The sequence below is a fragment of the Janthinobacterium sp. JF4 genome (assembly GCF_059617925.1).
Genome location: NZ_JCAQAV010000027.1, coordinates 1 through 56,087, shown reverse-complemented (window position 1 = coordinate 56,087; position 56,087 = coordinate 1). Strand labels below are relative to the sequence as shown.

Sequence of the window (56,087 nt, the reverse complement as noted above, 5' to 3'; positions counted from 1 at the left end):
CGCGCCGCAACGATCACATCCGCATCGACCAGATAGGCGGGCATAGGCATGGCGGGTCAGGAGCGGCGCTCGAAATCCGTGTCCAGTCCCACGTCGGGCATGGCGCGCAGAATATCGTCGAGCGGGCGCTTCGGCAGCGGCCGCAAGGCGCTGCGCAAGATATCGCGGTGCTCCTCTTCGATGCTGCGTCCATGCGCGCGGGCACGCTTGTGCAGCGCGGCGATCAGCAGTTCATCGGTATCGGTAAAGGTCAGTGTCAGCGGCATGCGAGACTCCCCGGTGCGTGATGCAAGCACTGTAGCGCAAAGCGCGCGCGATACAAGGGAAGTCACAGGAAAGCTTGCGCCAGCGCGCAGCATGGCGCTGTCCGCTGGCACAAGTGGAACTCAGGCAGGCGCCAGCGATGCGCGGCGCACCTCGTCGAGCCATGCCAGCAGGGGAATGGTGGCCGGCAGCAAGGGTTCCACGCCGACCGTGCCCTGCCAGGCGAATGCCTGTCCTTCCAGGCTTTGCGGCTCGCCCCGCCATTCGCGGCTGATATAGAAATGCAGGCGCACATGGGCGTGCGGATACACATATTCGATGCCGCACCAGGCCTCGGCGCTGTCGATATGCAGCCCCAGTTCCTCGACAAACTCGCGTTTCAAGGCGTCAAAGATGGCTTCGCCCGGTTCGACTTTGCCACCAGGAAACTCCCAATAGCCGTCATACGGCTTGCCGGCCGGGCGCTGGCCCAGCAGCACGTCGCCATTCGGCTTCATCAGGATGCCGACGGCGACGTCCACCGGTTTGATTTTCACGTCGCTCATTGCGGCAGCTTTCCCGCAGGTAGTTTCCCAGCATAATCGCGCGCGAATTGCCAGGCCACCCGGCCAGAGCGCGAACCGCGCTGCAAGGCCCAGCGCAGGGCATCGCCGCGCGCTGCGGCGATCTGCTCCGGCGTGCAGCCGAACGAGGCGAGCCAGTGCGCCGCAATATCGAGGTAATCGTCCTGCTTGAACGGATAGAACGACAGCCACAGGCCGAAGCGCTCGGACAGCGAGATTTTCTCTTCCACCGTCTCGCCCGGATGCAAATCGCCATCGTCGTCCGTCTTGTAGCTGCTGTTGTCGGACATGCGTTCCGGCATCAGGTGACGCCGGTTCGAGGTGGCATAGATCAGCACATTGTCCGATTGCGCGGCGATGCTGCCGTCGAGCGCCACCTTCAGCGCCTTGTAGCCGCTCTCGCCCTCTTCGAACGACAGGTCGTCGCAAAAGATGATGAAGCGCTCGGGGCGCGCCGCCACCAGATCGACTATGTCGGGCAAGTCGGCAAGATCCGCTTTATCCACTTCGATCAGGCGCAGGCCCTGGCCGGCGAACTGGTTCAGACAGGCCTTGATCAAGGAAGACTTGCCCGTGCCGCGCGCGCCCGTCAGCAGCACGTTGTTGGCCGGACGGCCGCTCACGAACTGGCGCGTGTTCTGTTCAATTTGCGCTTTTTGCGTGCCGATATTGTGCAAGTCATCCAGGGCGATGTTCGACACGTGGGCCACGGCCTGCAAATAAGCTGCCGCGCCCTGGCGCCGGCGCCAGCGGAAGGCAAAGCTGCTCCAGTCCGGCGCGGGCATCGGCTGCGGCAGGATCGCTTCCACCCTCGCCAGCAAGGCCTCGGCACGGATCAGGAATTGATCGAGGCCGGTCATGAGCGGTAGTCGGCGTTGATCGACACGTAGTCGTGCGACAAGTCGCACGTCCACAGGGTGGCCGTGGCATCGCCGCGCGCCAGCTTCACGCGGATAGTGATTTCGCTTTGCTGCATCACGCGCTGGCCATCCTGTTCCTGGTAGTCCGGGTTACGGCCGCCATTCTTGGCCACCCACACGTCGTCCAGGTACAGATTCAACTGGCCCACGTCCAGGTCGTCCACGCCAGCATAGCCGATGGCGGCCAGGATGCGGCCCAGGTTCGGGTCGGAGGCGAAGAACGCAGTTTTCACCAGCGGCGAATGGGCGATGGAATAGGCGATCTTGCGGCATTCTTCCACGTTGCGGCCGTCTTCCACGGTCACGGTCATGAACTTGGTCGCGCCTTCGCCGTCGCGCACGATCGCTTGCGCGAGAAAAGTAGACAGTTCGGTGACGGCGGCGGCCAGTTCAGCATAGTGCGGCGAGTCGATGGAATCGATCACCAGGCTGCCGGCGCCCGTGGCTACCAGCATGAACGAGTCATTGGTGGAGGTGTCGCCGTCGATGGTGATGCAGTTGAACGATTTGTCGGCCGCCTGCTTCACCAGCTGGTCCAGCACCGCTTGCGCCACGGTGGCGTCAAACGCGAGGAAGCCCAGCATGGTGGCCATGTTCGGCTTGATCATGCCGGCGCCCTTGCTGATGCCCGTCAGGGTGACTGCGTGGCCACCGATGGTGACGGTGCGCGAACCGGCTTTCGGCTGCGTGTCGGTGGTCATGATGGCTTCGGCGGCCGAGAACCAGTTGTCCGATGTCAATGCCGATACGGCTTGCGGCAAGCCGGCCATCAGGCGCTGCACGGGCAAGGGTTCGAGGATCACGCCGGTGGAAAACGGTAAAATTTGCTGCGGCGTGCAGCCCAGCAGCTCGGCCAGCGCGGCGCAGCTGGCCTGCGCGTCGGCCAAGCCCGATTCGCCTGTGCCCGCATTCGCGTTGCCCGTATTGACCAGCAGCGCGCGGATCGGCGCGGCGCCGGCCGTCACGGCGGCCAGGTTGGCTTTCGCAATTTGCACGGGCGCGGCGCAGAAGCGGTTCAAGGTGAACACGCCGGCCACGGTGGCCGTCGGCGCCAGTTTCAATACCAGCAAATCCTTGCGATTGGGTTTCTTGATGCCAGCTTCGGCAACACCGATTTCAATGCCAGCGACGGCTTTCAGGTCGGCGGCGACGGGCTTGGGAGAATTGACGGCCATAGGAGTTCTTCTGCAAGGGAAAAGGGAAGCGCTATTGTAGCGCCTTCGCGGCCCCGGTGAACATGCGGCAAGGGAATAGTCGCAGCGACACGGACAGCGCCGAAGCGGACCGGCAGCATGGCCAGGCTTGCGATTTATCAGAACCATGCCGCATGGCGACGCTAAGATACAGGAACAGACGATAGCGAGTCTGGCAAGCGCGCCGCCCAGGGAGGACGTCATGGCGCATGGTCAGTCAAACCGAAAACAGCACAGCGATGCGGGTCTGTCATGCCTGTTGCGTGTGTTATGCCTGCTGGCCTGGTTGACGGCCTGTACGGTGCAGGATCAAGCGGCGCACCGTACGGGCGGTGACTCTGCCGGACAGGCATCCGCAGCGCCGCCTGCCGAGGTAGCGCGGCCACCGCCAACCTTGCCATGGAGCAGTTCATGGTCGGGCATCGGTGGCTTGCTCGGCAACCTGGCCGGCAGCATCGGCAGCGGCGGCACGCTGAAGTCCGACAAAGAGCGGCCGCCGGCTGGCGCCTTGCACGTCACCGTGTATTACGCCACCGACAGGCAATATCAGGCCAGCAGCCGCAACTATGGCTGGCAGCCCAACCGCGCGGTGCCCTACCTGAGCTACGGCAGCGTCCTCGTGAGCATCCCTGAAAAACGAGCGCCGGGCGAACTGCCGCTGCCGCCCTGGTACGACATCGTGTCGAGCGACGATGCGCAACAATACGTGCTGATCAAGGGAGCCACGCGCCTGTCGCACGCGGATTTCCTCGCCACCGTCAAGGCCAGGATACTAGCCGCCCCGGAACGCCGCGCCGCCTTCATCTATATCCATGGCTATAGCAACTCGTTTGACGACGCCGCCCGGCGCACGGCCCAGATGGCGGTCGACCTCGATATCGGCGCCCTGCCCGTGTTCTACAGCTGGCCGTCGAAAGGCACGCTGACCGGCTATGAATACGACCAGAATTCAGCCGAATGGACGCAAGCGCACCTGCAGGCCTTCCTGGCCGACTTCGCGGAGAACTCGTCCGCCACGGATATCTACCTCATCGCCCACAGCATGGGCAACCGTCCGATGACGCTGGCCCTGGCCAACTTGCTGGAAAAGCGCCCCGACCTGCTGCCCCTGTTCAAGCAGGTGGTGCTGGCGGCGCCGGACATCAATGCCGATGTCTTCCGCGCACAGATCGCCCCCCGCTTTGCCAGTCTCAAGCTCCCCGCCACCCTGTACGCTTCCGCGAACGACAAGGCGATCCGCGCTTCCTACAATTTTGCCGACTGGGACAGGATAGGCGATATCCGCGGCCCCGTCGTCGGCATACCCGGCATGGAACTCGTCGACGCCTCGGCCGTCATCATGAATTTCATGGGGCACGATTACTTTGCCAGCAACCGCGTCTTGCTGACCGATATCGCCACCATGATCAAGACGGGGCAACGCGCAAAGAACCGTGGCGGATTGAAAGGCATTCCGGCGCAGGCACCGCAATACTGGGCCTTTCCCTGAATAGGGACAGGGCAGGACATGCTGGGCATAAAAAAACGGAGACCGCGGTCTCCGTTTTTGTTCAAGCTGTCAAACCGGCTTTACGCCAATTTTCCATGACAGGCTTTGTACTTCTTGCCGCTGCCGCATGGGCAAGGGTCATTGCGGCCCACTTTGACGCCCATGCTCACGCTCATGTCGTCGACGTTGTCCATGTTGCCGCCGGCAGCGGGCGCCAGCAGTTCTTCCGGCGCAGCGTTCGGGTCGAACTCGGCGTGCTGGTAGTGCACGTTTTCCACGTGCGACTGCTGCATCGCCTGTTCTGCCGCGTCGACTTCTTCGCGCGACTGGATGCGTACCGTCATCACGTGTTTCGTGACGTCGTTCTTGATCATGTCGAGCATCTGGCCAAACAGTTCAAACGCTTCGCGCTTGTATTCCTGTTTCGGGTTCTTCTGCGCATAACCGCGCAGGTGAATACCCTGGCGCAGGTGATCGAGCGCCGCCAGGTGTTCGCGCCAGTGGCTGTCCACGCTTTGCAGCATGACGTTGCGTTCGAAGCCGCCAAACGATTCCTTGCCGACGATATCGATCTTCGACTGGTACACGGCATCGGCAGCGACCAGCACTTTATCCAGGATCTCTTCGTCCGTCAGGGTCGCATCGGCTTCCAGCAACTGCTGCAGCGGCAAGTCGAGCTGCCATTCGCTCGACAGGGTACTTTCCAGGCCCTTGATATCCCACTGTTCTTCCACCGATTCATGCGGCACGTACTCGTGCACCAGGTCGGTGAACACGCCATGGCGCAGCGAGCCGATCATGTCAGAAATATCGGTCGTTTCCAGCAACTCGTTACGCTGCTGGTAGATGACTTTACGCTGGTCGTTGGCAACGTCATCGTATTCCAGCAATTGCTTGCGGATGTCGAAGTTGCGCGCTTCCACCTTGCGCTGGGCCGATTCGATCGAACGCGAGACGATGCCCGCCTCGATCGGTTCGCCCTCCGGCATTTTCAGGCGGTCCATCACGGCACGTACGCGGTCACCGGCGAAGATGCGCAGCAGCGCGTCGTCGAGCGACAGGTAGAAGCGCGACGAACCCGGATCGCCCTGGCGGCCGGCACGGCCACGCAGCTGATTGTCGACGCGGCGCGATTCATGGCGTTCGGTGCCGATGATGTGCAAGCCGCCCGCATTGACCACGTGGTCATGCAAGGATTGCCATTCATCGCGCAGGGTCTGCGACTGGGCTGCCTTGTCGGCGTCGCTCAGTTCAGCATTGGCTTCGATGAACTTGATCTGGTTTTCGACGTTACCGCCCAACACGATGTCGGTACCGCGACCGGCCATGTTGGTGGCGATGGTGATGGCTTTCGGACGGCCTGCCTGGGCGATGATTTCCGCTTCGCGGGCATGCTGCTTCGCGTTCAGCACGTTGTGCGGCAAGCCGGCCTTGGTCAGGATGCCCGACAGCAGTTCCGAGTTCTCGATCGAGGTCGTGCCGACCAGCACGGGCTGGCCGCGCTCGTAGCAGTCGCGGATGTCGTTCAACATCGCGTTGTATTTTTCCGCCGACGATTTGTAGACCTGATCCTGGCGGTCCTTGCGCTGCAGCGGACGGTTTTGCGGGATCACGACCGTTTCCAGGCCGTAGATTTCCTGGAATTCGTACGCTTCGGTATCGGCCGTACCGGTCATGCCGGCCAGCTTGGCGTACATGCGGAAGTAGTTCTGGAAGGTGATCGAGGCCAGGGTCTGGTTCTCGTTCTGGATCTTGACGCCTTCTTTCGCTTCGACGGCCTGGTGCAAGCCATCGGACCAGCGGCGGCCCGTCATCAGACGGCCCGTGAATTCATCGACGATCACCACTTCATTGTTCTGCACCACATAGTGCTGATCCTTGAAGTACAGCGCATGCGCGCGCAGGGCCGCATACAGGTGATGCACGAGGGTGATGTTGGCCGAATCGTACAGCGAAGCGCCTTCCGGCAGCAGGCCCATTTCCATCAGGATGCCTTCCGCCTTTTCGTGGCCGGCTTCCGTCAGCAGCACCTGGTGCGCCTTTTCATCCTTGGTGTAGTCGCCCGGCACGTCAACCTTGCCCTTGCCGTCCGGCGTTTCTTCGCCGATCTGCAAGGTCAGCAATGCAGGCACTTCATTGATCTTGTAATACAGGTCGGTATGGTTCTCGGCCTGGCCCGAAATGATCAACGGCGTACGCGCTTCATCGATCAGGATCGAGTCGACTTCATCGACGATGCCGAAGTTCAGGCTGCGCTGCACGCGCTCGCGCGCTTCGTAGACCATGTTGTCGCGCAAGAAGTCGAAACCGAATTCATTGTTGGTGCCATACGTGATGTCGGAGTTGTACGCCTGCTGCTTGGCGCTGTGCTCCATCTGCGACATGTTGACGCCAGTCGACAGGCCCAGCCACGCATACAGGCGGCCCATGGTCTCGGCATCGCGCTGCGCCAGGTAATCATTGACGGTGACGATATGCACGCCCTTGCCCGACAAGGCATTCAGGTAGGCTGGCAAGGTTGCCATCAGGGTCTTGCCCTCGCCCGTGCCCATCTCCGCGATCTTACCGAAATGCAAGACCATGCCGCCGATCATCTGCACATCGAAGTGGCGCATGCGCAGGACGCGCTTGCTGGCCTCGCGGCAGACGGCAAAGGCTTCCGGCAACAAGGCATCGAGCGATTCGCCGGCGGCGATGCGTTCCTTGAAGGCAGGCGTCTTCGCTTGCAGCTCGGCATCCGACAGCTTTTCGATGGCCGGCTCGAGCGCATTGATCTCGCGTACCGTTTTTTGGTATTGCTTGAGCAGCCGCTGGTTGCGGCTACCGAAAATCTGGGTCAGTAATGACATGCTTGAATTCTTGAAAAAACGCCGTTAAAAAAAGCTCGGTAGGGAACAACGAGGGAGTAATCGCGTCACCGCACGGAGTTCGACTATGGCAAAAGACGATGATTTTATCATGCGTTCCCGACATGGTTGGGGTAATGCGCCATATAACAATAGCTTAATGACAAACAAATGGCAGAAATTGGGGACATTTCCCATACTGTAAGGCAATACGACCGGGCCGCTTGCGCGGCACCCGTCGCCGCACTCGTCATGCGCGGGCGAGTGTGCTATGTTTCGGCCATGCGAACTCCCACTTATTCTCCGGCACCGCGCCGCGGCTACGGCTTTGCCCGTTCCGGCCCGGCCGCGACGGGCGCAACCGATTTTCTACGCGGCAACGCGACGATGGCCTCCCTGATGCCCACCGTCACGCGCCTGGCAGCCCTGCAAAAAGATTGCGCCAAGGCTTTGCCGGCCATGTTCGAGCATTGCGACATCCTGCAATTCGAGAGCGGCCAGCTGGTGCTGGCCACGCCGAACGCGGCGCTGGCGGCCAAGCTCAAGCAGCAATTGCCGAAACTGCAAGGGGAACTGGAAAGAAAGGGCTGGCAGATTTCAGGCATCAAGCTGAAAGTGCAAGTCATCAAGAGCATCGCGCCCATCGTGCATACGCGGGCGCTGGTCTTGCCGGAAAAAGCCATGTCGGCCCTGGAAGAGCTGAGCACAGCCCTGCCGGCGTCGAAGCAGAACGAACAATTGATCGCGGCGCTGCGCAACATGGTCCGCCACCACCGCGAACCTAAAGATTAAGACTGCCCGACAACATCTTGACACCTCAGAAAACCGTAGCGAGCGGAAGGAAGAGGTGGCTAAGAAGCGCAACCGTACGAAGGTGCGGTGAGCATCGCAGGTCGCCTATACCGACGCGCAGTAGGTTTAAAGAGGTGTCCCTCAGATCAGGTCAACGACCACTCGCGCTCCATCTGGCGCAGGTAGGATTGCGGCGCCGCCTCGTTGGTGGCGAACGAGACGATTTCATACGCTTCCGGCTGTTCCAGCAGCGCCAGCAGCAACTGGTTGTTCAGCGCATGGCCCGACTTGTGCGCCGTGTAGTAGGCCAGCAAGGGGTGGCCCACCAGGTACAGATCGCCGATGGCGTCGAGGATCTTGTGGCGCACGAACTCATCTTCATAGCGCAAGCCATCGGCATTGAGGATGCGGTACTCGTCCATGACGATGGCGTTTTCCAGCGAACCGCCACGCGCCAGGCCCATGCCACGCAAGCTTTCCACGTCCTGCATGAAACCGAAGGTGCGGGCGCGCGCCACGTCGTGCACGTACGACACGTCGCCAAAGTCGACGGAGGCGCGCTGCATCGTGCCATCGACGGCCGGGTGATTGAATTCGATGAAGAAATCGAGCTTGAAGCCGTCATACGGCGACAGCCGCGCCCATTTCTCGGCGTCGCCCTTGCCGTGACGCACTTCCACGGGCTTGACGACCTTGATGAACTTCTTCGCCGCCTGCTGCTCTTCCACGCCCGCCTGCTGCAGCAGGTAGACGAAGGACGAGGCGGAACCGTCCATGATGGGAATTTCTTCCGCATTCACGTCGATGACCATATTGTCGATGCCCAGGCCGGCCGCCGCCGACATCAGGTGCTCCACCGTAGAAACGCGCGCGCCATCCTTGATCAGCACGGAAGCCATGCGCGTATCGCCCACCGCCATGGCGCTGGCAGGAAATTCCACTATGGGATCGAGGTCGGTGCGGCGAAACACGATGCCCGTGTCGATCGCGGCAGGACGCAAGATCAGCTCCACCTTGGTGCCAGAGTGCAAACCGACACCGATGGTGCGGACCTGTTGTTTGATAGTGCGTTGTTTTAACATTTCACGATTATATCCAGTTGCGGCCCGGCATGCCTGCCGCCGAAAAAAGCACCAGGCGGCATCAGGGGTGCTCGCTCTCGGCGTGCACAGCCTCCCTGCGCACCAGGTAAATGCCACTGCCGATGATGATGGCCGCGCCAATCAAAGTGTATTCGTCGGGCAAGGCGCGCCACAGCATCCAGTCCAGGGCCATGCCCCAGGCCAGGGCCGAGTACTCGAACGGCGCCACGCTGGACGCCTTGCCATGGCGAAACGCTTCCGTAATGGCCAGCTGACCCAGGAAGCCGCTCAATGACAAGCCCGCCAGCAACCACCAGTCTTCGCGGCGGATGCTCACCCACTCGTGCGCCGACAGGGCCACGCCGCCGAGGGCCATCATCACCATCAGCCAGAAGACCATGCTTTCGCTGGCGTCCGTGCGGCTCAGGATGCGGCCCGTGACGGCGGAAATGGCGTAACAGGCGGCCGAGCCCAGCACGGCCAGCCCGGCCAGCGAAAAGAATCCGGAACCGTCGGGGCGCAGCGCCACCAGCACGCCCAGCAGGCCCACGGCGATGGCGCACCAGCGCGCCAGATCGACTCTTTCCTTCAGGATAAACACCGACAGGATCGTGATCAGCAAGGGGGCGACGAAAAACAGCGAATACGCCTCGGCCAGCGACATGCGCTTCAAGCCGTAGGCGAACAGGGTGATCATCGACACGCCGAGCGCGCCGCGCAGCAAGTGCAGCGGCCAGCGCACCCGCATCACATGCTTGAAGGCGCCACGGTACAGCAGGTACAGGCACACGAGCGGCAAGGACGACAGCGCGCGCAAGGCCGTCACCTGCATGGGCGGATAATGGGCGGACAGCAGCTTCATGGCCGTGTCCATCAGGGAAAACATGGCGACGGCGACCAGCATCACGTAGATGCTGCGCAGGTTGGGATTGCGGGGTAGCAGGACAGACTCCTGGCGAAAGAGCGGGGCCGTCATCATGGCGACGGCCGGAGCCAGGACAGCATGGTCTGGAGAGGCAGGGCCAGGCGGTCAGCCCGATTATAGCAAGCGCGGCCGTTTTACCTTATGCCACCGGCAACAGCATCACCAGTTTCAGCTCATGCTGCCGCGCCAGGTGCAGGGTCACCTGATTGAACGCCAGCAGCCCCTGTTGCGCGTGCCGGAACTGGCGCAAGCCGCCATCACGGCCCTGCACCTGCTGCGCGCCCCACCACTGGCGAAACTCAAGGCTGGCCCCGGCCAGTTCGGCGATCAGGCCGGCCAGCGGCGCCTGGTCCGCCTGCCGGCCGATGTCGGCACGAAACTCCGCCACCAGGCGCTGCGCCCGCTCGGGCCAGCCGACGACCAGCTCGCGCGCGCGCGCGTCCAGGAACATGAAGCGCAACTGGTTCGGCGCTGCCGCGTCGTCCTGCAGCCAGCCGGCAAACAAGGTCGATGCCGCCCCGTTCCACGCCACGGCATTCCATTCCCCGTCGAGGATATACGCGGGCGCATCGATGGCAGTAACGATGACGGCCAGCTCGGCGGCGGCCGGCCCCTCGCCCTCGCCTGTGCCATGGCTGGGGTCATGCTTGTCGGCCACCTCGAACAGATAGGCGCGCTCGGCAGCGCTCAGCTGCAGTACTTGCGCCAGGCGGGCCAGCATCTTGGCCGACGCCGACACGGGCCGCCCCTGCTCCAGCCACGTCAGCCAGGTGGGACTGACATCGCACAGCTGCGCCAGCTCTTCGCGCCGCAAGCCCGGCGTGCGCCGCCGCCCGCCACCGGGCAAGCCGGCCATGGCGGGCGTGACGGCTTCGCGCCGCGCGCGGATGAATTCAGCGAGCTTATTCGACATGAGATGCCTGCATGGTAGTGAATATACCAGTATAAGTTATGGTCTTGTTACAGGATAATTTTATCCTTATTCTGCAGGAACTCACCCATCCACAGGAGAAAACCATGCAGCAGCACGATGTCGTTACCGAACAGTTTGGCAAGACGGCGAATGCCTACCTGAGCAGCGCGGTACACGCGCAAGGCGCCGACCTGGTGCTGATGCAGGAATGCGCGCGCCGCCACGGCAAGCAAGGCAAACCACATGTGCTGGACCTGGGCTGCGGCGCCGGCCACGCCAGCTTCGCCGTCGCCCCCGTGGCGCAATCGGTGGTCGCCTACGACCTGGCGCAGCCGATGCTCGACGTCGTCGACTGCGCCAGGGTGCAGCGCGGCTTGCACAACATCCGCACGCAACAGGGCGACGTGGCCCGCCTGCCGTTTGCCGACGCCAGCTTCGACATGGTCGTCACGCGCTTTTCCGCCCACCACTGGAACGACGTGGCGGGAGCCCTGGCCGAAGCGTGGCGCGTGCTGCGCCCGAACGGCACCTTGCTGGTGGTCGATATCGTCGCGCCGAAGACGGCCCTGTACGACAGCACCCTGCAGGCGGTGGAAATGCTGCGCGACGCTTCCCACGTGCGCGACTACCGCACGTGCGAATGGGGCGCCAAGTTAGACAAGGCGGGTTTTAGCCACAGCTTGCGCAGCGTGTGGAAACTGACGATGCAGTTCGACGAGTGGGTGGCGCGCATGCGCACGCCAGGCGAAAGAGTAGCGGCCATCCGCAACCTGTTCGATGGCGCGCCCGAGGAAGCGCGCCAGTATTTCGCGCTGCAGGACGATTATTCGTTCAGCATCGACGCGGCCATGTTCGAAGCGACCAAGCCGCAGGTGCAATAAAGAAACGGCGCCGATGGCGCCGTTTTTATTGCGTAGGTTGGATTAGCGCGTAGCGCGTAATCCAACAATGCTGAAGCAAACGCGGTGCGAACGCAGCTCGTCGGCTTACGCTGCGCTAAGCCGACCTACGCCGACCTGCACAGGTCCACCCAAGCTACACTCTGCTTAGGCCAGTTGGCCCAGCAGCGTCTCGGCATTCGACACTTCAAACTTGCCGCCCTGCTCGACGTTCAATTGCGTCACGACGCCATTGTCGACCAGCATCGAGTAGCGCTGCGAGCGCGTGCCCATGCCGAACTTGCTAAAGTCGGCGTCCAGGCCCAGGGCCTTGCTGTAGGCAGCATTGCCATCAGCCATCATGCGCACGACGCCGGTGGCTTTCTGGTCGCGGCCCCAGGCGCCCATCACGAACGCATCGTTGACGGAGATGCACCAGATTTCATCGACACCCTTGGCCTTCAGGTCGGCAGCGTGCTGCACGTAGCCTGGCACGTGCTGTGCGGAGCAGGTCGGGGTGTAGGCGCCTGGCAGGCCGAAGATGGCGATCTTCTTGCCCTTGACCAGGTCTTGCACGTTGAACGTGTTCGGGCCCAGTGCGCAGCCTTCGGTTTCGCTTTCGATGAATTCGGCCAGGGTGCCTTCTGGCAGGGTGTCGCCGATCTTGATGGTCATGTTGACTCCTTGTGTGCTGTCGGTTGAGGACGCCGCCCGTTCCGTGGAGCGGACAGCGCCCGTGATCTGGTTCTGCCGGCATCATGCCGACACTGCGCGATAGTATGCCTGACTTGCCGTATTTGTGCAGAAAGTGGCCGCAAAGGCAAAGTCAAAAGTCAAAAACCGGACAAAAAAAACGGCGACCCTCAGGCCGCCGTCATGCGTGCATACATCAAACCACCTTAGTCGGCTTGCTTGCGCAGGAAGGCTGGAATGTCATACGTTTCCATGCCATTCTTTTCCATCGCGCGCACCTGCTCGGAAGCCGATTCGCGGCGCCATACTGCCGGCGCCTTCATGCCGTCGAAACCGGCAGCCGGCGTAGCCACGCCAACCGTCGTCGTCGCCGCTTGCGCGCTACCCATGGCAGCCGATGGGGTCAGCGGACTGTTGTGGGTGCCGGTGCGCAGCACTTGCTGCGGTACCAGCTGGATGTTTTTCTTCGCGCGGCCCAGGCCCGTGGCCACCACGGTCACGCGGATGTCGTCGCCCATGGCGTCGTCATAGGCGATACCTTGCGCGATCGACGCGTCCGGCGCGGCAAACGCGCGCACGGCAGCCATGACTTCCTTGATCTCTTTACCTTTCAAGCCACGGCTGGCCGTGACGTTGACCAGCACGCCGCGCGCGCCGGACAGGTCGATGCCATCCAACAGCGGCGAAGCGACAGCCTGTTCGGCGGCGATGCGCGCGCGGTCGACGCCGGAAGCGGTCGCCGTGCCCATCATGGCCTTGCCCTGCTCGCCCATGATGGTTTTCACGTCGTTGAAGTCGACGTTGATATGGCCCGGCACGTTGATGATCTCGGCAATGCCGGCCACCGCGTTGTTGAGCACATCATCGGCGTGCTGCATCCATTCCAGCATGCTTTCGTCTTCGTAGATCTCTTCCAGCTTTTCATTGAGGATGATGATCAGCGAATCGACGTGCAGGGACAGCTGCTCCAGGCCTTCGTCGGCGATGTCCATGCACTTCTGGCCTTCGTACGAAAATGGCTTGGAGACCACGGCAACCGTCAGCGCGCCCAGTTCCTTGGCCACTTCGGCCACGATAGGAGCGGCGCCCGTGCCCGTGCCGCCGCCCATGCCGGCAGCGATGAAGACCATGTGCGCGCCGCGCAGCGAATCGGCGATGCGCGCGCGCGATTCTTCGGCCAGCTGGCGGCCGACGGCAGGCTTCATGCCGGCGCCCAGACCGGTATCACCGATCTGGATGATGTTGTGGGCCTTCGATGTCGACAGGGCCTGTGCGTCGGTGTTGGCGGCAATGAACTCCACGCCCGACATGCCTTTGTTGATCATGTGTTGGACTGCATTGCCACCCGCACCGCCGACGCCGACGACCTTGATGACGGTACCTAAAGCTGTGTTATCGACCATATCGAACTCCATGATGTGCTCCTATCAGATGCGGTTTCCAAGCGCCAGGCCTCATATTGGTAGGAGAACTGGAGATTGAAAACTGCGGTTAAATATAAAATAAAGTTATGTGTGTGTACCTGCGATGCTGCAAAAAAACCTGTACTGCCGGGCGAAAATCATGCCCTTAAAAATTCCCTAAAAACCATTCTTTCATGCGCTGCCAGACTGCCTTCACCGAGCCGTCCTGACGCGTCACGATGTGGCCGCGCAGGTATTGCTTCTTCGCCTCCAGCAGCAGGCCCAATACCGTGGCATAGCGCGGACTGCGCACCACGTCGGCCAGCTGGCCCCGATACTCGGGCGTGCCAAGGCGCGCCGGTTTCAGGAAAATGTCTTCCGCCATTTCCACCATGCCGGGCATGATGGAAGTGCCGCCCGTGAGCACGATGCCCGACGACAGCACGCCTTCGTAACCGGATTCGCGCACCACCTGGTGCACCATCGCGAACAGCTCCTCGACGCGCGGCTCGATCACCGCCGCCAGCGCCTGGCGCGACAGGTTGCGCGGGCCGCGGTCGCCCAGGCCAGGCACTTCCAGCGATTCGCCAGGATCGGCCAGGACCTGCTTGGCCACGCCATAGCGGATCTTGATTTCTTCCGCTTCCGCGGTCGGGGTGCGCAAGGCCATGGCGATGTCGTTGGTGATCTGGTCGCCGGCGATGGGAATGACTGCCGTATGGCGGATCGCGCCATCGGAAAATACCGCCACATCGGTCGTGCCGCCGCCGATGTCGATCAGCACCACGCCCAGTTCCTTTTCATCGGGCGTGAGCACCGCATCGGCCGAGGCCATCGGCTGCAGGATCAGGTCCGACACTTCCAGGCCGCAGCGGCGCACGCACTTGACGATGTTCTGCACCGCCGACACGGCGCCGGTGACGATATGCACCTTCACCTCCAGGCGGATGCCGCTCATGCCGATAGGCTCGCGCACATCTTCCTGACTGTCGACGATGAACTCTTGCGGCACCGTGTGCAGCAATTGCTGATCGGTTGGAATGTTAACCGCTTTTGCCGTCTCGATGACGCGCGCCACGTCGGTCGCCGTCACTTCCTTGTCCTTGATGGCCACCATGCCGCTGGAATTGAAGCTGCGGATATGGCTGCCCGCGATGCCCGCGTAGACATTGCGGATCTTGCAGTCGGCCATCAGCTCGGCCTCCTCCAGCGCGCGCTGGATGGATTCCACCGTGGCCTCGATATTGACCACCACGCCCTTTTTCAGGCCCTTCGATTCGTGCTGGCCCAGCCCGATCACTTCGTGGCGCCCGTCGGACATCACTTCGGCTACCACCGCCACCACTTTCGAGGTGCCGATGTCGAGGCCGACGATCAGGTTTTTCGCGTCTTTTGTCATTTCTGTCGCCTAGTTTTTTGGGCTATTGTTAAATTGAGTATTCGGTTAAGCCGGTTTTTTAATCGGACTGCCATTTTTCTTCCTGATCGCTGGCGCCGGCCTGCCGTCCTTGCCTTCGGCCGGTATCACCAGGCCGGCGGAACTGAGCGCCAGCCCATTCTGGTAGCGCATATCGATCGTGTCGATATTTTCCAGCCGGCTCGCCAGCTGCGGGTAGATGCCCACCAGCCGGTCGACCCGCGCCTTCAGGGTCGTATGATTCTGTTCGCGCCCCAGCGCCACGCTCATGCCGTTATTCAGTTTCACGGTCCACGCATAACGGCTCGACAGCGACAGGGTTTCCGGCACCATCTTCAGCGGCGCAAACCACTTTGCCAGTTGCACATAGGTGGCCAGCACTTCCTTTTCGCTGCCATCCGGGCCGGCAAACGCAGGCAATTCATGGTCGTCTTCGGCTTCGGCCACATTGGCCGTAAACACGTCGCCCTTGACCGACAACAGGCGTCCATCCTCGCCCCAGGTGCCCAGCGCTTCGTGTTCTTCCAGCGCCACAATCAGCTGGTTCGGCCACTCGCGCCGCACGCTGGCACGGCGCACCCAGGGCACCGATTCGAACACCCCGCGCACGCTTTCCAGGTTGGTCGTGAAAAAATTGCCCTTGATGCGGCCCAAGGTGCCGCTGCGCAGGGTCAGGTAATTCACGTGGCGCAGTCCCTTGTCATCCGCGCTTTCCACCTTGATGGTGCGCAGGTCGAACATGGGACGCTGCGACACCCACCAGACGCCGGCGGCCACGCACACGACCAGAACCGCGGCCAGCAAGCCGTTGGCAGTCGTATTGAGGCTTTTAGCGTCATGCCACATATCAGCGCTGTCCCTTGTGCATTTTCAGGCTTGCGCCAGCGACGATTTCCAGGCACAGGTCTTCATAGCTGGTGCCTTCCGCGCGCGCCGCCATCGGCACGAGCGAATGGCCCGTCATGCCGGGCGAGGTATTCACCTCCAGCAGGAACAGCTTGCTGTCGGCCGCGCGCATCAGCACATCCACCCGTCCCCAGCCTTCGCAGCCGAGGGCGCGGTAGGCCGCCAGGGCGATGCGCTCCATCTCTGCGATGATCGCGCCATCGAGCTGCGGTGGGCAGAAATACTGCGTATCGTCCGTGAAGTACTTGTTCTGGTAATCGTAGTTGCCTTGCGGCGCGACGATTTCGATCGGTGGCAACGCGCGCGCCGTGGCGCCTTTGCCCAGGATCGCCACGGTGAACTCGCGGCCCTTGATGAACTCCTCGGCCAGCACCGAATCATCGAGACCGGCGGCGATGTCGTAGGCCGCCTGGAAGGCCGATGCTTCATTGACCGTCGTGATGCCGATGCTCGAGCCTTCATGCGGCGGCTTAACGATCAGCGGCAAGCCCAGTTCTGCGGCGACCTTGGCCAGCTCGGAGCTGTCGTCCAGCACCGCGTACTTTGGCGTCGGCAGCTGGTGCATCAGCCAGATCATCTTGGTATAGACCTTGTCCATGCCCACCGAGCAAGCCATCACGCCGCTGCCCGTATAAGGGATACCCAGCTGTTCCAGCACGCCCTGCAGGCTGCCGTCTTCGCCGAAGCGGCCATGCAGCGCGATGAAGACGCGGTCAAATTTCTCAGCGGCCAGTTCGGCCAGGCTGCGTACGCCCGTATCGAAGCCATGCGCATCCACGCCACGGCTTGTCAAGGCGGCCAGCACGCCCGCGCCGGACATCAGCGACACTTCGCGCTCGGCCGAGCGGCCGCCGAACAGGACGCCGACCTTGCCCAATTGTTTAACGTCGATAGCTGAAGCTTGGTTCACGTCAGGCCTTTACAGTGTGAGATTGATACGTTGTCAGTTGTTGCGGGATGCCGCTGATCGAGCCGGCGCCCATGGTCAGCACGACGTCGCCGTCGCGCGCCACGCTCATGATGGTGTCGGCCATGTCCGTCATGGACTCGACGAAGATCGGTTCGATCTTGCCGCGCGCGCGCAGCGCATGCGCCAGTGCGCGGCCATCGGCGGCGACGATAGGCGCTTCGCCTGCCGCATACACCTCGGACAGCAGCAGCATGTCGGGCGCGCCCAGCACCTTGACGAAATCCTCGAACAGGTCGCGCGTGCGGCTGTAGCGGTGCGGCTGGAAAGCGAGCACCAGGCGGCGGCCCGGATAGGCGGCACGCGCGGCGGCCAGGGTCACTTCCGTTTCCACCGGATGGTGGCCGAAATCGTCGACCAGCGCAAAGCTGCCGCCGTTCGGCAGCGCCACCTCGCCATAGCGCGTGAAGCGGCGGCCCACGCCGGAAAACTCGGCCAGGCCCTGCTGCGTGGCGCTGTCGGCGATGCCGATTTCGCGCGCGATGGCGATCGCCGAGCAGGCATTCTGCACATTGTGCATGCCGGGCTGGTTCAACACCACATCGAGATCAGGATAGCCTTCCTGCAGTACCGTGAAATGCATTTCCAGTCCCACGGCGCGCGCGTTGATGGCGCGCACTTCGGCGTCTTCCGCGAAACCATAGGTGGTGACCGGCTTGGTGACGAACGGGATGATGGCGCGTACGTGCGGATCGTCGATGCACAGCATGGCGCGGCCATAGAAAGGCAGACGGTGCGTGAACTGCACGAACGCCTGCTTGAGCTTTTCGAAATCGTGCTCGTAGGTGTCCATGTGATCGGCGTCGATATTCGTGATCACTTCGATCATCGGCGTCAGGTTCAGGAACGAGGCGTCCGACTCATCGGCTTCGGCCACCAGATAGTCGCCAGAACCGAGCTTGGCGTTCGCGCCGGCGCTGGTCAGGCGGCCACCGATCACAAAGGTAGGATCGAGGCCGCCCTGCGCCAGCACCGAAGCGACCAGACTGGTCGTCGTCGTCTTGCCGTGCGTGCCGGCGATGGCGATGCCGCGTTTCAGACGCATCAACTCGCCGAGCATCACGGCGCGCGGCACCAGCGGAATCTTGCGCGCGCGCGCGGCCGCCACTTCCGGATTGTCTTGCGGGACGGCGCCCGACGTCACCACCGCATCGGCGTCGCCGATGTTCTCGGCCGCGTGGCCCAGCATAACGGTCGCGCCCAGGCTCGCCAGGCGCTGCGTCGCCGCATTGCTGCCCAGGTCCGAGCCCGACACCTTGTAGCCCAGGTTGACCAGCACTTCGGCGATGCCGCTCATGCCGCTGCCGCCAATGCCGACAAAGTGGATATTGTTTACTTTATGCTTCACAGAGCTAACCTCATGCCAGTTTTTCCAATACGTGTGCGATCGCCTCATTGGCGTCGCGCTTGCCCGCTGCCAGTGCCGCCTGCGCCATGTGCTGGCAGCTGTCTCGCGTCAAGGACGCCAGCAGGGTGCTCAGCGACGCTGCACTCATTTCCGTCTGCGGCAGATGAATCGCCGCACCTTGTTTCGCCATCCATTGCGCGTTGTCGCGCTGGTGGCTGGTGGTCGACGCTACCAGCGGCACCAGCACGCTGGCCACGCCGGCCGCCGTCAATTCCGACAGGGTGATCGCGCCAGCGCGGCAAATCACCAGGTCTGCCTCGGTATACGCCCTGGCCATGTCGTCGATGAAATCGACCACATTGGCGCGCACGCCCGCCTGCGCATACGCGGCATGCAGGGCGTCGATATTCTTCTTGCCCGACTGGTGCGTCACCAGCGGGCGTTCGGCCTCCGGCATCAGGGCCAGCGCGGCAGGCAGGTTGTCGTTCAGCGCTTTCGCACCCAGACTGCCGCCCACCACCAGGATGCGCAGCGGTCCGCTGCGGCCCGCAAAGCGGGATGCCGGCGGCGCCATCGCAAGGATCTCGGCGCGCACGGGATTGCCCGTGACGACGGCCTTGCCGGCGGCGCTGCCGAAATCGGCTGGAAAGCCGAAGCACACCTGCTGCGCCAGCGGCACCAGCGTCTTGTTCGACAGCAGCAGCGCCGCGTCGGCATTGACCAGCACCAGCGGCACGCCCTTCAGGCGCGCCATCAGGCCGCCCGGCACGGTCACGTAGCCGCCCATGCCCATCACCACGTCCGGCTTGCGGCTGGCGATGAAACGGCGGATGGCAAAGAAGCTGGCCAGCATCCTGAAGCCGCCCTGGATGGTGTGCGCCAGGCCTTTGCCGCGCATGCCGGAAAATGCAATGGCATCCATGGGAATGCCGCTCTTCGGCACCAGCTCCTGCTCCATGCCGTGGGTCGTGCCCAGCCAGCTCACTTCCCAGCCGCGCGCGCGCATGGTCTGCGCAATCGCCAGGCCCGGGAAAATATGGCCGCCGGTACCGGCCGCCATGATCATCAGTCTTTTCGTCGTTTTCAATTTCGTCACGCTGTTCATAGCCGGCCTCCCCGCATCAGGATCCGGTTTTCGTAATCGATGCGCAGCAAAATCGCCAGGCCGATACAGTTAATCAGTACGCCCGTGCCGCCATAACTCATCAAAGGCAAGGTCAGCCCCTTGGTCGGCAACAGGCCCAGGTTCACGCCCATGTTGATGAAGGTCTGCACGCCGATCCAGATGGCGATGCCTTTCGCCGTCAGGCCGGCAAAGGTCTGGTCGATGGCGATCGCCTGGCGGCCGATGTCGAACGCCCGCTTGATAATCCAGTAGAACATGCCGATCACGATCAGTACGCCCACCAGGCCCAGCTCCTCGCCGATCACGGCCAGCAAAAAGTCCGTATGCGCTTCGGGCAGGTAATGCAGCTTTTCCACGCTGCCGCCCAGGCCCACGCCGAACAGTTCACCGCGCCCGAAGGCGATCAGCGAGTGCGTCAGCTGGTAAGCCTTGTTCAGCGCATTGTCTTCCTGCCATGGATCGAGATACGCAAAAAACCGCTCGCGGCGGAATTTCGACAAGGCGATGATGGTGACGAAAATCGCCGTCAGCATGGCGCCGATACCGCCGAACCAGATGGCGTTGACGCCACCCAAAAACAGAATGCCCATGGCGATGCAGACGATCACGCCGAAGGCGCCGAGATCGGGCTCCATCAGCAACAGCAAGCCGACGAAGCTGACGGCCAGCGCCATCGGCATGAAGCCCTTGGTCAGCTTGTGCATGTATTCCTGCTTGCGCACCGTGTAATCGGCCGCATACAGCACCATCACCACCTTCATCAGCTCGGACGGCTGCGGCCGCAGGCCCGGCAGGTTCAGCCAGCGGCGCCCGCCGTTGACCGACACGCCCAGACCAGGTATCAGCACCATCACCAGCAGCACCAGCGTGCCGATGAACAGCCATGGCGCGATCTTTTGCCAGGTGGCGACCGGGATGCGGAACACCAGCGCGGCGACGATGATCGAGATACCGATGAACAGCGCCTGACGCACGACAAAGTAATTGTTCGTATAGGCGGCAAACTTGCGCGCATCCGACAGCGAGATCGACGCCGAATACACCATCACCATGCCCAGCAACATGAGCAGCAGGACCACCCACACCAGCGGCTTGTCATAGTCCATCATCTTCGACTGCCGCGCGCGGCTATCCAGCGGCTTGGCAGCCGAGCCGGAACCAAAGCGGAAGGGCAGTTGGAAGGCCATCAGATATCCTGTCCGTTTTCCAGGGCGATGTCGCGCACGGCGTCGACAAACACCTGCGCGCGGTGCGCATAGTTCTTGAACATGTCCAGGCTGGCGCAGGCAGGCGACAACAACACGGCATCGCCGGCCAAGGCCAGGCTGCTGGCGCGCTTCACGGCTTCCGGCAAGGTGGCGCAATCGACGATGTCCACGCCGGCCGGCTCGAGCGCCGCGCGCAAGGCCGGCGCATCGCGGCCAATCAGCACCACCGCGCGCACGTAGCGCGACACGGGTTCAGCCAGCGGCGAGAAATCCTGCCCCTTGCCGTCGCCGCCGGCGATCAGCACCAGACGCTGCTGCACGCCGCCAAACGCCTTGCCCAGGCCGAACAGGGCCGCCACTGTCGCGCCCACGTTGGTGCCTTTGCTGTCGTCGTAGTATTCGACTTCATTGACTGCCGTGATCAGTTCCACCCGGTGCGGCTCGCCCTGGTATTCGCGCAAGCCATGCAGCAGCGGCGCAAATGGCAGGCCGATGGCGCGGCACAGGGCCAGCGCCGCCAGCGCATTCGAGGCATTGTGCTGGCCGCGGATTTTCAGCGCGTCGGCCGGCATCAGTTTCTTGGCCATCGTCGGCACCGGTTCCGGCGCCGGATCGTTCTTCTTGCGCTTCTTTTCGATCACTTCTTCGCTGGGCACGGCTTGCGCCAGCCAGAAGATGCCGCGTTCATTGACCAGGCCGAAGCTGTCCACCTCCGCCGGCTCGCCCGTGCCGAAGGTGATGGTTTCGGTCATCGGATCGGCCATGTGCATGACTAGCGCATCGTCGCGGTTCAGGATGCGCACGGTCTGGTCGCCGAAGATGCGCGCCTTGTCGGCAGCATAGGCAGCCATGTCGCCGTGCCAGTCCAGGTGGTCCTGCGACAGATTCAAGACCGTGGCCGCATCGGCCTGCAGGCTGAACGTCGTGTGCAGCTGGAAGCTGGACAGTTCCAGTATCCACGCCTGCGGCAAGGTGCTGGCGACCGGCTCCGCCGCTTCAGCTTCCGCCTCCACCGGCTGCGGCGCCGGCTCGGCATCGAGCACTTCGCGCAGCACGTCCAGCGCCGCCGGGCTGATATTGCCGGCCACGCGCGTCGCCAGGCCGGCGCGTTCGCACAGCAGGCCCACCAGGCTGGTCACCGTCGTCTTGCCATTGGTGCCCGTGATGGCGATGACTTTCGGCGCATAGCCGCGTTCTGCCTTGAGCGCGGCCAGCGCCTGCGCGAACAGTTCGATCTCGCCCCACACGGGGATATTTTTCTCAAGAGCGGCCGGCGCAATATGCGCCAGTTCGCGCTGCGGCGCCAGGCCAGGACTGACGGCGACGAAGTCTACGCCGTCGAGCAATTCGGCCGTGAACGGGCCGGCGATGAACTGCGCCTGTGGCACGGCGGCCTGCAACGCTGCCAGGCGCTCCGGGGTTTCCCTTGTATCTGCCACGCGCACGCAGGCACCGCCACGGGCCAGCCACAGGGCCATGGCCAGCCCCGATTCGCCGAGGCCCAGTACCAGTGCGGTTTTAGCGTCGTACATCATCAGCGCAGCTTCAAGGTGGTCAGGCCGAGCAGCACCAGCATCATGGTGATGATCCAGAAACGCACGACAACCTGCGTCTCTTTCCAGCCTTTTTGTTCAAAATGGTGATGCAATGGCGCCATCAGGAAGACGCGGCGGCCCACGCCAAAGCGCTTCTTCGTATACTTGAACCAGACGACCTGGATGATCACGGACAGCGTTTCGACGACGAAGATGCCGCCCATGATGAACAGGACGATTTCCTGGCGCACGATGACGGCGACGGTGCCCAGCGCGCCGCCCAGCGCCAGCGCGCCCACGTCGCCCATGAACACTTTCGCGGGGTGGGTGTTATACCAGAGGAAGGCCAGGCCGGAGCCGGCCAGCGCGCCGCAGAAGATCACCAGTTCGCCGGCGCCCGGGATGTGCGGGATGAACAGGTAGCGCGCATACGTGGCGTTACCGGTCAGATAGGCGAACAGGCCCAGTGCCGTGCCCACCATCACGGTCGGCATGATGGCCAGGCCATCGAGACCGTCCGTGAAATTGACGGCGTTGCTGGTGCCGACGATGACGCAATAGGTCAGCGCAATGAAGCCCCACACGCCCAGCGGATAGCTGATGGTCTTGAAGAACGGGACGATCAGGTCGGCCTTCGGCGGCAAGTCCATGGCGAAGCCCGATTGCACCCAGGCGTAGATCAGATTCCACACCTGGCCGGCATCGGGCTCGGAGATGGAGACGGAAAACGCCAGGTAAAACGCGGCGGCGATGCCGATCAGCGACTGCCAGAAGTATTTCTCGCGCGAGCGCATGCCTTCCGGATCCTGGTGCACCACCTTGCGGTAATCGTCGGCCCAGCCGACGGCGCCAAAGCCCAAGGTGACGATCAGCACCGGCCAGATGAAACGGTTCGACAGGTCGGCCCACAGCAAGGTGGAAATGCCGATGGCGATGAGGATCAGCACACCGCCCATGGTCGGGGTGCCGTGTTTTTTCAGGTGCGTTTGCGGACCGTCCGTGCGCACGGCCTGGCCGACCTTCATGCGCGTGAGCATGCGGATCACGGCGGGACCGGCGCACAGGCCGATCAAGATCGCCGTCAGGGTGGCGAAGACGGCGCGGAATGTGATGAAGTTAAAGACCCGCAATGGGCCAATGTCGTCCTGGAAATAATGAGCGAGCCAGAGCAGCATGATTAGTGAGCTTCCTTGTTTTTGTTGTTTGAACCAATCAAATGCTGCACGGCCCGTTCCATTTTCATGGAGCGGGAGCCCTTGATTAATACTGTTGCATCCGAACGGCCGGACAAATGCGCATCGAGCGCCGCCAGCAAACCGTCGAACTGTTCGAAATACTCCACGACCGTGCCTGATTCCTGGCTCGCCGCAGCCTGCGCCGCATTGACCAGATGGCGCGCCAGGCCGCCCGTCGCCAGCACGTGTTCAATGCCTTTGGCGGCGGCGTAGGCGCCGATCTCTTCGTGGAACTGCTGCCCTTGCGTGCCAACTTCCGCCATCTCGCCCAGCACCAGGATGCGCGGTGCCGCGGCCTGCGCCAGCACGTCGATGGCAGCCCTCACCGAATCCGGATTGGCGTTGTAGCTGTCGTCAATGATGGTGGCGCCGTTGGCGGCATGTTTTTTCTGCAGGCGGCCATTCACGGGAGAAAATGCCTCCAGGCCCTGCTGGATATGTTCTGGCGTGATTCCGGCGCCAATCGCGCATGCCACGGCTGCCAGCGCATTGCGCACATTGTGTTCGCCCGCTGCCTGCAAGCCGACGAAGAACTGGCGCAGGCTGCCGTCTTGCGCGCGCACGCTGACGAACAGGTCGCTGCCAAAATCCTCGGCCGCGCGGTGCGTGCAACTCACATCCGCCTCTTTCGACAGGCCGAAGGTGATGACGGCGCGTGCACCGGCCAGTTCGCGCCACACGGGCGTAAATTCATCGCCATGCGGGAAGACAGCCACGCCGTCATGCGCCAAGGCTGCCAGCGCGGCGCCGTTTTCGCGCGCCACCGCTTCGACTGTGTGCATGAACTCCTGGTGTTCGCGCTGCGCGTTGTTGACCATCGCCAGGGTCGGCGCGGCAATTGCCGCCAGGCGGGCGATTTCCCCCGGATGGTTCATGCCCATCTCGATGACGGCCGCCTTGTGCCCCGCGCTCAGGCGGAACAGCGTCAAAGGCACGCCGATTTCATTATTCAGGTTGCCGCGCGTGGCCAAACGGCCTTCTTCGCCAAAGGCCGCCGCCAGGATGGACGAAATCATCTCCTTGACAGTGGTCTTGCCATTGCTGCCGGTGACGCCGATGACGGGTAAATTGAAGCGGCCGCGCCAATGGTTGGCGATGCGGCCCAGCGCCACCAGGGTATCGGCCACCACGATGGCGGGCACCGTGGCGCTGTCCCAGCCTTCGGGCAGGCGCTCGACCACCACGGCGGCCACGCCGCGCGCAGCCACCTGGTCGAGGAAGTCATGCGCGTCGAAATTCTCGCCGCGCAGGGCGACGAAGAGCGAACCGGCTTGGGCGCTGCGGCTGTCGGTGGACACGCCGTCAAAAACGGCGTCGCCCGTCAGCTGCGCGCCGTCCAGTGACGACATCAATTCTGTCAGGGTCGCGCGCATCAGTTCGTCCTCATCATCGTCAGGCGCGCGGACAGGGCCAGCTGCGCATGGTCGGCATCGGAGAACGGCAGTTTCTTGCCCTTGATTTCCTGGTACGGTTCATGGCCCTTGCCCGCCAACAGGATCACGTCCGGCTTGGCGGCGTGCTTGATGGCCGACAAAATGGCGCCGGCGCGGTCTTCGATGGCTTGCGGCTGCGGACCGTCGGCGCGCATGCCGGCGACGATCTGCGCGATGATGGCGTGCGGATCTTCGCTGCGCGGATTGTCGCTGGTGACCAGCACGTGATCGGCCTGCTGCGCGATGGCGCCCATCTGCGGACGCTTGCCCGGATCGCGGTCGCCGCCGCAACCGAACACACACCACAGCTGGCCGCCCCGCTCCTGCGCCACCTGACGCAAGGCAGCCAGGGTTTTGGCCAAAGCGTCCGGCGTATGCGCGTAATCGATGACGACCATCGGTGCTTCCTGGCCGCCCACCTGCTGCATGCGGCCCGGGGCCGGCTGCAGCGATTCGATGCCGTCGATGGCCGCGCGCAGGCCGGTGCCGTGTGCCAGCAAGGCGCCCAGCACGGCCAGCGCGTTGCTGATATTGAAGTGGCCCACCAGTTGCGTCTTGACCAGCGCCACGCCCAGCGCGCATTCCAGGTGAAAGTCTGTGCCGGCATGGCGGCTGCGGAACTGGCTGGCGCGCAGCATCAGCACGCCCGGCAGGTCAGGCAGGCTGGCCGCGTCCTGCAAGGTGTAGCCGATGACCGGGTACTCGCCCGCCAGCTTGCCTTCCACATGGCGCGCCAGGCGCAGGCCCATGGCGTCGTCCAGGTTGATGACGGCCGTTTTCAGGCCCGGCCAGTCGAACAGCTTGACCTTGGCCGCCTCGTAAGCCGCCATGTCGCCATGGTAGTCGAGGTGGTCGCGCGTCAAATTGGTGAACATGGCGACGTCGAAATGCATGCCGGCCGCGCGCTCCTGATCCAGGCCGATCGACGATACTTCGATGGCGACAGCCTTCGCGCCGGCATCGCGCATGGCGGCCAGTTTGCGCGCCAGCAGCACGGCGTCCGGCGTGGTGTAGCCGGTGACGTCGAATTCGATGGCGCCGCGCGGCTTGCACAGGCCCACGCCCAGGGTGCCGATGACGGACGAGATTTCACCAAGGCGCGCCAGGGCCTGCGCCAGCCATAGCGCGCACGAGGTCTTGCCATTCGTGCCCGTCACGCCGGCGCTGAACATGGCGCTGTCGGGCATGTCGTAAAAGGCATGCGCCACGGGGCCGGCCAGGCGTTTCAGGTCGCTGACCAGCAGGTGAGGCACGCTCCATGCGGCGTCCCCTTCGACGGCGTCATGCACGATGGCGGCGGCGCCCTGCTCGATGGCGGCGGCGATGAAATGGGTGGCGCCCGCATAGGCGAAAAACACGTCGCCGCGCTGCACGCGGCGCGAATCGGACGTCAGCTGCCCGGACGGGGCAGCCGTTTTGATCCACAAACTGATGTCTTGTATGGTCATGAGTGACTTCACATGGCCTCCGGGCCGGCATTGGCCGGGACCACGATTTCGGTAACGGAGGAATCGGGCGGTACGTTCATCGCGCGCAGCGCGTTGGTCGCAATCGCCGCGAAAGCGGGAGCGGCAACCTGGCCGCCATAGTGGGCCGGGCCGGTCGGTTCATCGATCATCACGGCAATGATGAAGCGCGGCGCCGACATCGGCACCATGCCCACGAACGAGCCGATGTATTTGCGCGGCATCGCATAGCGGCCGTTTTCCACTTTATAGGCGGTGCCCGTCTTGCCGCCGACGCGGTAGCCGGCCACCTGGGCGCGCTTGGCCGAGCCGTGCGCGCCGGAGACCACCAGTTCCAGCATGGCGCGCATTTCGGCGGCCGTCTTCGGCTTGATCACTTGCTGGCCCACAGGCAGTTCATTGACCTTCTGGAACGACAGGGGAATCGTGTCGCCGTCGCGCGCGAACATCATGTAGGAGCGCGCCAGCTGGATCAGCGACACGGAAATGCCGTTACCGTAGCTCATGGTCGCCTGCTCCACCGGGCGCCACGACTTATACGGACGCACGCGGCCGGCCACGGCGCCGGGAAAGCCCCATTTCGGCTGCTGGCCGAAGCCCACCTTGGTAAACATTTCCCACATTTCCTGCGACGGCATGCCCAGCGCGATTTTCGAGGTACCGATGTTCGACGACATCTCGATGATCTCGGAGACATTGATCACGCCGTGCGGCTTGGTGTCGGTGATCGTGCGGTCGGCGATGGTGTAGCGGCCCGGGCCCGTGTCGATCAGGGTGGTCGGCTTGACGCGGCCCGTGTCGAGCGCCAGCGAGACCGTGATCGGTTTCAGGGTCGAGCCGGGTTCAAACGTATCGGTCATGACGCGGTTGCGCAACTGCTGGCCGGTAAGCTTGCGGCGGTCGTTCGGATCGTAGCTGGGGTAATTGGCCAGGGCCAGCACTTCGCCCGTGTGCACGTCGAGCACCACGGCACCGCCAGCCTTGGCGTTGAATTTTTCCACCGCTTCCTTCAACTGCGTGAAGGCGATGTACTGGATCTTGCTATCGACGGACAGGGTCAGGTCCTTGCCGTCATGCGGTTCGTGGATGAAGCCGATGTCTTCGACGATGTGGCCCAGGCGGTCCTTGATCACGCGGCGGCTGCCGGTGGTGCCGACGAGGGTCTTCTGCTGCGCCAGTTCCATGCTTTCCTGGCCCACGTCTTCCACGTTGGTAAAGCCCACCACGTGGGTCATCACTTCGCCCTGTGGATAAAAGCGCTTGTATTCCTTGCGCTCGTCGATGCCGTCGATACCCAGCTTGGATATCTTGTCGGCCACGTCCATCTCGACCTGGCGTTTCAGGTAAACGAAGCTGCGGTCCGAATCGAGCTTCTTGCGCAATTCGTTGACGTTCATTTCCAGCAGGCCGGCCAGCGCATTGATTTTTTCGGGCGACGCCTGCAGCACGTCGTCGGGAATGGCCCAGATGGCCTTTACGGGCACGGACGAAGCGAGCACCTGGCCATTGCGGTCGGTGATCTTGCCGCGCGTGGCCGGCAGTTCGAGCGTGCGCTCGTAGCGCGCCTTGCCCTGCTTTTGCAGGAACTGCGTCGACACGCCCTGCAGCCAGAGCGCGCGCGCGCCCAGGCCGGCGAAAGCGAAGAACAGCAGGAACAGCACGACGCGCGAACGCCAGACGGGCAGACGCACCGCCAGTACGGGGTTCTTCGAGAATGGCACGCCTTTCGATGCCGCCACCCGGCCGTTGCTATTACCGCCCAACTTCATTATTCGCCCTCCGTCAGGTATTGCGTACGCGCCGCCGTCAGCGGCGTCATGCTCAGGTCGCGCCGCGCGATCGATTCGATGCGTTCATGCTTGCCCAGAGTGGACTGGTCCAGCTGCAGTTGCGCCCAGTCGATGTCGAGCTGGCGCGACAGCGCTTGCGCGCGCTCCAGGTCGATCAGCAGGTGGCGCGACTGGTACTGCGCGTTCACCAGCGACAGGCCGCAGCACACCAGCAGGGCCGACAGCACGACACACAGCTTGCCAGTCATCGCGAGCCGCCACGAACTGGAATGGGCAAACGCTGCGCCACGCGCATCACGGCCGAACGCGAACGGGGATTGCCCTCGATCTCGGCGTCGGACGGCTTCATCTTCGCAATCAGCTTCATTTCCGGCTGCGGCAAGTCGACCGCGCGGATCGGCAGGCGGCGGTCAGGCTGCTCCACGTTCGCCTTCGAGGCGAAGAAGCGCTTGACCATGCGGTCTTCCAGCGAGTGAAAGCTGATCACGGCCATGCGCGCGCCGGGCGCCAGGCAGGCATACGCCTGGTTCAGGCCGATCTCGAGATCCTCGAGCTCTTTGTTAATGAAAATGCGTATGGCCTGAAAGGTGCGGGTAGCGGGGTCCTTACCCTTCTCGCGGGTCTTGACGGCGCCTGCCACGATGCCGGCAAGCTGCCGTGTGCTTGAAATTGGCTGGACTGCCCGGCCAGCAACAATCGCCTTTGCAATCTGAAAAGCAAACCGTTCTTCCCCATAATCGCGTATCACTTTCTCTAAATTCTGCTCGGTTTCCACCGCCAGCCATTCGGCCGCGGAGATGCCGCGCGTGGTATCCATGCGCATGTCCAGCGGTCCGTCGTTGCGGAAGCTGAACCCGCGCGCCGCGTCGTCGACCTGCGGCGACGAGATGCCCAGGTCAAGCAGGATGCCGTCCACTTGCTGCACGCCGCGTTCGGCCAGGCTGGCCGTCATGGTGGCAAAGCTGTCGTGGACGATCTGGAAACGGGGGTCGGCGATCTGTTCGGCCGTGGCGATGGCCTGCAAATCCTTGTCGAAGCCGATCAGGCGCGCGTCGGGCGCCAGGCGCGACAGGATCAAGCGGCTGTGGCCACCGCGGCCAAACGTGCCATCGACATAAATGCCGTGCGCGCGGTCGCCCGACAGGTCGAGCGCATCGACCGCCTCATCGAGCAGCACCGTGCGATGCTGAAATTCCGGCACCGTGAGTTGTGTCATTACGGAGCCTTAGAAAGAAAAATTGGAAAGTACATCGGGGGTGCCGGCATCGATCGCCTGCTGTTCTTTGTCGGCCAACTTGGCGGCGTCCCATATTTCAAAGTGGCTGCCCATGCCGATCATCATGACTTCGCGCGCCAGTCCGACGGCGTTGCGCAATTCGGGCGAGATCAGCACGCGGCCGGCCGAGTCCAGCTCGACATCGACGGCGTTGCCGAGGAAGATGCGCTGCCAGGCGCGCGCCGACATGGGCCAGGCGGCGATTTGCTGGCGGTGGCTTTCCCACACGGGACGGGGGAAAAACAGCAGGCAGCCATCGGGGTGTTTGGTCAGAGTCAAGCGGCCTTCGCATTGAATCGCCAGCGCGTCACGGTGCTTGGCAGGGATAGACATCCTGCCTTTGGCATCGAGATTGATTGCGGACGCGCCTTGAAACACGGAAGACCTTTTTTGAGCTTGGGTTGCGACGCTTGCGCATCACGATGAAAAGGGAAAATTTCCCACAAAAACACACTTTTTCACACAGTTGCCCACTTTAGAGGAAGCAAAGATAGTGGTCAAGCGGTTTCCGATTGGCAAAACAGGAATTTTATTAATGAAATTAAGGACTTAGCGCATATCGTTGAAGGAGTCTCAAATAAAAATATATCGATAAATTAGATACTTATGAAAGATAGTGAATGTGCTACCTCATCTGCACACATGTGTTTTCCTACCGTAAACATCGAAAAAAACGAAATCAAAAAATTGAATTTTTTACAGTTAGTTGACACATGACAATAGTTTCGCCATCCGAGCACAACAGCAATCAGCCGCCGCAAAAGACTTGGTTTAAAGCAAAAGAAAAGCGCCGATGGCACGTATCGCCCCTGTTTTCCGGGGCTGGCCTGTCACGGGAAAACTATTTTTGCAATGCAGCAATTAATTAGAGTTAAGAAACTTTAACCAATTGTTCACCTTTAGTTGTATATACAACTTTATCTCAAATGCTATATTTTTGGAAACAAAAAAAAGCCCCGTTGCGGGGGCTTTTAGGTGGCGCGCAGCACGCAAGCGTTGCGGCCAGGATGCTCCCTGACAGACAAGGGAACAGGAATTCAAGTGAAGCAGGCCGGTAGGCCGGATTTTGTTACGGCGCCTTCCCTTGCAGGTTGGCGCTATGACAGTCATTCCTCTAGGCGCCAGATTACTCGGGCGCTCAAGCTTTCTACCCGCACGCTCCGCGAGCAGCATCATCGCGTGCCTATTTGAAATTGCACCAGGTGGAGGTTACCGCGTTTCACCGTAACTTAATACGCTCGTCTCTGTGGCCCTATTCCTCGCCTTATACCTTGCGGCTTTCGACGGACGGCCGTTAACCGTCACCCCGCTCTATGGAGTCCGGACCTTCCTCCCGCCAGCGCATCGCTGCGCCGGCCAGCGACTGTCTGGCCTGCTTCACCCGCCATTGTACCGCGCCGCAGCATGTTTCTGCAAAAGGCCTGTGCAGGCCCCTCGTCGTCGCCCCGGCCCGGGGGATTGTGTAATTCGGTGTCGCCATTTCAAAAGCCGGGCCAAATCGGCTCACATAGAATGAGGCAAGCTGCTTGCATGCAGGCGCATGCGCACCGCTGCCCCACTTCTTTGCCACCCACTAGAATATAAAGAGCCGAACATGACGCAACAACCCCGTACCGGCGGCCAGATCCTGGTCGATGCCCTGCAGATCCATGGTGTCGATACCGCCTTTGGCGTGCCTGGCGAAAGCTACCTCGACGTGCTCGACGCCCTGCATGATTCGGGCATCCGCTTCATCATCAACCGCCAGGAAGGCGGCGCCGCCTTCATGGCCGAAGCCTACGGCAAGCTGACGGGCAAGCCGGGCATCTGCTTCGTCACGCGGGGACCGGGCGCCACCAACGCCTCGATCGGCGTGCACACGGCCTACCAGGATTCCACGCCGATGATCCTGTTCATCGGCCAGGTGGGCAACGATTTCGTCGACCGCGAAGCGTTCCAGGAAATCGACTACCGCCGCATGTACGGGCAGATGGCCAAGTGGGTGGCACAGATCGACCGCGCCGAGCGCATTCCCGAATACCTGGCGCGCGCCTTCCAGGTGGCCACCAGCGGGCGCCCCGGCCCCGTCGTGCTGGCCCTGCCGGAAGACATGCTCGTTTCGCTGGCGACTGTCGCCGACACGCGCGCCTACCAGCCGGTGCAGGCGGCGCCATCGGAGGCCCAGCTGCAACAGCTGCGCAGCATGCTGGCCGGCGCAACGCAGCCGCTGGTCTTGCTGGGCGGCACCACCTGGACGCCGCAGGCATGCGCCGATCTGCAACAGTTCGCGGAAAGCAACCACCTGCCCGTCGCCTGCGCCTTCCGCTTCCAGGACTTGCTCGACAATGCCCACCCGAACTACATCGGCGACGTCGGCATCGGCATCAACCCGACACTGGCCGCGCGCGTGAAAAATGCCGACCTGGTCATCGCCATCGGCCCGCGCCTGGGCGAAATGACGACGGGCGGCTACACCCTGTTCGACTCGCCCGTGCCGCGCCAGCGCCTGGTACACATCCATACGGATGCGGAGGAATTGGGCAGCGTCTACCAGGCCGAGCTGATGATCAACAGCGGCATGCCGCAAGTGTGCGCCATGCTGGCCGCCATGCCCCCCATCGATGCTTCCGCATGGAAACATACGCCGGCTGAAGCGAAGGCCGAGCTGGCCGCCTACCAGGAGCAGCCGCCCATCTTCCAGGATGGCCAGGCGCCGCTGGACCTGTGGCAAGTGACGCAGGAGATCATGACGCAGGCGCCCTCTGACACCATCCTGACGAACGGCGCCGGCAATTACGCCTCGTGGGCACACCGCTTCTATCGCTACGGCGGCATGCGCACGCAGTTGGCGCCGACCAACGGCGCCATGGGCTACGGCGTGCCATCGGGCGTGGCGGCCAAAATCGTGCACCCGGAGCGCACCGTCATCACCTTCGCCGGCGATGGCGAATACATGATGAATGGCCAGGAACTGGCCACCGCCGTGCAATACCAGGCCGGCGTGGTCATCATCGTCTTCAATAACCAGATGTTCGGTACGATCCGCATGCATCAGGAACGCGATTACCCGGGCCGCGTGTCGGGCACGACCCTGCACAATCCGGATTTCGCAGCGCTGGCGCAAGCGTACGGCGCGCATGGCGAAGTGGTGAATACGACAGAAGAGTTCGCTCCCGCCCTGCAGCGGTCGCTGGCGCACGCCAAGGCCAACAACTTGCCGGCCTTGATCGAACTGCGCTACGACGGCAACCTGATCACGCCGAACGCGACACTCGCCACCATCCGCGCCACGGCGGAAAAGGCGCAGGCGGCCCACTAAACCCCTTGCAACGCTGAAAATAACAAAGGCCCGGTCGATACCGGGCCTTTTTCTTTTTGACAGCGGCAATCGCTCAGGCGGCGGGCGCGGGCGCGCTTTCCTCGGCAGGCACTGCCTCGGCGGGCACTTCCGGCACCGGCGGGCATGGCGTGCAATGCTTCAGGGGACGGCCGAAATCGCGCACGCGGCTCAGCTTCATGGGCATGCGCACGTTGCCGCCGCAGTAATCGCCTTCCAGGGTCAGGCTCTGCCCATCCCTGGAAAACTTGCCAACGATGGTGCGCTCTTCGCTGTCGGCGCCGGCGATGGTGAAGTCGAAGGCGCCCGTGGCCGCGTCCAGATTGACGTCGTTGGCCACGATGGGCCAGCTGAGGGCGCCCGCCGTGAATTCATAGATGACGGAATCGGCTTCGGCGAAGCGGTGCAGGGTCACGCGCTGACCGCCGATTTCGCCGCTATCCTTTTGCAGGCACAGGTCGGAGTAGACGGCTACGCCGTAACGCTCCAGTCCGGCCGGCTTCTTGCCCTTGACGGCAGCGACAGCAGCGCCCGTGGCGCCAGCAAGCAGCAGCGCGGCCAGCAGGGTGGCCAGGCGCGGCGAGGTGAATGAAGACATGGCATTCCTTTACTTGAGTAACGGCGCCATTATAACTGGCGCCGCACATGCAAAAACGCGCCGCCAGGACTAGCCTGGAGACGCGTTTCCTTGCTTATCAGCATCCCCGAAGGGATGCTGGCAGCGGTACTAAGCTTCGCTTGCGCGAATATTAGAACGAGTGACGAACACCAACGTTGAAGGCTTTGTCGCCCGTACCAACATTGCTGTTGTTACCAACGGTGTAGCCAGCGTTGTTTTTGTTCGAGATTTTAGCGTACGAAGCGTAGGTGCTGGTGCGCTTCGACAGAGCGTACGAGTAGCCCAGCGAGAACTGGTTAGCATCGGCGTTCGCGCTGTTTTTGTCGTTCACGTGGATAACCGAAGCCATCACGGTGCCTGCTGGACCAACTGGTACCGTTGCGCCGATCAGGGCGGTGGTGCTGTCGGTGCTGAAGCCAGCCGAGGTGTAGTTAAACGCGTCAACGTTGCCGTTGTTGCGGATGGCGCTGTTTTGGCCTTTGTTCACGCCGTATGCGACGTAAGCTTTAGCAACTGCGAAGTCGTAGTTAGCTGCAGCCAACCAGTTACGGCCGCTGCCAACTTCGGTCGTTGCGGTGTCGTTAGCGGTGTTGTTGTATGCCAGACGAGCATTCAAAGGACCGTTCGAGTAACCAACCGACGCGCCAATTTTACGGCCGATTTTGTTCGACTCAGCGTTTTCGCCGAAGGTGTAAGCCACGTCAGCGTCAAAGCCGCTGAAGTTTGGCGAGGTGTACAGCACGGTGTTGCTGGTGCGGGTGTTCGCTGGGAACAAGTTCTTGGCGGAACCAGCGTAGCCAGCTGCGAATGGATCAGCAACTTTCGACAGGGTGTTGTACCAAGGCGTGTATTGACGGCCCAGGGTCAGGGTACCGGTCGTTTTGCTGCTCAGACCCAGGTAAGCTTGACGATTGAACAGGGAGCCTGCAACGTCTTGTTGACCATTGTCAACGCCGAAGCCCGATTCCAGAACGAACAGTGCCGACAGGCCGCTGCCCAGATCTTCGGTGCCTTTGAAGCCGATACGGGAAGCCGAAGCAACGCCGCTGTCCAGTTTGTTAACGTTGCCCTTAACGCCGCCGCGCTCGCTGACGAAACCAGCGTCAACGGTACCGTAGATAACGACGCTCGATTGAGCTTGGGCTACGCCAGTGGCTGCTGCCAGAACTGCCAGGGTGATCAGAGTTTTTTTCATTGCGATTTCCTTTAATTTTGAAGCAAAAAGTAATACAGCCTATGCATCTCGAGCTGCGCTCTAGCAGAGCGCTTTTTATGAGTGAGGGCAAGGTCTCCACCTGCCACATTGCTGTTCCGGTCAGAGGAACAATTCATATCGGTATCGGCACGCTATTGCACCGATAAGCTTGAAGGCTGCAGAGCGACCGTATTTTCATGCGCCGGTTCGGTGCTCAAAGGGCACCGGAAGCGGCACTATAACGACCGTTTCACATTCCATCAAGTTCCAACATGTTACTTCCGGTACCAGGCCGAGTGCTTTTTCAGGCATCCCGGCCATCGCCAACCGTACTACGCGACAGAGCCAGTGCCCCTTGCCAACCAATGCATTGGCCTGATTGACCATTCCATCATAGCGCATGCCTTGTCGACACCCGTTGTATTAGTGCAACAGTATCAGGCGTGTGATTAAAACGTCAACACGATTTACCCCTCATCCGCCCTCGATGATTTACGCGACAAAGCGCACAATTTGTCAGGCGATAATGGATAAACGGGACGAAGCATACACGGCATCGCCAATGTTTGCTGCCGGATGCCCAAAAACGGGAAATAATGCGCCCTGTTTTGGTGCGTTGCCGCATTATTCAGGGGCGTAGGCGGCATTTTCGACGTCGGCGCGCGCTGTAGAAAAATAGGCAAAGTATCAACACAATTACTGACTTTGTGGTAATTTAAATTGCTCACATAGAAATGTTTTTCCCGTTTTCCAGCACGCGCGTCGGGTGCCGGCCGGAAACGGATGAGGACGACTCTTGCTTGCAAATTGCGCATCAGTTGAAACAATTTCTTACAATGTTGCCTTCTCAATATTTTGACATATTTGTGTCGAAAAAACGACACATTGACCGAAATCAAGTTTTCGCTGCCTCCATTCCACACAATTTACTTTTTCTTTTTCGCATTTTTTGCTTAAAAGCATCACGAAACCAGCTTAACGCTGGCTTGCGCGCCGGAGCATGCGCATGAAAGAGCCCAGCACCGGCAATTTTTCATACAATTCTTCCGCCGCATCCCAATAATCGCGGTGCAATACCACCCGTCCCTGGGCATCGAAACGCACATGTGTTGCGCCACGGATACATTGTTCGCCAGAGACAAGACGTTTCATGCGGAAGCGGAACTCCCACGTCAGGAACGCTTGCTCCCCCTGCCCCAGGCTTTCCAGCACGACAAACCGGGGCGCATCGACTTGCACGAACATGTGCTCGAAGATGGCCAGGATGGCGGCATGCCCCACCACCTCGTTGAACGGGTCCTTGAAGCGGGCGTCTGGCGCATACACGGCGCCCAGCTGGGCCAGGCTCTCCAGGCTCAGGTGCTCATAAAACGCCACCAGGCGCGCCAGCGCACCTTCCATGGTTGCGCTCATAGGCCCGTCACCTTGCGGATCAGCCAAAAATAGACGCGGTACGGCAGCAGCCGCGCCAGGCGCATGCTATTGGTAAAGCGCTTCGGGAAGTGGATGTGAAACTGGCCCCGCTCGATGCCGTCGAGCATGGCGGCGGCCGCGTCGCGCGCCGTCATCAGGGCCGGCATGCTGAAATCATTGTTCGCCGTCAGGGGCGTGGCCACGAAGCCGGGATTGATTTGATACACACCGATGCCGCGCGGATGCAGATCCAGGTATAGCGACTCCGTCAGGTTGATCAGCGCCGCCTTGCTGGCGCCGTACGCTAGCGCTTTCGGCAAGCCGCCATAACCGGCCACCGAGCCGACGATGCCGATGCCGCCGCAGCCCTGGCGCAACAGCCAAGGCAAGGCCTGCTCCAGGCAATTGAACACGCCGCCCACATTCAAGGCCAGCAAGCTCTGGGCCGCCTCGAGGTCGAAACTATCGGCGCGCATGGCCTGATAGCCGCCAGCGACAACCAGTATCAGGTCGATATGCGTCCACTGCTGCGTGAGTTCGGCACAGACGGCCCGCAGCTGCGGCGGCTGGGTAATATCGAGCGGCAAGGCCTGCGCCAGCGAGTACCCCTCGCATAGCCGCTCCAGGCTGGCACGGTGGCGGGCGGACAAGGCCACGCAGGCGCCCTGCTCCAGCAGCAGGGTGGCGCAGGCTGCGCCAATGCCGCTGGAAGCGCCGATGATCCACACGCGCTTGCCCGCCCAGCTGGTGATCTTGCGATTCATGGGGCCGCCTGTGGACGCTTGCTGAACGATAAAGTGACGGCGCCCAGGCTGACGCCGAACTTGCTCATGGCGGCGCGATTGAGCATGACCTTGTCATCCATCAGGAACATCCAGTCCTCGAAGTCGACGTGGTAGACCGTGCCATCGACGGGCAGCGCCAGCACGTATTGCCAGCGCAGCGCATTGCCAGCCACTTCGCCGACGGCCTCGCCGATCACGTCGGGCGCCGTGCCGATGAAGCGCCCGGGCGCCGTCTTGCGCAAGGTCCACACGCGCCGCTGTTTGCTGCCGTCCGAATACGTGAAGTCTTCATCCAGAGTGCCCGTCTCACCCGCCCAGCTGGCCCGCATCACCACGGTGAAACGCTTGACCACCTTGCCGGAGCGGTCCTGGAAGATGCCGTGGGCGTCGAGCGTGCCGTTGAAGTACTGTTGCAAGTCCAGCTTCGGCAATTCCTGCGCGTACGTGGCCGGGGTGGGCGGCGTGGAACAGGCGGCCAGCGCCAGCAGCAAGGCGGCCGCCGTCATGCCGCGCCGGCAATATTTCATGAGGTACATGGTCGCTTCTCCCCGGGTTCACTATATATATGTTGTAGAGGCGCGCGCCACAGCAGCAGCGCGGCCAGCAGTTTCAAGGCGCAGGGCAGCAAGGCGTAGGCCGCCGCCAGGGCCGGCAAGCCGCCGCCGCCGCTGCCCGGCACATAACCGAGCCAGGCCAGCAGGGGCAAGGCGATGCCAGCCGCCAGGGCCAGGCTCATCTGCACGCCCCAGTTCCACCAGCCGAAATATGCCGCCTCATGCCGCCCGGCATGGCCGGCCGCGCCGATCAGCCCAGCCAGCAGGGCCGGCGGCAAGGCCAGGTCGGCGCCCAGCGCCAGGCCCGACAGCAGGCAGATACTGGCAAAGCCCCAGGCGGCGCCCTCGCCCAGGCCATATGCCCAGACAAACACGGTCGCGGCCAGCAGCATGGCGCCGCCCCAGGCGCGCGCTTCGCCAAAACGGCGCGCCAGGGCCACCCACGCGGGCATCGAGGCGGCCGCCGCGCAAAAGTAGACGATCAGGAACGGTCCTGCGTAATGCCCCAGGCGCAAGTAGTCGCTGGCAAAGAACAGGAACAGGGTGGCGGGAATGGCGGCTGCCACGCCGTTGACAAGCAGGATGGCAAACAGCCAGCGAAACGCGCGCTGGCGAAACGGCAGGCGCCAGGCGCCGGCGGGCAGCACCTCCATACCTTGGCGCAAGGCCGGACGCGGCGCTCGCGCCAGCAGCAGCGCGCCCGCCGCCAGCAGGCAGACGGCAAAGGCCAGCGACAAGCCGTCATAGCCGAACACGGAAGTCAGGCCCGCCGCCAGGATCACGCCGAGCAAGCCGCAGCCTTCGCGCACGGCCGTCACCCGCGCCCGCTGCGCGCGCGCCTGGCTCAAGGCCGCGCCCCAGCTCTGGTGCGCGATGCCGGCCAGGCCGTAGGCGGCGTAGACGAGCAGCAAGGCGGCCAGGAACCAGGCCAGGGTGGCCCCATGCGACAGCGACGGCGGATGGAACAGGGCGCCAAATCCCAGCAGCAGCAAGGGCAGCGACGCAGCGACATAGACGGCATAGCTGCGCCTGCCACGCGCCATCCAGGCACCGAGGGCCGGATCGATGAAGGCGGCCGCGATGCGGGCCGCCAGCAGCACGGCGCCGATCTGCGCCAGGTCAAGACTGCTGCGCTGCGCATAAAACGGCGCGACATATATATAGATGGGCAGCGCCAGCATGGCCAGCGGCAAGCCGAACAGGCCATAACTGAACAAGGCAGGCAAGGTCAAGGCGCTGGCCCCGGCGTTCATGGCAGCGGCGCCGCACTCTGCAGCAAGGACGCGCGCAGCTTCGGCGCCGTGGTCGACGGCGAGAGCCAGATGGCAAAAAAGGCGCGCGCGAAGTCACCATCGCTGACGTCAGCCAGCACCTTGCCATCGAGATAAAAGCGCACGCCGGGAGCGATGCCGGCCCGGTGGACGCCCGCGATGCGCTGGTCTTCCTTAACATCAGGAAAGATGCGCTGCATGGTGCCCAGCCACGCCAAGCGCTGCGCTTCCGTGCCCGCGCCGATTTTCTGCATCTGTTCGTAGCTGGCTTCGGCGATCTTCTTGCCGTCGAGTGCGCGCGCGTAGCGCAGTTCCAGCACAAACGGCGCCGTTGCCGACGCCGCGCCCTGGTAGCCTTGCGGGCCCACCCACAGTTGCGCCCGATAAATACGCATGCCGAACCACGTGTATTCGCCCTCGCCCGCCAGGCGGGCCTCGGGCACGTCGGCAGCGATAAAGGCAGGCGGCGCGGCTGTGGCACCGGACATGGTCAACGACAGCACGGCAGTGGCAAGCAGGCGGCGCATGGTCAGTCCTTGATCAGGGTAAATTGCATCACATCCGTGTTGTGCGCCTGGAAGGCGGCCTCGCAGTACGCGAGGTAAAACTCCCAGGTCAGCAGGAAACGGCTATCGAAAGCCTGCTTTTCCAGCGCCGTGCGCTGGGCCAGGAAGCTGGCGCGCCACTGGCGCAGGGTTTCCGCGTAATCGAGGCCAAAGCTGAAGGCGTCCGCCACGCGCAAGCCCTGCGCCTCGGCGGCGCGGCGAAACTCGGCCGGCGATGGCAGCATGCCGCCCGGGAAAATGTACTGTTGAATGAAATCCGTGCTCTTGCTGTAGCGCTCGAACAGTTCGTCGGCGATGACGATGGTCTGGATGCAGGCACGTCCGCCCGGCTTCAGGTTGCGCGCCACACACTCGAAATAACCGGGCCAGTAGCTTTGCCCCACGGCTTCGAACATCTCGATCGAGGCGATGGCGTCGTACTGGCCGTGGCTGTCGCGGTAGTCGCACAGCTGCAGGTCGGCCTGCGCCGCCAGCCCCGCATCCTGCAGGCGCTCACGCGCATACGCAAGTTGCTCCGTGGATAAAGTCAGACCCGTCACGTGCGCGCCATGGTCGCGCGCCGCCGTTTCCGCAAAGCCGCCCCAGCCGCAGCCGATTTCCAGCACGCGCTGGCCCGGCTGCAGCTGCAACTGCTCCGCAATGCGCCGGTATTTGGCACCCTGCGCCTGCTCCAGGCTGGCGCCTTCGCTAAACAGGGCGCTCGAATACGTCATCGATGGATCCAGCCACAGCTGATAAAAGGCGTTGCCGATGTCGTAATGGGCATGGATATTCTTCTTGCTGCCGGCACGCGAATTGCGGTTGAGAAAATGCTTGGCCTTGTACGCCAGGTTGCCCCACCAGTTGCCGTAGATCAGGGATTCGATCTGCGCGCGATTGCGTATCATCAATTCGATCAGACCCGGCAAATTGTCCGTGCGCCAGTCGCCGGCGATAAACGTTTCCGCAAAGCCGATGTCACCCGAGCGCAGGACGGCCGCGCACAGCCGCCAGTTATGCAAGTCCAGGGTGACGGGATGGCTGCCGTCGCCGTACTGCAGGACGCTGCCATCAGGCGTGCGCAGGCGCAGGGCGCCGTATTGCAACTTTTGCAGCAGGCGCACAATCATGCGCCCGGAGGCGGGCATGTCCAGGTGCGTGTGGTCGTGCGAGTGCGCGGGGCACGCGCTGCTGCGCGCATGCAGGCCGGTCGGCAGGGAATCGGAGCTCATCGGGACACCTTTTCTTGTGGAGGGTGGGGTTTGCTGAAAAACGGCACGCGGCGCAGCCACAGGCGCAAGGCTTGCCAATGGATGCGCGCCATCACGCCAAACGTCATCAGGGGGTAGCGCAGCAAGGCCCAGGCGATGGCGCCATCGCGCAGCGGCTGCGCCGTGCCGGCCAGGCTCGTCTGCAGCAGCGGGCCGTCGAGGTCCTCGTAATCGACCCGCGCCAGGTGGCGTTCGCCACCCTGCTCGCTATTGCGCAGGAAACGGAAGCGGTACTGGCCTTCCACCTTGCAAAATGGCGATACGTGGAAAATTTTCTTGGCGACCAGTTCGCTGCCATACGCGATGGCGCCGCCCTGCTCGAGCAAGTACAGATGCCGCTCGCCAAAGGTATTGCGCACATCGCACACCACGGCCCGCAGCGCGCCGTCAAGCCGGTGGCAAAACCAGAAACTGACGGGATTGAAGACATAGCCGAACATGCGCGGCATGCTTTGCAGCCAGATTTCGCCGTCCGCATCGACCACGCCATGCTGGCGCAGCAAGCCATCGATCCACTCGAGCAGCGGCGTCGCGCCATCGCCGTGGTCGCTGTCGCGGAAGGACAGCACATTGGCGCCGTTGCGCGAAATCAGGCGTGCCGGGAAATCCTGCACCCCCATGCTGCGCAAGGGCAGACGCAGATAAAACATGCCATATGCAAAAGCATGCGCGCGCGGACGCAGACGCGCATGGCGCACCCGTCCCAGACATAGCTGGGGCTGCGGCGGCACGGGCAGCGAGGAGTCACGCGGCATGACCAAACTCCGCCGCCATACCATTGAGCGCTTGCGCCACGGCCAGGCCCGACTTCAAGCCGTCTTCATGGAAACCGTAGCCCGTCCAGGCGCCCGCAAACCACGTGTGCTGCGCGCCCTGGAAACCGGCCAGACGCGCCTGGGCGGCAATGGCCGCGCCATCGAACACGGGGTGGGCATACGAAAACGCGTCGAGAATGGTCGCTGGATCGGGCTCGTCGAGCGGATTGAGCGAAACGATGACGGGCGTGGTGAACGGCAAGGGCTGCAACTGGTTCAGTAAATAATGCACGCACACTTGCGGCGCCTCGCCTTCTTCCACTGCCGGCCGGCCCTGGTAATTCCAGGCCGACCAGGCACGGCGACGCTGCGGCAGGCAGGACGCATCCGTATGCAGCACAGCCCGGTTCGGCTGGTAGCGCACGGCTTCGAGCACGGAGCGCTCGTCGTCGCGGATATCTCCCAGCAGGGCCAGCGACTGGTCGCTGTGGCAAGCGAGCACGACGTGATCGACATGCTCGACGCCGGCAGCCGTGTGCAGCTCGACCATGCGGGCGCCGCCGTGCGGCTGGCGGCGCACGGCCAGCACGGGGCAGGCCAGGCGCTGCTGCGGAATGCCCGCCAGCAGTTTTTCCACGTACACGCGCGCGCCGCCCCGCACCGTGCGCCATTGTGGCCGGTCGCTCACTTGCAGCAAGCCATGGTTGTGGCAGAAACGGATGAATGTGGCCAGCGGAAAGGCCAGCATCTGGCGCGCCGGGCACGACCAGATACAGGCGGCCATCGGCAGCAGATACCAGTGGCGGAACTCGTCGCCATAGCCGTGCAGGTCGAGAAACTCGCCCAGCGACAGGGCCGGCGCCGGCGCGCTGGCCGTGGCCAGGGCGCTGGCTTGCCGGTTGAAACGCACGATATCGCGCAGCATGCGCAAGAAGGCGGGGCGCAGCAGATTGCTGCGCTGGGTAAACACGGTATCGAAATTGGCGCCCGCCCATTCCAGCACGCGGGCATCGGGTGTGGTGCCCAGCGGCATCTTCACGGAGAACGACATGTCGCTGTCGGCCGCCTCGACGCCGAGTTCGTCAAACAGTTGCACCAGGTTCGGGTAGGTGGCGTGGTTGAACACGAGAAACCCCGTGTCGACGCCATGCGTGACGCCATCGAGCGTGACATCCACTGTATGGCTGTGGCCGCCAAAGTAGTCGCCCGCCTCATACAAGGTGACGTCCTGGCCCGCTTGCGCCAGGCGATAGGCACACGACAATCCTGCAATTCCTGCTCCGACGACGGCAATTTTCATGAGTACACCTGTATTAAGTTTGTCCTGGACAAAACGATCCTCATGATAATCGATGAAATATTGATTTATGTCAATGAGTGCCCCCACCCGTTCACAAACTTGTACGCCGGCCATTTCCAATCGGATTCAGCTATTTGGTCAGGGGCGGCGGAAGGCGTAAAATGCATGCCACGTTCTTCCGCAAGCGAGCAAAGCCACCCTGGTATGGATACTGACCTGCAACCTACTTCCGCCTTCAGCATCAGCGATGTCGAACGCGACACCGGGCTGGCCAAGGAAACCTTGCGTGTATGGGAGCGCCGCTACGCCTTTCCCCAGCCCTGGCGCGACGCCTTTGGCGAGCGCAGCTATCCGGCCGAGCAAGTGCAGAAATTGCGCATGGTCAAGCGCCTGCTGGACCTCGGATTTCGTCCGGGAAAAATCATGCAGCACAGCACCGCGCAATTGCAGCAGCTGGCCAGCGCCGGCAGCGCGGCGCCGTCCTTGCCGCAACCGCAACTGGCGCACTACCTGGCCCTGTGCCGCGGCCACCAGATGGCGGGATTGGCTGATGCCCTGCGCCAGGCGCTGGCCGTGCTGGGGCTGAAAGCCTTCACCATCGACGTCGTCGCCCCCCTCACCGGCATGGTGGGCGAGGCGTGGGCGTGCGGCGAACTGGCCGTGTATGAAGAGCATCTGTATAGCGAAACCTTGCAAACGGTGATGCGCCACGCCATCTTTTCCCTGCCACAAGCAAGCAGCCCGTCCACGCGCTCGCCGCGCATCGTCCTCAGTACCTTGCCGCAGGAACGCCATGGCCTGGGGCTGCTGATGGCCGAGGCGCTGTGCGCGGCGGCCGGCGCCCATTGCATGTCGCTGGGCGTGGAAACGCCGCTGACCGACATCGTCGCGGCCGCCCGCGCGCAGCGGGCCGACATCGTGGCGCTGTCGTTTTCCAGTGCCAGCAAGCAAAGGCAGACGCGCGACAGCCTGCAGCAGCTGCATGCAAGCTTGCCACCAAGCATGGAATTGTGGGCCGGGGGACGCAGTCCCGTCCTGACCAAGCAGCCGCCGGCCTTTTTGCACGTGCTGGACTTGCGGCAAGTCGACGAAAGCATCGCCGACTGGCGCCGCCGCCACCAGGCGCACGCCCTGCAAACCCACTGATCCGGCTGGAAAGCGCGGCAACTGCGGCGATCTCCGTGGATAGCCGCGCAATGTTGCCAATCGAACAGTAAAGCATGAAGGGCCGGGCGCGCTCTGGTAGAATAGCCCGTAACACAGTGTCCGGCGCCGCCGGGCCTTAGGTCAGCACCCGCCACCACACATCCATGTTTAGTTTCTTCAAGAAAAAACCCATCGCTCCCGAGGCTGCGCCAGCCGAGCCTCCCGTCCTTCCCGCCGCCACGCCGCCTGCGCCGCAGCCTGCCGCTACGCCACTGAGCGGTGCGCCGGCCGAGCGCGTGCCCGTGATCGTGGCCGCCGAACCCGAGAAAAAATCGTGGATGACGCGCCTGAAGGCAGGCCTGTCGAAAACCTCGAATACCTTGTCCGTGCTGTTCGTCGGCGCAAAGATCGACGAGGCCCTGTACGAAGAGCTGGAAGCGGCGCTGCTGATGTCCGACGCCGGCATCGACGCCACCGAATTTTTGCTCACGGAATTGAAGAAAAAGGTCAAGGAAGACAAGCTGCTCGACGCCGCCGCCGTCAAGGCCGCGCTGAAAGTGCTGCTGATCGACCTGCTCTCGCCGCTGGAAAAGCGCTTCGAGCTGGGCCGCCACAAGCCGCTGGTGATGATGATTTCCGGCGTGAATGGCGCCGGCAAGACCACCACCATCGGCAAGCTGGCCAAGCACATGCAGTCGAACAATCAATCCGTGCTGCTGGCTGCGGGCGACACCTTCCGCGCTGCCGCGCGCGAGCAGCTGATGGTGTGGGGCGAGCGCAACAACGTCACCGTGATTTCGCAGGAATCGGGCGACCCGGCCGCCGTGGCCTACGACTCGGTGCAATCGGCGAAGGCGCGCGGCATCGACGTGGTGATGGTCGATACGGCAGGACGCTTGCCGACACAGTTGCACCTGATGGAGGAATTGAAGAAAATCAAGCGCGTGATCGGCAAGGGCATGGAGGGCGCGCCGCATGAAACCCTGCTCGTCATCGACGGCAACACGGGCCAGAATGCCCTCACGCAAGTGAAGGCCTTCGACGATGCCCTGCAATTGAGCGGCCTGGTGATCACCAAGCTGGACGGTACCGCCAAGGGCGGCGTGCTGGCGGCGATTGCCCGCGTACGCCCCGTGCCCGTGTATTTCATCGGCATCGGTGAGAAAATTGAAGACTTGCAGCCTTTCGTGGCTGCCGAATTTGTCGAAGCGCTGCTCGGATAAGCCTATACATGATTGAATTTCAGCACGTCTCCAAGCAATACTCCGCCGACGCCGTCGCGCTCAGCGACATTTCGCTCAATATTGCCAAAGGCGAGCTGGTATTTTTAGCGGGCCCGTCCGGCGCCGGCAAATCCACCTTGCTGAAAATGATCGCCGCCATGGAACGCCCCACGTCGGGCAAGCTGATCGTCAATGGCCAGGACATGGCGAAGATCAAGCCGGCCGGCGTGCCCTTCCTGCGCCGCAACATGGGCCTGATCTTCCAGCAGCAAAAATTATTGAACGACCGCTCCATCCTGGCCAACGTCATGCTGCCGCTGCTCGTCGTCGGCGCGCATAAAGTTGCCGCGGAACAGCGCGCCCGCGCCGCGCTCGACAAAGTGGGACTGCTGGACCGCGCCATGGCGCGTCCGCTGTCGCTGTCGGGCGGCGAGCAGCAGCGCGTGTCGATCGCGCGCGCCATCGTCAACCGGCCGCAGATCATCCTGGCCGACGAACCGACGGCCAACCTGGACCGCGCCAGCGCCAATAAGGTGCTCGACGCCCTGAAAGCATTTCATTCAGTGGGCGTGACCTGCCTCATTTCCAGCCACGACGAACAGATGCTCGACGCCGCCGCCCGCGTGATCCACCTGAAAAACGGCCAGCTGGTGGCCATCGACAAGGCCACCCAGGCGCCCGTCTTCGCCCCGCCCGATCCCGATTTCGCGCCCTCCCCCGGCCCGGACGACGCGCAGGGAGAGCAGGCATGAGAGGCTGGTTCCGTCAACACCGCTTCGCCTTCGGTTCGGCGCTGATTCATTTGCGCAAGTCGCCGGGCGGCTTCTTGCTGAACGTGCTCGTCGTCGCGATCGCCCTGTCGCTGCCATTCGCCGGCTTGACCATGCTCGACAATGTGCGCCCGATGTCGGAGCAGATGTCCGTCGACCCGGAAATCAGCGTCTTCCTGAAGATCGACACGCCACGCGAGCAAGCCGTGGCCCTGGCTGGCGCCATGCGCAAGATCGTCGGCGAGCAAAAGGCGAAGATCGTCTTCATCCCGCGCGAACAGGCGCTGGACTCGCTGAAAAACAAGAGCGGCCTGGCCGACGTGCTCAGCACCCTGGGCGACAATCCCTTGCCCGACAGTTATGTATTGAAACTCGATGCCTTCAGCAGCGCCAGCGAGGCGCAGGATGTCGATGCGGTGGCGGAACAGTTGCGCCAGTTGCCATTCGTGGAATCGGCGCAAGTCGATTCGGCCTGGGTCAAGCGCCTGGCGGCCTTGCTGGGCGTACTGCGCCTGGTGCTGCTGCTGCTGGCGATCACCCTGGGCGTGGCCGTGATCGCCGTGGTCTTCAATACCATCCGCTTGCAGGTGATGCAGCAGCGCGATGAAATCAGCATCTCGAAGCTGATCGGCGCCACCGACACCTTCATCCACCGCCCTTTCTACTACACAGGCGCCCTGCTGGGCCTGTGCGCCGGTGCGCTGGCCCTGGGCGCCGTGGCACTGGCCTTGCAGCCGCTGAATACCGCGATTGCCGAGTTTGCCCGCCTGTATGCGTCCGAATTCCAGCTGGTGCCGCTGGCGCCGCTGCCGATGGCTGGCTTGCTGGCCATCAGCGCCGGCCTGGGCCTGATCGGCGCCTTCCTCTGCGTGCAGCGCCACCTGGCGCGCCTGAACTGATCTTCCCTCCCATGGCGGCGCTCCTGGCGTCGCCATGCGCCGCGTCATCCTTATACTGCTGTTATCTTGATATTAAACAAGTATTCTTAAGGCTCGCTTCAGCCAAAGGCCGTAGACTAGCCTTGTTGTCGTGAAGCGCTATCTCGCGATGTTCAGACATATATATCAAGCATTCATTCGCCATAGTATTTAGGCTATCAGATCGATTAAATGTGCTGATTGGCACTCGCAAGCAGAGAGTGCTAATATAGGGACATACCAACAGCAGAACCGCCATGGACGCCAGATGAAGATGGTGCCGCGATCTGCAAAGTGCAAGACCGAATACGCAAACAGACAAGTGGATCACGTCGCGTGACGTGGCCAACGGGAACAAAGCAAGACTACGAGGGAGAAAACATGACTATGATGTCCGCAACGTCCGCCTTAGTGCCGACCAAAAGTAATGCGCTGGGCCTCGGGTTCACTGGCAATCTGGGCAATATCGACGCCTATATTTCGGCCGTGAACCGCCTGCCCATGTTGACCCATGACGAAGAAATTTCGCTGGCGACACGCCTGCGTGAAAAAAATGACCTGGCCGCCGCGCAAGAACTGGTGCTGTCGCACCTGCGCCTGGTGGTCTCGATTGCCCGCGGCTACCTGGGCTATGGCTTGCCGCATGCCGACCTGATTCAGGAAGGCAATATCGGCTTGATGAAAGCCGTGAAACGCTTCGATCCGGATCAGGGCGTGCGCCTGGTGTCGTACGCCATGCACTGGGTGAAAGCCGAGATGCACGAGTACATCCTGAAAAACTGGCGCCTGGTCAAGGTCGCGACGACGAAGGCACAGCGCAAGCTGTTCTTCAACCTGCGCAGCCACAAGACGGGCCTCGATGCGATGACGCCGAAGCAGATCGATGCGCTGGCCAAGCTGCTCGACGTGAAGCGCGAAGAAGTGATCGAAATGGAAACGCGCTTGAGCGGCCGCGACATCGCGCTGGAATCGCCGACCGACGATGAAGACGACAAGTTTTCGCCGATCGCCTACCTGTCGTCGGAGCAAAGCGAGCCGACCAAGGTGCTGGAAGCGGAACAAGTGACGCGCCTGCAATCGGAAGGTCTGGAAACGGCCTTGAGCAAGCTGGACGCCCGTTCGCGCCGCATCATCGAAGCGCGCTGGCTGGCCAACGACGACGGCTCCGGCGCCACCCTGCACGCTTTGGCTGAAGAGTTCGGCGTATCGGCCGAGCGCATCCGCCAGATCGAAGTGGCTGCGCTGAAAAAAATGAAGGGCGCCCTGGCCGCCTGGGTGTAGTCGAAAGCAATGCCGTAATGCAAAAGGCGCCGCAAGGCGCCTTTTAGTTTTGAGCTTTGATATTTATCAACAGATAAACATTGTCGACCGTTAAGCTGCAGCCAGGCCCTTGACGAGGACTTCGGCAACCAATTCATTCAGATCCGCGCCGCGCTCCTTGGCCAGGGTCTGCAATTGCAGCACCAGATCGCTGTTCAGCTTGACGGCGAATGGCACCAGGCCCAGGGCCTGATCGCGCTTGCGCTGCTCACGGCGGTCGACGACGACCGCTTCCTTACCGAATGCACCGGCGCCGGGAACATTCATCTTTCCCATCAGTTTCTTGGCATCGCTTTTCGCCAGGGCAGTTTTTTTCATGGTTGTTTCCTGATTTTCAAAACAGCCATTCTACGCAGTAATCGGCGCGCCGCGTGGCCGGCGCATCAATTCATCCACAGCGCGTCAATAGGGCGCCGGAAAAATATCATTTTGCTACTATCATTTCATCCCTCGCGTGAACAAGCACGCCGGGGACGCTCCACCTGAAAGGAAAAACATGCCTTACCTGACCCGCTCTTACCGCACCATGCTGCTCCCCCTGTTCTTCGCCTGCCTGGCCGTGCTGGCTGGCTGCGGCGCGGCCGGCAGCGCCGGCGACGCGGAAAACACGCCGCGCAGCGTCACCCACGTGCTCTCGCCGGGCGAACAGGTCGCCATCACGGCCACCGATACCCTGAAACTGGAGCGCGTCAACGACAGCCGCTGCCGCAAGGGCGCCGTGTGCGTGTGGAAAGGCTACGTCAGCTACAGTTTCAGTCTGCTCAACAGCGCTGGCGCGACCGATATCGTCTTGTCCGATTCCATGCCCGGCGCCGCCAGTTCCGTCACCGTCAACCACCTGACGTTCACCCTGCTCGACGTCGACCCGGCCACGCCGCCCGCCCTCGACGCGGGCGCGCCCACGTACCGGGTCAAAGTGAAAATCACGCAGGGCGCGCTGCCCCGCTAGCCTTCGTGGCGCTGGCGGCTGTCGGCCGGCGCCTGTTGCCGGTCCAGCATGCCGTAATCGCGCACGACGCCGGCGATGCGCAGCCGGTAATCGTCAAACACGCCCTGCCGGCCGGCCGATTGCGCCGCGCGGTGCGCTTCCAGCTGCCGCCACTGCGCCAGCGCCGCCTCGTCGCGGAAAAACGAGAGCGACAGCAATTTGCCTGGCTCGCTCAAGCTGCTGAAGCGCTCGATGGAAATGAAACCGTCCACTTCATCGAGCAGGGGTCGCAGCGCGGCGGCCAGGTCCAGGTACTGCTGGCGGCCATCGGCGCTGGGCCAGACTTCGAAAATCACGGCAATCATGCTATTTCTCCCGTATTAAAAACAGGGATGCGGGCGTTCAGCGACGGCAGATAGCGCCATGCCAGCGGCATGCCTTGCAGCCCATCGGCCCAAGCCTGCAGACAAGCTGTGGCGGTGGCGTGCGCAATGGACTGGCCCGGACAGACGTGGCGGCCATGGCCAAAGCCGAACTCCGCCTGGCCGGCGCTGGCCAGCACGACGACGATCATCTGCCCGGCCGGCACGCGCACGCCGTTGAATTCCATGGCATCCGCCGTGTAGCGGCGCGTGTTGTGAATGGCGGGATCACGCTGGCTGACCTCGCGCAGCATGGCCGGCCATCGCTGCGGCGTTGCGCGCAGTTGCGGCAACAAATCCGGCTGCGTGCGCAAGGCAACGATGGCATTGCCCAGCAAGCCGGCCGTGGCATCGCACGTCTGCGACAGCAGACCCACGAGGTTGGCCAGCACGCCGTCTCCCATGGCATCGGCCTCTGCCACGATAGCGTGCAGCAAGCTGCCGGGCCTCACGTCGCCCTCGCCCTCGCGCAGCAGGCGGCGAAAACTGTGCAGCAAGGCATCGGCAGCCACCTGTGCGCCGGCCAGTTGGACTCCATTGCTCAGCGGCGACAGGCAGGCGACAAAATCGCGCGTCCAGGCAGCCAGCGCCGGCCATTGCGCTGGCGCAAAGCCCAGCAAGTGCGCCATGGCAAACAGGGGCAACTCAAAAATCGCCTCGTTCAGCTGCGCGGCGCTGCCGGGCACGCGCTCGCTGGCAATCTGCAGCACCCGCTCCTGCAGGCGCGCCAGATCCACCTGGCCCAGCGCGCGCGCCAGCACCTGTTTCGGCACGGCATGCCGTTCGCCATCGTTCATGCGCACCAGTTCCGCAAAAACCGCGCCGCACGGCGTGCCCGCCAGAGTATCCGGCACCGGCTGGCCGGTCGGCCGCACGCGGCAAGCGGAATGCGTGAGCACGGCCAGCACGCCGGCCGCGCCCGTCGCCAGCCAGCAATCGAGCTGCGCATCGAATCGCAGCGGCGGACCGTCCGCCAGGCGGCGATAGTAATCATACGGCGCCGCGTGGGTGACGGCTAAGAAAGGGTCGGCGGGGTCGATAACAAAGTCGGCGAGCGGCATGCGCATTCCATTGCAGTGATGAAGGGAGCCGAGTATGCTGCCCCTTCGACCACAACACTTCGCCGGGGAACGAATCATGGATGACAGCCATCAACATCGCACGGCCGACATGGGACTGGCGCAACTGGCCGGCGCCATCGCCGAACCGGCCCGCGCGCGCATGCTGTGCAGCCTGCTCGATGGCCGTGCCCGCACGGCGACGGAGTTGGCGGCGCTGGCCGAGGTGGGCGCCTCGACGGCCAGCGCGCATCTGGCGCGCCTGCGCGAGGATGGCTTGCTGTCCATGCTGGCGCAAGGCAAGCACCGCTATTACCGCCTGGCCAGCGTGGAGGTGGGCCAGGCCCTCGAAGCGCTGCTGGTAGTGGCCGGCGTGGCGGCAACGCCGTTTCTGCCCACCACGCCGGAGCGATTGCGCCATGCACGCACCTGCTACGACCACATGGCCGGCACGGTGGCCGTCGCTCTGCACGACCAGTTGCACGCGCAAGGCTGGCTGTTGGAAGATGGCGACGATTACCGGCTATCGGAAGCGGGCGCGGCCCGCATGGCGGCCCTGGGTATTGACGTGCCGCAAATGCAGCGCCAGCGCCGCCGCTTCGCCTGTGCCTGCCTGGACTGGAGCGAACGGCGGGCTCACCTGGGCGGCGCGCTGGGGGCCGCCATCCTGCAGCTGGCCCTGCGCCAGCGCTGGGCCGAGCGCGAACTCGACAGCCGTGCCCTGCGTCTCACGCCCGCTGGCGAGGGGCGCCTGCTGGCCGCCCTGGGGGCACCATGATCGCCTTCGAAGGTTTGTCCAAACAGTACGGCACGTTCGAGGCCGTCAAGCCATTGACCTTGCAGGTGAGCAAAGGAGAGGTCTTCGGCTTCCTGGGCCCGAATGGGGCCGGCAAGACCACCACCATCCGCATGCTGATGGGCATCCTCGTGCCCAGCGCCGGCCGCGTGCTGGTCGATGGCCTCGATTGCCACCGCGATGGCGCCGCCGTCAAGCGCAAGGTGGGCTACCTGCCCGACAACCCCATCTTTTACGATTATCTGCGCGGGCGTGAAATCCTGCAATTCGTGGCTGAAATGCATGGTTTTCCCCGCGCGGAAGCGGCCGCCCGCGCGGCGCGCCTGTTGACGGAGTTCGGCCTGGACGAGGCAAGCGAGGATTTCGCCGTCAATTACTCGCTGGGCATGAAGAAAAAACTGGGCCTGGCTTGCGCGCTGATCCACGATCCAGCCGTGCTGATCCTCGATGAACCAATCAACGGCCTCGACCCGCGTGCCTCGCGCGACGTGCAGGAACGCCTGCTGCGCCGCGCCGCCGCCGGCACCACGATCTTCGTTTCCACGCATTTGCTGGACATGGCGCAAAAGCTGTGCAGCCGGGTTGCCATCATCCACCGGGGCACCCTGGTCGCCACGGGCAGCCTGGACGATATCCGCCGGCAGCTGTCCAGCGATGGCAGCCTGGAAGACCTCTTCCTGCAACTCACCGATGAGACGTCGACGGCATGACACCGGCGCCGCCCACCGCCTGGCGCGCCGTCTGGCTGCTGACCCGCTTGCGCCTGCAGCGCCTGCTCAACGTCAGCGGCCGGGGGCTTTCCTTCAAGAAAAACAATACAAGCCGCCCGGCCACGCCGGGCAAGCGTGGCGGACGCTGGCTGCTGGGCGCGCTGCTATTGCTGCCCATGCTGTTTTCCTTCGGCAGCATCGCCCGCCATAGCGTACTGAACATGCATTGTTTGCTGGACCAGGTCGCCGCCTGCCAGGCACGCGGCGGCCTGCACACAAGCGACCTCCTGCTCGATTCCGTCATCGCGCAGCTGATGGCCACGCCCTTCAGCGTGGCGCTGATCGGTGGCCTGACCCTGCAGCTGGGGCTGCTGTGGCTGGTCAGCGTCCTGCTGCCGCTGGGCATGGGAGAACTGTCGCAGCCGGACTGGGACCTGGAATGGCTGGTCACCCTGCCCGTCGAAAAAAGCACCTTGCTGTGGGCGCGCGTGCTCGAACGCACGCTCGTCAATCCGGCCGGCTTGCTGGCCCTGTGGCCCAGCACGACAGCCATCGCCTGGTACTCGGGCCAGGGCTGGCTTGCGCCACTGTCAGGCCTGCTCGCCAGCCTGGTCCTGCTGGCCCTGGCCGCCATGCTGCGCACCCTGGTCGACACGGGCTTGCGCCTGTCGCTCAGTCCGTCCCAGCTGGGCAATCTGCAGGCAGCGATCTCGCTGGCGGGCTTGTTGCCCATGTATATGGGCATGTCGTTTGGCATGGGCACGGGCGGCTTCGCGTATGCGTGGGCGGCCGCCATGCCCGCCTGGAGCGGCTGGACGCCGCCGGGCCTGCTGTTGCGCCTGCTTAATGCATCTGACGTGGCGGCCCTGCTGCTGCCAGCCGCCCTGCTGATGGCGCAAGTGTTGCCGTTGATGTGGCTGGGCATGGCCATCCTGCGCCGCCAGCTGCGCCACGGCGTGGTGGGCGCGGGCCAGCGCGAAAGCGCGCGCAAGCAGGCGCAGGCGCTGCCTCCAATACGCCGGTGGCGCCCGCGCATCGGCACGGCGATCCAGCGGCGTGAGCTGACGTTACTCTTGCGCGACCGCAATTTTCTCGTGCAGACCCTGCTGATGCCCTTGCTGATCCTCGGTGGCCAGGCCCTGTTTACGGGCCAGGCGCGCGACCTGCACGCGCTGCTGGAGCATCCCGTCCTGCTGGCCTCCACCGGCTTTTTCCTCGGCACCTATGTGCTGCTGATGTCGGCCTTCCAGACGCTGAACAAGGAAGGTGGCGCGCTGTGGCTGCTATACACGTTTCCCGTCGCCATCGAACAGGCGCTGCGGCAAAAGGCGCAGCTGTGGGCCATGCTGGCCCTGCTGTATCCTTTGACCCTGTTCGGCGCGGCGCTGGCCTGGCTGCCCGCATGGTCGTGGCAAACGGCGGCCTTGCTGCTGCTGGCCCTGGCCGGCATTCCCTTGTACTCGCTGATTGCCGTGGCGCTGGGCGTGTTTGCCAGCGACCCGCTGGCCACGGAAACAAGGGCAAAGGTGCGCCCCACGTATATGTACCTGTATTTGCTGCTGACCAGCCTGTACATCGCCGCGCTGGCCGCCGGCAGCCTGGTGCAGCAACTGGTGTTTGTCGTGCTCACGGGCGCGCTGGCCGTGGCCATATGGCAAAAAGCGCGCGATGCGCTGCCCTACCTGCTCGATCCTGCCGCCTCGCCGCCGGCCAGAATAGCGGCGGCCGATGGCCTGATCGCCGCCATGCTGTTTTTTATGCTGCAAACACTGGCCTTGATCCTGCTCAAAGCGACCAGTGCGGCGCCGCTGGCGCAGCTGGCCATCGCCTCCGGCGCGGCCGGCGCGCTCACGTATGCGCTGCTGCGCCTCGTCTACTGGCGCGCCAGGACGGCCGGCGTGCCGCGCATCGGACAGGGGCGCCAGCCGTGGCGCCGGGGAGGCGCGGGCGCCTGTGTCGCGGTCCTGTTCGGCATCGGCTACGCGGCCCTGCTGCCGCCGGCCGCTTCGCCATTGATACAGATCAATGGCAACGGGCTGTGGCTGCTGGCCCTGGGCGTGCTGGCCGCGCCCCTGTGCGAGGAATTCCTCTTCCGCGGCTTGCTGCAGGGCGGCTTGCGCCGCTCGCTGCCGGCCTGGCAAGCGATCGGCATCGCCGCCGCGCTGTTTGCCATCGTGCATCCACCGGCCGCCATGCTGCCCGTCTTCGTGCTGGGCCTGTGCACGGGCATCGCGTACGAGCGCAGCGGATCGCTGCTGGCGCCCATGCTCGTGCATGCGCTCTACAACGCTGCCATGCTCGGATACCAGCTGAGTAGGTGATTGTTCCCGGCTTTGCTAGAATCGCACACGTTTCCGTCCGTATCCCAACCAATGACTACGCACAGATCGCGCATGAACCCACTTTTGTTTGCACCACTCTTCCTCGCTGCGCTCTTGAGCGGCTGCACGGTACTCGCCCTGCGCCCCAACAGCGGCGTCGAAAACCGCACGTTTACCGTGCAGGAAACCCCGCGCCTGCGCATCGACGCGCCCAAGGCACGCATCCAGAATCCCATGCCCAATGACCACTTCATCGGCATCGCCCTGTCCGGCGGGGGCAGCCGCGCAGCCAATTTCTCGGCCGCCTCGCTGGAGCAGCTGGAACAGTTCGGCCTCGTCAGCGGCGCCTCGGCCATCTCCGGCGTGTCGGGCGGCGCCATCGCGGGCGGCTACTATGCGCTGCATGGCAAGCAGACGGACTGGCCCTTGTTGCGCAGCAAGCTGAAAACGGATTTCTTTGGCCAGACCATTTTGAAACCGGCCAACCTGACAACGATGTTGTTAACAAACAAGACGCGCACCTCGTTCCTGTCCGACGTGCTGGACGATGTGCTGTACGACAAGAAAACCTACCAGGACTTGCCGCACGACGGCCCCATCTTCCTGGCCAACGCGACGGACGCCACCGATGGCGGCAAGCGCGTGGTGTTTTCCTACGAGTATTTTTACAGCACCCTGCATTCGCCGATCCAGGATATTCGCCTGGCCACGGCCGTGGCCACCTCGGCCGCCTTTCCCGGCGTGTTCGACTCCGTCACTTTCGAGCGTTTCCGTCCGAAAAACAGTTTCGTGCCGGAACTCGGTTCCGAGTCGCGCGAATCGCCGTCCTACGTGCACCTGTTCGATGGCGGCGCGGCCGACAACCTGGGCGTGGAAACCCTGTGGGACGTGGCCCTGACGCAGCTGTACGGCAACGACATGGCCGTCGTGCCGCCGCGTCTGAACAGCAAGCCCTTCATCCTCATTTCCATCGATGCCAACGCGCCCAATTCCAGCGCCGTATTCGAAAAGATGTCGGACGAGCGCCAGCCGCTGGACCGCATCTTCAACAAGAATATCTACGATGCCGTCGACGCCCTGTTTTCGCGCCAGCGCAAGGAAAATCTCGTCAAGATGGGCTTTGGGCAAGCCCGCTTCGATACCATCACGCATGAAAACTTTGGCGACCTGAGCCAGAAATTCGTCAAGGGCAAGCGCACCTCGGCCTTTGCCATCCCCGTGCTGTGCCGCCCCCACCTGGGCCAGTACCGCTGCGAAGTCGATGCGGCCGATCCCTTGCCCGGCCAGATCCGCACGCGGCTGGAAGGCTTTGCCTGGCATATTTCCATCGACCAGATCGCCTCGCTGGCGCTGCGCCTGGCCAGCGAGGACGTGCACGTCGACGGTGCGCGCAAGGAAGAGCGCGCCGCCCTCGTCAAGCTGCAGCGCCTGGCCACGCAGACGAAAACCCATCTGAAGCTGACGGGCCCGGAAAATTGCAGCCCGGAAGTATTGCAATCAGCGCTATACAGCGCCGCGCGCGTGCTGATCCTCGATGACGAGGAATCGCGCTTTGCCCTGTGCGATTACATGCTGGCGGGCCAGCTGATCAATGACGACACCGTCTGCAAGCAGCGCTATGTGCACGCGGTGCCCCGCTTCGCCATCGAAAGCGAAGATTTGCAGTACCGCAACCTGAGTTCGGACGGCAATTCCGTGAACGTGCCCATACGCTGCAAGAAGTGAGCGCATCGGCATAGGGGGCGGCCCTGAAGGGCCGCTCCCCTGCCACACCACCCGGCATG

Annotated in this window: 52 protein-coding genes and 1 other RNA gene (1 of these 53 running past the window's edge); 14 read left to right on the top strand and 39 right to left on the bottom strand. The window is 63.0% G+C overall.

Annotation, left to right across the window (positions count from 1 at the left end; genetic code table 11):
• From AC54AF_RS18805 to argJ, 5 genes are all read right to left on the bottom strand, one after another.
• Positions 1 to 50: the 5' end (the start) of a PIN domain-containing protein gene (locus AC54AF_RS18805; protein ID WP_496637745.1), read on the bottom strand. Its footprint begins 373 nt before the window's first position; the window shows 50 of its 423 coding nt (coding positions 1-50); it begins with the start codon at positions 48 to 50; the stop codon falls past the left edge of the window.
• Between the two features lie 6 nt (positions 51 to 56).
• Positions 57 to 266: a FitA-like ribbon-helix-helix domain-containing protein gene (locus AC54AF_RS18800; RefSeq protein ID WP_131689251.1), complete on the bottom strand. Its 210-nt coding sequence runs from the start codon at positions 264 to 266 to the stop codon at positions 57 to 59.
• A 120-nt stretch (positions 267 to 386) separates the two neighbouring features.
• Complete coding sequence (locus AC54AF_RS18795; protein ID WP_496637744.1) at positions 387 to 809, bottom strand: NUDIX domain-containing protein; 423 nt, start codon at positions 807 to 809, stop codon at positions 387 to 389.
• Positions 806 to 1,687: an ATP-binding protein gene (locus AC54AF_RS18790; protein WP_496637743.1), complete on the bottom strand. Its 882-nt coding sequence runs from the start codon at positions 1,685 to 1,687 to the stop codon at positions 806 to 808. The genes AC54AF_RS18795 and AC54AF_RS18790 overlap by 4 nt, the downstream gene beginning before the upstream one ends.
• Positions 1,684 to 2,922 carry a bifunctional glutamate N-acetyltransferase/amino-acid acetyltransferase ArgJ gene (gene argJ, locus AC54AF_RS18785; RefSeq protein ID WP_496637742.1) on the bottom strand — a complete coding sequence of 413 codons (1,239 nt, stop codon included), beginning with the start codon at positions 2,920 to 2,922 and terminating at the stop codon, positions 1,684 to 1,686. The genes AC54AF_RS18790 and argJ overlap by 4 nt, the downstream gene beginning before the upstream one ends.
• Before the next feature lie 283 nt (positions 2,923 to 3,205).
• On the opposite strand from argJ, the gene AC54AF_RS18780 reads away from it, so the two are divergent.
• Positions 3,206 to 4,429: an alpha/beta hydrolase gene (locus AC54AF_RS18780; protein ID WP_496637761.1), complete on the top strand. Its 1,224-nt coding sequence runs from the start codon at positions 3,206 to 3,208 to the stop codon at positions 4,427 to 4,429.
• A gap of 80 nt (positions 4,430 to 4,509) precedes the next feature.
• On the opposite strand, the gene secA is transcribed toward AC54AF_RS18780, so the two are convergent.
• On the bottom strand, positions 4,510 to 7,278 hold the full coding sequence (gene secA / locus AC54AF_RS18775) for a preprotein translocase subunit SecA (protein WP_496637741.1): 2,769 nt from the start codon (positions 7,276 to 7,278) through the stop codon (positions 4,510 to 4,512).
• A gap of 279 nt (positions 7,279 to 7,557) precedes the next feature.
• Between secA and AC54AF_RS18770 the strand changes: the two genes are divergently transcribed.
• A complete protein-coding gene (locus AC54AF_RS18770; RefSeq protein WP_131689257.1) occupies positions 7,558 to 8,067 on the top strand; it encodes a DciA family protein in 510 nt (169 codons plus the stop codon).
• Between the two features lie 146 nt (positions 8,068 to 8,213).
• Here AC54AF_RS18770 and lpxC read toward each other — a convergent pair whose 3' ends face one another.
• The 3 genes from lpxC to AC54AF_RS18755 all read right to left on the bottom strand — a co-directional run bounded on the left by lpxC (position 8,214) and on the right by AC54AF_RS18755 (position 10,987).
• Positions 8,214 to 9,149 (bottom strand): UDP-3-O-acyl-N-acetylglucosamine deacetylase, encoded by a 936-nt coding sequence (gene lpxC, locus AC54AF_RS18765; protein WP_496637740.1) that lies wholly within the window; start codon positions 9,147 to 9,149, stop codon positions 8,214 to 8,216.
• A 61-nt stretch (positions 9,150 to 9,210) separates the two neighbouring features.
• Positions 9,211 to 10,053: a DMT family transporter gene (locus AC54AF_RS18760; protein WP_496637760.1), complete on the bottom strand. Its 843-nt coding sequence runs from the start codon at positions 10,051 to 10,053 to the stop codon at positions 9,211 to 9,213.
• 160 nt (positions 10,054 to 10,213) lie between these two features.
• A complete protein-coding gene (locus AC54AF_RS18755; protein ID WP_496637739.1) occupies positions 10,214 to 10,987 on the bottom strand; it encodes a helix-turn-helix transcriptional regulator in 774 nt (257 codons plus the stop codon).
• Between the two features lie 104 nt (positions 10,988 to 11,091).
• On the opposite strand from AC54AF_RS18755, the gene AC54AF_RS18750 reads away from it, so the two are divergent.
• Positions 11,092 to 11,868: a class I SAM-dependent methyltransferase gene (locus AC54AF_RS18750; RefSeq protein WP_496637738.1), complete on the top strand. Its 777-nt coding sequence runs from the start codon at positions 11,092 to 11,094 to the stop codon at positions 11,866 to 11,868.
• A 165-nt stretch (positions 11,869 to 12,033) separates the two neighbouring features.
• On the opposite strand, the gene AC54AF_RS18745 is transcribed toward AC54AF_RS18750, so the two are convergent.
• The 17 genes from AC54AF_RS18745 to rnpB all read right to left on the bottom strand — a co-directional run bounded on the left by AC54AF_RS18745 (position 12,034) and on the right by rnpB (position 31,047).
• Positions 12,034 to 12,540 (bottom strand): peroxiredoxin, encoded by a 507-nt coding sequence (locus AC54AF_RS18745; protein ID WP_071325280.1) that lies wholly within the window; start codon positions 12,538 to 12,540, stop codon positions 12,034 to 12,036.
• Between the two features lie 224 nt (positions 12,541 to 12,764).
• The gene (gene ftsZ, locus AC54AF_RS18740; RefSeq protein WP_034784974.1) at positions 12,765 to 13,973 is read right to left on the bottom strand and encodes a cell division protein FtsZ; all 1,209 of its coding nucleotides are present in this window, start codon (positions 13,971 to 13,973) and stop codon (positions 12,765 to 12,767) included.
• Between the two features lie 154 nt (positions 13,974 to 14,127).
• Entirely contained in the window at positions 14,128 to 15,360 is a 1,233-nt protein-coding gene (gene ftsA, locus AC54AF_RS18735) for a cell division protein FtsA (RefSeq protein ID WP_010394955.1), read from the bottom strand.
• A 45-nt stretch (positions 15,361 to 15,405) separates the two neighbouring features.
• Positions 15,406 to 16,224 carry a cell division protein FtsQ/DivIB gene (locus tag AC54AF_RS18730; protein WP_496637737.1) on the bottom strand — a complete coding sequence of 273 codons (819 nt, stop codon included), beginning with the start codon at positions 16,222 to 16,224 and terminating at the stop codon, positions 15,406 to 15,408.
• 1 nt (position 16,225) lies between these two features.
• Positions 16,226 to 17,194 (bottom strand): D-alanine--D-alanine ligase, encoded by a 969-nt coding sequence (locus AC54AF_RS18725; RefSeq protein ID WP_496637736.1) that lies wholly within the window; start codon positions 17,192 to 17,194, stop codon positions 16,226 to 16,228.
• Position 17,195: 1 nt separating this feature from the next.
• Positions 17,196 to 18,599: a UDP-N-acetylmuramate--L-alanine ligase gene (gene murC / locus AC54AF_RS18720; RefSeq protein WP_496637735.1), complete on the bottom strand. Its 1,404-nt coding sequence runs from the start codon at positions 18,597 to 18,599 to the stop codon at positions 17,196 to 17,198.
• Positions 18,600 to 18,609: 10 nt separating this feature from the next.
• On the bottom strand, positions 18,610 to 19,704 hold the full coding sequence (gene murG / locus AC54AF_RS18715; protein ID WP_496637734.1) for an undecaprenyldiphospho-muramoylpentapeptide beta-N-acetylglucosaminyltransferase: 1,095 nt from the start codon (positions 19,702 to 19,704) through the stop codon (positions 18,610 to 18,612).
• The gene (ftsW, locus tag AC54AF_RS18710; RefSeq protein WP_131689264.1) at positions 19,701 to 20,912 is read right to left on the bottom strand and encodes a putative lipid II flippase FtsW; all 1,212 of its coding nucleotides are present in this window, start codon (positions 20,910 to 20,912) and stop codon (positions 19,701 to 19,703) included. The genes murG and ftsW overlap by 4 nt, the downstream gene beginning before the upstream one ends.
• Positions 20,912 to 22,468, bottom strand: a complete 1,557-nt coding sequence (murD, locus tag AC54AF_RS18705; protein ID WP_496637733.1) for a UDP-N-acetylmuramoyl-L-alanine--D-glutamate ligase — start codon at positions 22,466 to 22,468, stop codon at positions 20,912 to 20,914. The genes ftsW and murD overlap by 1 nt, the downstream gene beginning before the upstream one ends.
• A complete protein-coding gene (mraY, locus tag AC54AF_RS18700; RefSeq protein ID WP_496637732.1) occupies positions 22,468 to 23,643 on the bottom strand; it encodes a phospho-N-acetylmuramoyl-pentapeptide-transferase in 1,176 nt (391 codons plus the stop codon). The genes murD and mraY overlap by 1 nt, the downstream gene beginning before the upstream one ends.
• Before the next feature lie 2 nt (positions 23,644 to 23,645).
• On the bottom strand, positions 23,646 to 25,076 hold the full coding sequence (locus tag AC54AF_RS18695; RefSeq protein WP_496637731.1) for a UDP-N-acetylmuramoyl-tripeptide--D-alanyl-D-alanine ligase: 1,431 nt from the start codon (positions 25,074 to 25,076) through the stop codon (positions 23,646 to 23,648).
• Positions 25,076 to 26,584 (bottom strand): UDP-N-acetylmuramoyl-L-alanyl-D-glutamate--2,6-diaminopimelate ligase, encoded by a 1,509-nt coding sequence (locus tag AC54AF_RS18690; protein ID WP_496637730.1) that lies wholly within the window; start codon positions 26,582 to 26,584, stop codon positions 25,076 to 25,078. The genes AC54AF_RS18695 and AC54AF_RS18690 overlap by 1 nt, the downstream gene beginning before the upstream one ends.
• Before the next feature lie 8 nt (positions 26,585 to 26,592).
• Entirely contained in the window at positions 26,593 to 28,371 is a 1,779-nt protein-coding gene (locus tag AC54AF_RS18685) for a peptidoglycan D,D-transpeptidase FtsI family protein (RefSeq protein WP_152254313.1), read from the bottom strand.
• Positions 28,371 to 28,640 (bottom strand): cell division protein FtsL, encoded by a 270-nt coding sequence (ftsL, locus tag AC54AF_RS18680; protein WP_034748894.1) that lies wholly within the window; start codon positions 28,638 to 28,640, stop codon positions 28,371 to 28,373. Before ftsL ends, AC54AF_RS18685 begins: the two co-directional genes overlap by 1 nt.
• Entirely contained in the window at positions 28,637 to 29,608 is a 972-nt protein-coding gene (rsmH, locus tag AC54AF_RS18675) for a 16S rRNA (cytosine(1402)-N(4))-methyltransferase RsmH (protein ID WP_131689270.1), read from the bottom strand. The genes ftsL and rsmH overlap by 4 nt, the downstream gene beginning before the upstream one ends.
• Positions 29,609 to 29,617: 9 nt before the next feature.
• The gene (gene mraZ, locus AC54AF_RS18670; RefSeq protein ID WP_034748899.1) at positions 29,618 to 30,046 is read right to left on the bottom strand and encodes a division/cell wall cluster transcriptional repressor MraZ; all 429 of its coding nucleotides are present in this window, start codon (positions 30,044 to 30,046) and stop codon (positions 29,618 to 29,620) included.
• Between the two features lie 661 nt (positions 30,047 to 30,707).
• Positions 30,708 to 31,047, bottom strand: an RNA gene (gene rnpB / locus AC54AF_RS18665) — RNase P RNA component class A.
• 215 nt (positions 31,048 to 31,262) lie between these two features.
• On the opposite strand from rnpB, the gene AC54AF_RS18660 reads away from it, so the two are divergent.
• Complete coding sequence (locus tag AC54AF_RS18660; RefSeq protein WP_496637729.1) at positions 31,263 to 32,966, top strand: thiamine pyrophosphate-binding protein; 1,704 nt, start codon at positions 31,263 to 31,265, stop codon at positions 32,964 to 32,966.
• A 73-nt stretch (positions 32,967 to 33,039) separates the two neighbouring features.
• Here AC54AF_RS18660 and AC54AF_RS18655 read toward each other — a convergent pair whose 3' ends face one another.
• The 10 genes from AC54AF_RS18655 to AC54AF_RS18610 form a co-directional block, all read right to left on the bottom strand.
• Positions 33,040 to 33,582 carry a hypothetical protein gene (locus tag AC54AF_RS18655; protein ID WP_496637728.1) on the bottom strand — a complete coding sequence of 181 codons (543 nt, stop codon included), beginning with the start codon at positions 33,580 to 33,582 and terminating at the stop codon, positions 33,040 to 33,042.
• 151 nt (positions 33,583 to 33,733) lie between these two features.
• Positions 33,734 to 34,798, bottom strand: coding sequence for a porin (locus tag AC54AF_RS18650; RefSeq protein WP_496637727.1), 1,065 nt, complete (start codon positions 34,796 to 34,798; stop codon positions 33,734 to 33,736).
• 975 nt (positions 34,799 to 35,773) lie between these two features.
• A complete protein-coding gene (locus AC54AF_RS18645) occupies positions 35,774 to 36,211 on the bottom strand; it encodes a nuclear transport factor 2 family protein (RefSeq protein WP_131689822.1) in 438 nt (145 codons plus the stop codon).
• Complete coding sequence (locus AC54AF_RS18640) at positions 36,208 to 36,975, bottom strand: SDR family NAD(P)-dependent oxidoreductase (protein ID WP_496637726.1); 768 nt, start codon at positions 36,973 to 36,975, stop codon at positions 36,208 to 36,210. The genes AC54AF_RS18645 and AC54AF_RS18640 overlap by 4 nt, the downstream gene beginning before the upstream one ends.
• On the bottom strand, positions 36,972 to 37,532 hold the full coding sequence (locus tag AC54AF_RS18635; RefSeq protein ID WP_496637725.1) for a DUF3833 domain-containing protein: 561 nt from the start codon (positions 37,530 to 37,532) through the stop codon (positions 36,972 to 36,974). Before AC54AF_RS18635 ends, AC54AF_RS18640 begins: the two co-directional genes overlap by 4 nt.
• Positions 37,520 to 38,803: an MFS transporter gene (locus tag AC54AF_RS18630; protein ID WP_496637724.1), complete on the bottom strand. Its 1,284-nt coding sequence runs from the start codon at positions 38,801 to 38,803 to the stop codon at positions 37,520 to 37,522. Before AC54AF_RS18630 ends, AC54AF_RS18635 begins: the two co-directional genes overlap by 13 nt.
• Complete coding sequence (locus AC54AF_RS18625) at positions 38,800 to 39,348, bottom strand: chalcone isomerase family protein (protein ID WP_496637723.1); 549 nt, start codon at positions 39,346 to 39,348, stop codon at positions 38,800 to 38,802. Before AC54AF_RS18625 ends, AC54AF_RS18630 begins: the two co-directional genes overlap by 4 nt.
• 2 nt (positions 39,349 to 39,350) lie before the next feature.
• Positions 39,351 to 40,514: a class I SAM-dependent methyltransferase gene (locus AC54AF_RS18620; protein WP_496637759.1), complete on the bottom strand. Its 1,164-nt coding sequence runs from the start codon at positions 40,512 to 40,514 to the stop codon at positions 39,351 to 39,353.
• Between the two features lie 80 nt (positions 40,515 to 40,594).
• Positions 40,595 to 41,392, bottom strand: coding sequence for a DUF1365 domain-containing protein (locus AC54AF_RS18615; RefSeq protein WP_496637722.1), 798 nt, complete (start codon positions 41,390 to 41,392; stop codon positions 40,595 to 40,597).
• The gene (locus tag AC54AF_RS18610; protein ID WP_496637721.1) at positions 41,382 to 42,692 is read right to left on the bottom strand and encodes an NAD(P)/FAD-dependent oxidoreductase; all 1,311 of its coding nucleotides are present in this window, start codon (positions 42,690 to 42,692) and stop codon (positions 41,382 to 41,384) included. The genes AC54AF_RS18615 and AC54AF_RS18610 overlap by 11 nt, the downstream gene beginning before the upstream one ends.
• A 165-nt stretch (positions 42,693 to 42,857) precedes the next feature.
• On the opposite strand from AC54AF_RS18610, the gene AC54AF_RS18605 reads away from it, so the two are divergent.
• From AC54AF_RS18605 to rpoH, 5 genes are all read left to right on the top strand, one after another.
• On the top strand, positions 42,858 to 43,838 hold the full coding sequence (locus AC54AF_RS18605; protein ID WP_496637720.1) for a MerR family transcriptional regulator: 981 nt from the start codon (positions 42,858 to 42,860) through the stop codon (positions 43,836 to 43,838).
• Between the two features lie 164 nt (positions 43,839 to 44,002).
• Entirely contained in the window at positions 44,003 to 45,061 is a 1,059-nt protein-coding gene (gene ftsY / locus AC54AF_RS18600; RefSeq protein WP_496637719.1) for a signal recognition particle-docking protein FtsY, read from the top strand.
• Positions 45,062 to 45,069: 8 nt separating this feature from the next.
• Positions 45,070 to 45,813, top strand: coding sequence for a cell division ATP-binding protein FtsE (locus AC54AF_RS18595; RefSeq protein ID WP_496637718.1), 744 nt, complete (start codon positions 45,070 to 45,072; stop codon positions 45,811 to 45,813).
• On the top strand, positions 45,810 to 46,730 hold the full coding sequence (gene ftsX / locus AC54AF_RS18590; RefSeq protein WP_131689830.1) for a permease-like cell division protein FtsX: 921 nt from the start codon (positions 45,810 to 45,812) through the stop codon (positions 46,728 to 46,730). The genes AC54AF_RS18595 and ftsX overlap by 4 nt, the downstream gene beginning before the upstream one ends.
• A 405-nt stretch (positions 46,731 to 47,135) precedes the next feature.
• Positions 47,136 to 48,029: an RNA polymerase sigma factor RpoH gene (gene rpoH, locus AC54AF_RS18585; protein WP_035824784.1), complete on the top strand. Its 894-nt coding sequence runs from the start codon at positions 47,136 to 47,138 to the stop codon at positions 48,027 to 48,029.
• A gap of 90 nt (positions 48,030 to 48,119) precedes the next feature.
• Here the strand turns inward: rpoH and AC54AF_RS18580 are convergent, their stop codons facing one another.
• Entirely contained in the window at positions 48,120 to 48,386 is a 267-nt protein-coding gene (locus AC54AF_RS18580) for a hypothetical protein (RefSeq protein ID WP_219116564.1), read from the bottom strand.
• Between the two features lie 178 nt (positions 48,387 to 48,564).
• Here AC54AF_RS18580 and AC54AF_RS18575 point away from each other — a divergent pair, with 178 nt between their 5' ends.
• A complete protein-coding gene (locus AC54AF_RS18575; protein WP_496637717.1) occupies positions 48,565 to 49,017 on the top strand; it encodes a hypothetical protein in 453 nt (150 codons plus the stop codon).
• On the opposite strand, the gene AC54AF_RS18570 is transcribed toward AC54AF_RS18575, so the two are convergent.
• The gene (locus AC54AF_RS18570) at positions 49,014 to 49,361 is read right to left on the bottom strand and encodes an antibiotic biosynthesis monooxygenase family protein (RefSeq protein WP_496637716.1); all 348 of its coding nucleotides are present in this window, start codon (positions 49,359 to 49,361) and stop codon (positions 49,014 to 49,016) included. The genes AC54AF_RS18575 and AC54AF_RS18570 overlap by 4 nt on opposite strands.
• Positions 49,358 to 50,479 carry a cytochrome P450 gene (locus AC54AF_RS18565; protein WP_496637715.1) on the bottom strand — a complete coding sequence of 374 codons (1,122 nt, stop codon included), beginning with the start codon at positions 50,477 to 50,479 and terminating at the stop codon, positions 49,358 to 49,360. Before AC54AF_RS18565 ends, AC54AF_RS18570 begins: the two co-directional genes overlap by 4 nt.
• A gap of 76 nt (positions 50,480 to 50,555) precedes the next feature.
• Here AC54AF_RS18565 and AC54AF_RS18560 point away from each other — a divergent pair, with 76 nt between their 5' ends.
• The 4 genes from AC54AF_RS18560 to AC54AF_RS18545 all read left to right on the top strand — a co-directional run bounded on the left by AC54AF_RS18560 (position 50,556) and on the right by AC54AF_RS18545 (position 56,028).
• On the top strand, positions 50,556 to 51,254 hold the full coding sequence (locus tag AC54AF_RS18560) for an ArsR/SmtB family transcription factor (protein ID WP_496637714.1): 699 nt from the start codon (positions 50,556 to 50,558) through the stop codon (positions 51,252 to 51,254).
• Positions 51,251 to 51,982, top strand: coding sequence for an ABC transporter ATP-binding protein (locus tag AC54AF_RS18555; protein WP_496637713.1), 732 nt, complete (start codon positions 51,251 to 51,253; stop codon positions 51,980 to 51,982). The genes AC54AF_RS18560 and AC54AF_RS18555 overlap by 4 nt, the downstream gene beginning before the upstream one ends.
• A complete protein-coding gene (locus AC54AF_RS18550) occupies positions 51,979 to 54,303 on the top strand; it encodes a CPBP family intramembrane glutamic endopeptidase (RefSeq protein WP_496637712.1) in 2,325 nt (774 codons plus the stop codon). Before AC54AF_RS18555 ends, AC54AF_RS18550 begins: the two co-directional genes overlap by 4 nt.
• 84 nt (positions 54,304 to 54,387) lie before the next feature.
• A complete protein-coding gene (locus tag AC54AF_RS18545; protein ID WP_496637711.1) occupies positions 54,388 to 56,028 on the top strand; it encodes a patatin-like phospholipase family protein in 1,641 nt (546 codons plus the stop codon).
• The last annotated feature ends 59 nt before the right edge of the window (positions 56,029 to 56,087 follow it).

What these genes read in the sequence shown, in the direction of transcription:
- AC54AF_RS18800 (WP_131689251.1), bottom strand. Translation starts at nt 266, where the DNA reads ATGCCGCTGACACTGACCTTTACCGATACCGATGAACTGCTGATCGCC.
- AC54AF_RS18795 (WP_496637744.1), bottom strand. Translation starts at nt 809, where the DNA reads ATGAGCGACGTGAAAATCAAACCGGTGGACGTCGCCGTCGGCATCCTG.
- AC54AF_RS18790 (WP_496637743.1), bottom strand. Translation starts at nt 1,687, where the DNA reads ATGACCGGCCTCGATCAATTCCTGATCCGTGCCGAGGCCTTGCTGGCG.
- argJ (WP_496637742.1), bottom strand. Translation starts at nt 2,922, where the DNA reads ATGGCCGTCAATTCTCCCAAGCCCGTCGCCGCCGACCTGAAAGCCGTC.
- secA (WP_496637741.1), bottom strand. Translation starts at nt 7,278, where the DNA reads ATGTCATTACTGACCCAGATTTTCGGTAGCCGCAACCAGCGGCTGCTC.
- AC54AF_RS18770 (WP_131689257.1), top strand. Translation starts at nt 7,558, where the DNA reads ATGCGAACTCCCACTTATTCTCCGGCACCGCGCCGCGGCTACGGCTTT.
- lpxC (WP_496637740.1), bottom strand. Translation starts at nt 9,149, where the DNA reads ATGTTAAAACAACGCACTATCAAACAACAGGTCCGCACCATCGGTGTC.
- AC54AF_RS18760 (WP_496637760.1), bottom strand. Translation starts at nt 10,053, where the DNA reads ATGCTGGTCGCCGTCGCCATGTTTTCCCTGATGGACACGGCCATGAAG.
- AC54AF_RS18755 (WP_496637739.1), bottom strand. Translation starts at nt 10,987, where the DNA reads ATGTCGAATAAGCTCGCTGAATTCATCCGCGCGCGGCGCGAAGCCGTC.
- AC54AF_RS18750 (WP_496637738.1), top strand. Translation starts at nt 11,092, where the DNA reads ATGCAGCAGCACGATGTCGTTACCGAACAGTTTGGCAAGACGGCGAAT.
- AC54AF_RS18745 (WP_071325280.1), bottom strand. Translation starts at nt 12,540, where the DNA reads ATGACCATCAAGATCGGCGACACCCTGCCAGAAGGCACCCTGGCCGAA.
- ftsZ (WP_034784974.1), bottom strand. Translation starts at nt 13,973, where the DNA reads ATGGAGTTCGATATGGTCGATAACACAGCTTTAGGTACCGTCATCAAG.
- ftsA (WP_010394955.1), bottom strand. Translation starts at nt 15,360, where the DNA reads ATGACAAAAGACGCGAAAAACCTGATCGTCGGCCTCGACATCGGCACC.
- AC54AF_RS18730 (WP_496637737.1), bottom strand. Translation starts at nt 16,224, where the DNA reads ATGTGGCATGACGCTAAAAGCCTCAATACGACTGCCAACGGCTTGCTG.
- murG (WP_496637734.1), bottom strand. Translation starts at nt 19,704, where the DNA reads ATGAACAGCGTGACGAAATTGAAAACGACGAAAAGACTGATGATCATG.
- ftsW (WP_131689264.1), bottom strand. Translation starts at nt 20,912, where the DNA reads ATGGCCTTCCAACTGCCCTTCCGCTTTGGTTCCGGCTCGGCTGCCAAG.
- murD (WP_496637733.1), bottom strand. Translation starts at nt 22,468, where the DNA reads ATGATGTACGACGCTAAAACCGCACTGGTACTGGGCCTCGGCGAATCG.
- mraY (WP_496637732.1), bottom strand. Translation starts at nt 23,643, where the DNA reads ATGCTGCTCTGGCTCGCTCATTATTTCCAGGACGACATTGGCCCATTG.
- AC54AF_RS18695 (WP_496637731.1), bottom strand. Translation starts at nt 25,076, where the DNA reads ATGCGCGCGACCCTGACAGAATTGATGTCGTCACTGGACGGCGCGCAG.
- AC54AF_RS18690 (WP_496637730.1), bottom strand. Translation starts at nt 26,584, where the DNA reads ATGACCATACAAGACATCAGTTTGTGGATCAAAACGGCTGCCCCGTCC.
- AC54AF_RS18685 (WP_152254313.1), bottom strand. Translation starts at nt 28,371, where the DNA reads ATGAAGTTGGGCGGTAATAGCAACGGCCGGGTGGCGGCATCGAAAGGC.
- ftsL (WP_034748894.1), bottom strand. Translation starts at nt 28,640, where the DNA reads ATGACTGGCAAGCTGTGTGTCGTGCTGTCGGCCCTGCTGGTGTGCTGC.
- rsmH (WP_131689270.1), bottom strand. Translation starts at nt 29,608, where the DNA reads ATGACACAACTCACGGTGCCGGAATTTCAGCATCGCACGGTGCTGCTC.
- AC54AF_RS18660 (WP_496637729.1), top strand. Translation starts at nt 31,263, where the DNA reads ATGACGCAACAACCCCGTACCGGCGGCCAGATCCTGGTCGATGCCCTG.
- AC54AF_RS18655 (WP_496637728.1), bottom strand. Translation starts at nt 33,582, where the DNA reads ATGTCTTCATTCACCTCGCCGCGCCTGGCCACCCTGCTGGCCGCGCTG.
- AC54AF_RS18650 (WP_496637727.1), bottom strand. Translation starts at nt 34,798, where the DNA reads ATGAAAAAAACTCTGATCACCCTGGCAGTTCTGGCAGCAGCCACTGGC.
- AC54AF_RS18645 (WP_131689822.1), bottom strand. Translation starts at nt 36,211, where the DNA reads ATGAGCGCAACCATGGAAGGTGCGCTGGCGCGCCTGGTGGCGTTTTAT.
- AC54AF_RS18640 (WP_496637726.1), bottom strand. Translation starts at nt 36,975, where the DNA reads ATGAATCGCAAGATCACCAGCTGGGCGGGCAAGCGCGTGTGGATCATC.
- AC54AF_RS18635 (WP_496637725.1), bottom strand. Translation starts at nt 37,532, where the DNA reads ATGTACCTCATGAAATATTGCCGGCGCGGCATGACGGCGGCCGCCTTG.
- AC54AF_RS18630 (WP_496637724.1), bottom strand. Translation starts at nt 38,803, where the DNA reads ATGAACGCCGGGGCCAGCGCCTTGACCTTGCCTGCCTTGTTCAGTTAT.
- AC54AF_RS18625 (WP_496637723.1), bottom strand. Translation starts at nt 39,348, where the DNA reads ATGCGCCGCCTGCTTGCCACTGCCGTGCTGTCGTTGACCATGTCCGGT.
- AC54AF_RS18620 (WP_496637759.1), bottom strand. Translation starts at nt 40,514, where the DNA reads ATGCCCGCCTCCGGGCGCATGATTGTGCGCCTGCTGCAAAAGTTGCAA.
- AC54AF_RS18615 (WP_496637722.1), bottom strand. Translation starts at nt 41,392, where the DNA reads ATGCCGCGTGACTCCTCGCTGCCCGTGCCGCCGCAGCCCCAGCTATGT.
- AC54AF_RS18610 (WP_496637721.1), bottom strand. Translation starts at nt 42,692, where the DNA reads ATGAAAATTGCCGTCGTCGGAGCAGGAATTGCAGGATTGTCGTGTGCC.
- AC54AF_RS18605 (WP_496637720.1), top strand. Translation starts at nt 42,858, where the DNA reads ATGCCACGTTCTTCCGCAAGCGAGCAAAGCCACCCTGGTATGGATACT.
- ftsY (WP_496637719.1), top strand. Translation starts at nt 44,003, where the DNA reads ATGTTTAGTTTCTTCAAGAAAAAACCCATCGCTCCCGAGGCTGCGCCA.
- AC54AF_RS18595 (WP_496637718.1), top strand. Translation starts at nt 45,070, where the DNA reads ATGATTGAATTTCAGCACGTCTCCAAGCAATACTCCGCCGACGCCGTC.
- ftsX (WP_131689830.1), top strand. Translation starts at nt 45,810, where the DNA reads ATGAGAGGCTGGTTCCGTCAACACCGCTTCGCCTTCGGTTCGGCGCTG.
- rpoH (WP_035824784.1), top strand. Translation starts at nt 47,136, where the DNA reads ATGATGTCCGCAACGTCCGCCTTAGTGCCGACCAAAAGTAATGCGCTG.
- AC54AF_RS18580 (WP_219116564.1), bottom strand. Translation starts at nt 48,386, where the DNA reads ATGAAAAAAACTGCCCTGGCGAAAAGCGATGCCAAGAAACTGATGGGA.
- AC54AF_RS18575 (WP_496637717.1), top strand. Translation starts at nt 48,565, where the DNA reads ATGCCTTACCTGACCCGCTCTTACCGCACCATGCTGCTCCCCCTGTTC.
- AC54AF_RS18570 (WP_496637716.1), bottom strand. Translation starts at nt 49,361, where the DNA reads ATGATTGCCGTGATTTTCGAAGTCTGGCCCAGCGCCGATGGCCGCCAG.
- AC54AF_RS18565 (WP_496637715.1), bottom strand. Translation starts at nt 50,479, where the DNA reads ATGCCGCTCGCCGACTTTGTTATCGACCCCGCCGACCCTTTCTTAGCC.
- AC54AF_RS18560 (WP_496637714.1), top strand. Translation starts at nt 50,556, where the DNA reads ATGGATGACAGCCATCAACATCGCACGGCCGACATGGGACTGGCGCAA.
- AC54AF_RS18555 (WP_496637713.1), top strand. Translation starts at nt 51,251, where the DNA reads ATGATCGCCTTCGAAGGTTTGTCCAAACAGTACGGCACGTTCGAGGCC.
- AC54AF_RS18550 (WP_496637712.1), top strand. Translation starts at nt 51,979, where the DNA reads ATGACACCGGCGCCGCCCACCGCCTGGCGCGCCGTCTGGCTGCTGACC.